This is a genomic window from Klebsiella sp. BDA134-6 (assembly GCF_015601345.1).
In the GTDB taxonomy this organism is placed as follows: Bacteria; Pseudomonadota; Gammaproteobacteria; order Enterobacterales; family Enterobacteriaceae; genus Klebsiella; species Klebsiella grimontii.
On the sequence record NZ_CP064784.1, the window covers coordinates 1,321,175 to 1,378,845 of the forward strand.

52 protein-coding genes (2 of these 52 running past the window's edge) are annotated in these 57,671 nt (G+C 51.2%); 31 read left to right on the forward strand and 21 right to left on the reverse strand.

Features of this window, described 5'->3' with window-relative positions:
• The 15 genes from acpS to IYV58_RS06140 form a co-directional block, all read left to right on the forward strand.
• A protein-coding gene (gene acpS / locus IYV58_RS06070; protein ID WP_075208570.1) for a holo-ACP synthase crosses the window boundary here: on the forward strand, window positions 1-335 show its 3' portion. 34 nt of this gene lie to the left of the window's left edge; only the last 335 of its 369 coding nucleotides appear in the window; its start codon lies beyond the left edge, outside the window; its stop codon occupies window positions 333-335.
• An 18-nt stretch (window positions 336-353) separates the two neighbouring features.
• Window positions 354-1,109 carry a 3-oxoacyl-ACP reductase family protein gene (locus tag IYV58_RS06075; protein WP_004129725.1) on the forward strand — a complete coding sequence of 252 codons (756 nt, stop codon included), beginning with the start codon at window positions 354-356 and terminating at the stop codon, window positions 1,107-1,109.
• Between the two features lie 3 nt (window positions 1,110-1,112).
• Window positions 1,113-1,661, forward strand: coding sequence for a hotdog family protein (locus IYV58_RS06080; protein WP_032742060.1), 549 nt, complete (start codon window positions 1,113-1,115; stop codon window positions 1,659-1,661).
• 19 nt (window positions 1,662-1,680) lie between these two features.
• The gene (locus tag IYV58_RS06085; protein ID WP_004129731.1) at window positions 1,681-1,962 is read left to right on the forward strand and encodes an acyl carrier protein; all 282 of its coding nucleotides are present in this window, start codon (window positions 1,681-1,683) and stop codon (window positions 1,960-1,962) included.
• A 31-nt stretch (window positions 1,963-1,993) separates the two neighbouring features.
• Complete coding sequence (locus IYV58_RS06090; protein WP_087828321.1) at window positions 1,994-3,154, forward strand: glycine cleavage T C-terminal barrel domain-containing protein; 1,161 nt, start codon at window positions 1,994-1,996, stop codon at window positions 3,152-3,154.
• A gap of 82 nt (window positions 3,155-3,236) precedes the next feature.
• Window positions 3,237-5,798 carry a beta-ketoacyl-[acyl-carrier-protein] synthase family protein gene (locus IYV58_RS06095; protein WP_112165836.1) on the forward strand — a complete coding sequence of 854 codons (2,562 nt, stop codon included), beginning with the start codon at window positions 3,237-3,239 and terminating at the stop codon, window positions 5,796-5,798.
• 4 nt (window positions 5,799-5,802) lie between these two features.
• Window positions 5,803-7,023 carry a beta-ketoacyl synthase N-terminal-like domain-containing protein gene (locus IYV58_RS06100; protein ID WP_049114697.1) on the forward strand — a complete coding sequence of 407 codons (1,221 nt, stop codon included), beginning with the start codon at window positions 5,803-5,805 and terminating at the stop codon, window positions 7,021-7,023.
• The gene (locus tag IYV58_RS06105) at window positions 7,024-7,986 is read left to right on the forward strand and encodes an ATP-binding protein (protein WP_142481225.1); all 963 of its coding nucleotides are present in this window, start codon (window positions 7,024-7,026) and stop codon (window positions 7,984-7,986) included.
• Window positions 7,987-7,999: 13 nt separating this feature from the next.
• Window positions 8,000-8,707: an ABC transporter ATP-binding protein gene (locus IYV58_RS06110; protein ID WP_004129744.1), complete on the forward strand. Its 708-nt coding sequence runs from the start codon at window positions 8,000-8,002 to the stop codon at window positions 8,705-8,707.
• Window positions 8,708-8,738: 31 nt separating this feature from the next.
• A complete protein-coding gene (locus IYV58_RS06115; protein ID WP_227676901.1) occupies window positions 8,739-9,335 on the forward strand; it encodes a hypothetical protein in 597 nt (198 codons plus the stop codon).
• Entirely contained in the window at window positions 9,335-10,645 is a 1,311-nt protein-coding gene (locus tag IYV58_RS06120; RefSeq protein ID WP_049114699.1) for an ABC transporter permease, read from the forward strand. Before IYV58_RS06115 ends, IYV58_RS06120 begins: the two co-directional genes overlap by 1 nt.
• A gap of 9 nt (window positions 10,646-10,654) precedes the next feature.
• Complete coding sequence (locus tag IYV58_RS06125; RefSeq protein WP_195729484.1) at window positions 10,655-11,443, forward strand: outer membrane lipoprotein-sorting protein; 789 nt, start codon at window positions 10,655-10,657, stop codon at window positions 11,441-11,443.
• The gene (locus tag IYV58_RS06130) at window positions 11,440-12,828 is read left to right on the forward strand and encodes a hypothetical protein (protein ID WP_195729485.1); all 1,389 of its coding nucleotides are present in this window, start codon (window positions 11,440-11,442) and stop codon (window positions 12,826-12,828) included. The genes IYV58_RS06125 and IYV58_RS06130 overlap by 4 nt, the downstream gene beginning before the upstream one ends.
• A 9-nt stretch (window positions 12,829-12,837) precedes the next feature.
• The gene (locus IYV58_RS06135; protein ID WP_004129753.1) at window positions 12,838-13,770 is read left to right on the forward strand and encodes an ACP S-malonyltransferase; all 933 of its coding nucleotides are present in this window, start codon (window positions 12,838-12,840) and stop codon (window positions 13,768-13,770) included.
• A gap of 10 nt (window positions 13,771-13,780) precedes the next feature.
• On the forward strand, window positions 13,781-14,767 hold the full coding sequence (locus tag IYV58_RS06140) for a hypothetical protein (protein WP_195729486.1): 987 nt from the start codon (window positions 13,781-13,783) through the stop codon (window positions 14,765-14,767).
• A gap of 161 nt (window positions 14,768-14,928) precedes the next feature.
• On the opposite strand, the gene IYV58_RS06145 is transcribed toward IYV58_RS06140, so the two are convergent.
• From IYV58_RS06145 to IYV58_RS06190, 10 genes are all read right to left on the reverse strand, one after another.
• The gene (locus IYV58_RS06145; protein ID WP_004129757.1) at window positions 14,929-15,255 is read right to left on the reverse strand and encodes a hypothetical protein; all 327 of its coding nucleotides are present in this window, start codon (window positions 15,253-15,255) and stop codon (window positions 14,929-14,931) included.
• A gap of 787 nt (window positions 15,256-16,042) precedes the next feature.
• Window positions 16,043-17,428 (reverse strand): MFS transporter, encoded by a 1,386-nt coding sequence (locus IYV58_RS06150; RefSeq protein ID WP_087828764.1) that lies wholly within the window; start codon window positions 17,426-17,428, stop codon window positions 16,043-16,045.
• Between the two features lie 156 nt (window positions 17,429-17,584).
• Window positions 17,585-18,763, reverse strand: coding sequence for a Gfo/Idh/MocA family protein (locus IYV58_RS06155; protein ID WP_004129761.1), 1,179 nt, complete (start codon window positions 18,761-18,763; stop codon window positions 17,585-17,587).
• A 92-nt stretch (window positions 18,764-18,855) separates the two neighbouring features.
• Window positions 18,856-20,256, reverse strand: a complete 1,401-nt coding sequence (locus tag IYV58_RS06160) for an MFS transporter (protein ID WP_004129763.1) — start codon at window positions 20,254-20,256, stop codon at window positions 18,856-18,858.
• A 406-nt stretch (window positions 20,257-20,662) separates the two neighbouring features.
• Complete coding sequence (locus IYV58_RS06165; protein ID WP_049114703.1) at window positions 20,663-22,027, reverse strand: MFS transporter; 1,365 nt, start codon at window positions 22,025-22,027, stop codon at window positions 20,663-20,665.
• Window positions 22,028-22,037: 10 nt separating this feature from the next.
• Window positions 22,038-22,856: a sugar phosphate isomerase/epimerase family protein gene (locus IYV58_RS06170; RefSeq protein WP_049114704.1), complete on the reverse strand. Its 819-nt coding sequence runs from the start codon at window positions 22,854-22,856 to the stop codon at window positions 22,038-22,040.
• A 62-nt stretch (window positions 22,857-22,918) separates the two neighbouring features.
• Window positions 22,919-24,622, reverse strand: a complete 1,704-nt coding sequence (locus IYV58_RS06175; RefSeq protein WP_112165820.1) for an FAD-dependent oxidoreductase — start codon at window positions 24,620-24,622, stop codon at window positions 22,919-22,921.
• Window positions 24,623-24,632: 10 nt separating this feature from the next.
• Window positions 24,633-24,953, reverse strand: a complete 321-nt coding sequence (locus IYV58_RS06180; protein ID WP_004099512.1) for an NIPSNAP family protein — start codon at window positions 24,951-24,953, stop codon at window positions 24,633-24,635.
• A 13-nt stretch (window positions 24,954-24,966) separates the two neighbouring features.
• Window positions 24,967-26,643 carry an FAD-dependent oxidoreductase gene (locus IYV58_RS06185; protein ID WP_142444840.1) on the reverse strand — a complete coding sequence of 559 codons (1,677 nt, stop codon included), beginning with the start codon at window positions 26,641-26,643 and terminating at the stop codon, window positions 24,967-24,969.
• Complete coding sequence (locus IYV58_RS06190; protein WP_195729487.1) at window positions 26,640-27,461, reverse strand: shikimate dehydrogenase family protein; 822 nt, start codon at window positions 27,459-27,461, stop codon at window positions 26,640-26,642. Before IYV58_RS06190 ends, IYV58_RS06185 begins: the two co-directional genes overlap by 4 nt.
• Before the next feature lie 153 nt (window positions 27,462-27,614).
• On the opposite strand from IYV58_RS06190, the gene IYV58_RS06195 reads away from it, so the two are divergent.
• A complete protein-coding gene (locus tag IYV58_RS06195; protein WP_004129774.1) occupies window positions 27,615-28,373 on the forward strand; it encodes an IclR family transcriptional regulator domain-containing protein in 759 nt (252 codons plus the stop codon).
• Between the two features lie 35 nt (window positions 28,374-28,408).
• On the opposite strand, the gene IYV58_RS06200 is transcribed toward IYV58_RS06195, so the two are convergent.
• The 8 genes from IYV58_RS06200 to IYV58_RS06235 all read right to left on the reverse strand — a co-directional run bounded on the left by IYV58_RS06200 (window position 28,409) and on the right by IYV58_RS06235 (window position 36,386).
• The gene (locus IYV58_RS06200; protein WP_004129776.1) at window positions 28,409-28,741 is read right to left on the reverse strand and encodes a hypothetical protein; all 333 of its coding nucleotides are present in this window, start codon (window positions 28,739-28,741) and stop codon (window positions 28,409-28,411) included.
• 278 nt (window positions 28,742-29,019) lie between these two features.
• Window positions 29,020-29,907: a heme o synthase gene (gene cyoE / locus IYV58_RS06205; RefSeq protein WP_004129778.1), complete on the reverse strand. Its 888-nt coding sequence runs from the start codon at window positions 29,905-29,907 to the stop codon at window positions 29,020-29,022.
• Window positions 29,908-29,918: 11 nt separating this feature from the next.
• Window positions 29,919-30,248 carry a cytochrome o ubiquinol oxidase subunit IV gene (locus tag IYV58_RS06210; protein ID WP_004099523.1) on the reverse strand — a complete coding sequence of 110 codons (330 nt, stop codon included), beginning with the start codon at window positions 30,246-30,248 and terminating at the stop codon, window positions 29,919-29,921.
• Window positions 30,248-30,859, reverse strand: a complete 612-nt coding sequence (locus tag IYV58_RS06215; protein WP_004129790.1) for a cytochrome o ubiquinol oxidase subunit III — start codon at window positions 30,857-30,859, stop codon at window positions 30,248-30,250. Before IYV58_RS06215 ends, IYV58_RS06210 begins: the two co-directional genes overlap by 1 nt.
• Complete coding sequence (gene cyoB / locus IYV58_RS06220) at window positions 30,849-32,840, reverse strand: cytochrome o ubiquinol oxidase subunit I (RefSeq protein WP_004129794.1); 1,992 nt, start codon at window positions 32,838-32,840, stop codon at window positions 30,849-30,851. The genes IYV58_RS06215 and cyoB overlap by 11 nt, the downstream gene beginning before the upstream one ends.
• Before the next feature lie 19 nt (window positions 32,841-32,859).
• A complete protein-coding gene (gene cyoA, locus IYV58_RS06225; RefSeq protein WP_004129799.1) occupies window positions 32,860-33,807 on the reverse strand; it encodes a cytochrome o ubiquinol oxidase subunit II in 948 nt (315 codons plus the stop codon).
• Between the two features lie 479 nt (window positions 33,808-34,286).
• On the reverse strand, window positions 34,287-35,762 hold the full coding sequence (gene ampG / locus IYV58_RS06230) for a muropeptide MFS transporter AmpG (RefSeq protein ID WP_049114023.1): 1,476 nt from the start codon (window positions 35,760-35,762) through the stop codon (window positions 34,287-34,289).
• A 45-nt stretch (window positions 35,763-35,807) separates the two neighbouring features.
• Complete coding sequence (locus IYV58_RS06235) at window positions 35,808-36,386, reverse strand: lipoprotein (RefSeq protein ID WP_004129805.1); 579 nt, start codon at window positions 36,384-36,386, stop codon at window positions 35,808-35,810.
• A 303-nt stretch (window positions 36,387-36,689) separates the two neighbouring features.
• Here IYV58_RS06235 and bolA point away from each other — a divergent pair, with 303 nt between their 5' ends.
• From bolA to IYV58_RS06280, 9 genes are all read left to right on the forward strand, one after another.
• A complete protein-coding gene (gene bolA / locus IYV58_RS06240) occupies window positions 36,690-37,007 on the forward strand; it encodes a transcriptional regulator BolA (RefSeq protein WP_004133447.1) in 318 nt (105 codons plus the stop codon).
• A gap of 347 nt (window positions 37,008-37,354) precedes the next feature.
• A complete protein-coding gene (tig, locus tag IYV58_RS06245) occupies window positions 37,355-38,653 on the forward strand; it encodes a trigger factor (RefSeq protein ID WP_004129807.1) in 1,299 nt (432 codons plus the stop codon).
• Window positions 38,654-38,968: 315 nt separating this feature from the next.
• Window positions 38,969-39,592 (forward strand): ATP-dependent Clp endopeptidase proteolytic subunit ClpP, encoded by a 624-nt coding sequence (gene clpP, locus IYV58_RS06250; RefSeq protein WP_003021624.1) that lies wholly within the window; start codon window positions 38,969-38,971, stop codon window positions 39,590-39,592.
• Between the two features lie 132 nt (window positions 39,593-39,724).
• Window positions 39,725-40,999 (forward strand): ATP-dependent protease ATP-binding subunit ClpX, encoded by a 1,275-nt coding sequence (gene clpX, locus IYV58_RS06255; protein WP_004099538.1) that lies wholly within the window; start codon window positions 39,725-39,727, stop codon window positions 40,997-40,999.
• A gap of 183 nt (window positions 41,000-41,182) precedes the next feature.
• On the forward strand, window positions 41,183-43,537 hold the full coding sequence (lon, locus tag IYV58_RS06260) for an endopeptidase La (protein ID WP_004099539.1): 2,355 nt from the start codon (window positions 41,183-41,185) through the stop codon (window positions 43,535-43,537).
• Window positions 43,538-43,745: 208 nt separating this feature from the next.
• Window positions 43,746-44,018, forward strand: a complete 273-nt coding sequence (gene hupB / locus IYV58_RS06265; RefSeq protein WP_002444653.1) for a nucleoid-associated protein HU-beta — start codon at window positions 43,746-43,748, stop codon at window positions 44,016-44,018.
• A 213-nt stretch (window positions 44,019-44,231) separates the two neighbouring features.
• Window positions 44,232-46,106 (forward strand): peptidylprolyl isomerase, encoded by a 1,875-nt coding sequence (gene ppiD, locus IYV58_RS06270; protein WP_004129812.1) that lies wholly within the window; start codon window positions 44,232-44,234, stop codon window positions 46,104-46,106.
• Window positions 46,107-46,254: 148 nt separating this feature from the next.
• Window positions 46,255-46,623 carry a helix-hairpin-helix domain-containing protein gene (locus tag IYV58_RS06275; protein WP_004129816.1) on the forward strand — a complete coding sequence of 123 codons (369 nt, stop codon included), beginning with the start codon at window positions 46,255-46,257 and terminating at the stop codon, window positions 46,621-46,623.
• A 110-nt stretch (window positions 46,624-46,733) separates the two neighbouring features.
• Window positions 46,734-47,135 carry a YbgC/FadM family acyl-CoA thioesterase gene (locus IYV58_RS06280; RefSeq protein WP_004129818.1) on the forward strand — a complete coding sequence of 134 codons (402 nt, stop codon included), beginning with the start codon at window positions 46,734-46,736 and terminating at the stop codon, window positions 47,133-47,135.
• A gap of 225 nt (window positions 47,136-47,360) precedes the next feature.
• On the opposite strand, the gene queC is transcribed toward IYV58_RS06280, so the two are convergent.
• Window positions 47,361-48,056, reverse strand: a complete 696-nt coding sequence (gene queC / locus IYV58_RS06285) for a 7-cyano-7-deazaguanine synthase QueC (protein WP_004129820.1) — start codon at window positions 48,054-48,056, stop codon at window positions 47,361-47,363.
• Window positions 48,057-48,122: 66 nt separating this feature from the next.
• Window positions 48,123-49,823: an SgrR family transcriptional regulator gene (locus IYV58_RS06290; RefSeq protein ID WP_004129822.1), complete on the reverse strand. Its 1,701-nt coding sequence runs from the start codon at window positions 49,821-49,823 to the stop codon at window positions 48,123-48,125.
• Between the two features lie 126 nt (window positions 49,824-49,949).
• On the opposite strand from IYV58_RS06290, the gene cof reads away from it, so the two are divergent.
• Window positions 49,950-50,768 (forward strand): HMP-PP phosphatase, encoded by an 819-nt coding sequence (gene cof / locus IYV58_RS06295; RefSeq protein ID WP_195729488.1) that lies wholly within the window; start codon window positions 49,950-49,952, stop codon window positions 50,766-50,768.
• A 46-nt stretch (window positions 50,769-50,814) separates the two neighbouring features.
• Here the strand turns inward: cof and IYV58_RS06300 are convergent, their stop codons facing one another.
• The gene (locus IYV58_RS06300) at window positions 50,815-51,867 is read right to left on the reverse strand and encodes a PLP-dependent cysteine synthase family protein (protein WP_004129828.1); all 1,053 of its coding nucleotides are present in this window, start codon (window positions 51,865-51,867) and stop codon (window positions 50,815-50,817) included.
• A 115-nt stretch (window positions 51,868-51,982) separates the two neighbouring features.
• Between IYV58_RS06300 and IYV58_RS06305 the strand changes: the two genes are divergently transcribed.
• The 5 genes from IYV58_RS06305 to amtB all read left to right on the forward strand — a co-directional run.
• The gene (locus IYV58_RS06305; RefSeq protein ID WP_004129831.1) at window positions 51,983-52,441 is read left to right on the forward strand and encodes an Lrp/AsnC family transcriptional regulator; all 459 of its coding nucleotides are present in this window, start codon (window positions 51,983-51,985) and stop codon (window positions 52,439-52,441) included.
• A 42-nt stretch (window positions 52,442-52,483) separates the two neighbouring features.
• Window positions 52,484-54,256: a SmdA family multidrug ABC transporter permease/ATP-binding protein gene (locus tag IYV58_RS06310; RefSeq protein ID WP_049123374.1), complete on the forward strand. Its 1,773-nt coding sequence runs from the start codon at window positions 52,484-52,486 to the stop codon at window positions 54,254-54,256.
• Entirely contained in the window at window positions 54,249-56,027 is a 1,779-nt protein-coding gene (locus tag IYV58_RS06315; RefSeq protein ID WP_049113915.1) for a SmdB family multidrug efflux ABC transporter permease/ATP-binding protein, read from the forward strand. The genes IYV58_RS06310 and IYV58_RS06315 overlap by 8 nt, the downstream gene beginning before the upstream one ends.
• A gap of 243 nt (window positions 56,028-56,270) precedes the next feature.
• Window positions 56,271-56,609: a P-II family nitrogen regulator gene (gene glnK, locus IYV58_RS06320; RefSeq protein ID WP_004099573.1), complete on the forward strand. Its 339-nt coding sequence runs from the start codon at window positions 56,271-56,273 to the stop codon at window positions 56,607-56,609.
• Window positions 56,610-56,642: 33 nt separating this feature from the next.
• Window positions 56,643-57,671: the 5' portion of an ammonium transporter AmtB gene (amtB, locus tag IYV58_RS06325; protein WP_004129846.1), read on the forward strand. It continues 258 nt past the right edge of the window; 1,029 of the gene's 1,287 nt are visible here — the first part of the coding sequence; its start codon is at window positions 56,643-56,645; its stop codon lies beyond the right edge, outside the window.

Below are 57,671 nucleotides of genomic sequence, written 5' to 3' on the forward strand. Positions count from 1 at the left end.
GAATTACTAAAGCCTTAATGAATAGCAATTCATGCTTTTTACAGCGAGTGTTTACTCATGCTGAGATTAATAAAATTAATCCGCACAACCCCGATTATGAGCGTGCTTCGGGATTCTGGGCGGCAAAAGAATCAATTGTCAAAGCAGTGGGTTATGGGTTTAGCAATAAAATCCGCTTTCATGATATTGAGGTCACGCATGATGAATATGGAAAGCCTGAATTTTTGATATCCGGTAGACTTAAGGAAATCCTCAATGAACAAGGAGTTCTTAATATCTCTTTAAGTATTTCTCATTGCCGTACTCATGCAATCGCGGTGACCATTCTTTGTTAATTAAGGTAATCAATATAAATGTATAATTATAATGATCTCGTTGATAAAACCGTATTAGTCACTGGAGCCAGCGGTGATATCGGTCACGCCATTTGCGGCAAGTTTCTTGAGCAAGGATGCGTCGTTTATGCTCTTTACTGTACAAATAAGGCACAGCTAATTGAGCTTCAAAAACATCATCCTGCAGGAACAAAACTGCATCTTCTGCAGGGAGATCTATCAAATCAGGAGGATGTATCGGCCATATGTGCACAATTATCCAGAGATAAGGGGAAACTGGATGTCTTAGTGAACAATGCAGGAATAGTGAAAGATAGCCTCTTTGCTGCTATGAGTTTTGATGATTTTAGCTCTGTTATTAATATGAATCTTCTGGGGCTCTTTCGCTTGACTAAAGAGGTCTTGCTTTTGTTACGTTCGGCCAATAATCCTACGATTATTAACGTTGCATCTATTGCTGCTCTTGTTCCGAGTATTGGTCAGGTTAATTATAGCGCCTCCAAAGGTGCCATTTTAAGTTTCACACGGACGCTGGCTGCTGAGCTTGCGCCGCGGGGGGTACGAGTAAATGCCGTTGCGCCGGGAATGATTGAATCAAAAATGGTTAAAAAAGTGTCTCGTACGGTAGTGCGTGAAGTCACTAATTCAATTCCGCTTAAGCGCCTTGGTAAATGTGAAGAAGTTGCAAATACTATCGTTTATTTGAGCTCTTCTGCTTCCAGTTATATTGTCGGACAAACCATCGTCATCGATGGTGGCATGGTTATGCGGTGATATATGTCCAAATTTAAGATCCCGACGAAAGTCTTTCTGGCTATGGGTGGGTGGCGCCAGCCATTGCTAATGGTGGATAGAATAGATGATTTTAAGTATGGCGAGAATGGATATGTTAAAGTGACAAAGCATGTCACCTATAATGAACCGTATCTTCTTGGCCATTTTCCTGAAGATCCTATCATGCCCGGTGCTATTATTTCAGAGATATTTGGACAGGCTAGTGAATATTTATCTTTTTTATGTGATATTTGCGATATTTATCAGCTACGCACTGGGAGAGAATTCCGAACTCTGCGTGATATCCATACATGGATAGATCAACCTGATCTACTTGAAGTTATACATATGCGTCGGGCGCAGGTACGTGGAGTACTGGCTGCGCAAAATTTGAAGTTTAAAGCCTCAGCTTATCCTGGGGATACTATTGAAGTAGTAAGTAAACTCGCGTTTTCTGATAATAATGGCTTTAAGCATTATTCGGTAATTGCCAATGTAGGAAAGAAAATTATTAGCCAGGGCACCATTATCAATTTTCGGGAAGTGTTATAATTTATCGTAAGGGAATATTATGACTGACATTAATGAGAAGATCGACCAAAGAAAATCAATACTTGTGACTATAAAAGCGGAGCTTATTCATCGGCTTAATATTCAACGTGAGGAGCATCAAATTGATGACGATACTCCACTATTTGGCAATGGATTGAAGCTTGACTCTGTAGATGCGACGGAGGTTATCGTCATGCTTGATAAAGCTTTTAACATTCAAGTACAGGAGGGCGATGATCCTTCATATATGAGAAGTATTAATAGCCTTGCGTCATTTATTATTCAGAAAAAACATTCCTGATATCAATAATGTTAATTTATAAAGGTGTTTTATGAGCTCGCTTTTCGATTTACATTTAAAAAGTAATGCTGTGATGGGAAATTATAACAACCGGAGCATACCTTCTTCCTATCATGATATTTTAGATGAATATAAAGCGGTGAGAGAAAATGCTTTGCTGGTTGACTATTCTCATATGGCAATTGTTAGCGTAACAGGCGATGATGCATGGATCCTGGTAAATCATATTGCCTCTGCTGACATTTCAATTGTAAGAGATGAACAAGGCATTTATTCACTCGTCTTGAATGACGACGGGACTATTCTTGGTGATATGTATGTGCTATGTACAATGGATGGTTATTATATCCTGTCTGAAGATATTTCTGTTGCCAGGATTATAGAAGTCCTTAATATAGCAGCGGCAAAATATGATGATTTAGGTATTCAGGAGATCCCGGAAATAAAATCCATGGAAGAAGATGACTGGGGTGCTATCATGCTTGAAGGCCCATATTCCTGGGAGTTGATGTCCGAGATCTATGGATATGATATCATCGGTCTTCCTTATTGCGAATATATGAATACTGACGATGGCTTAATTGTCTTTCGCTGCGGTAAGCATGGGGAGTTTGCCTATCAGGTGATTGGCCCTCAAATTTTGCTTGTGGAGCTATGGGTTAAATTACAAAAACTTGGAACTAAGTACTTACTTAAAACTGGCGGCTTAGATTACCAGCGTATAGTTCGTGTAGAAAACCCTGGTTGGGATAAAAGCATTTATGCCGAATATTCAACAAACCCTGTCGAATTACAATTGCAGTGGGCTATCCAGTATGACAAGGAAGATTTCAATGGTAAAGCTGCTGCAGAGCTGATGTCTGCCCAGACTACTGCTCGTAAAGTCGTTGGTATTGTTCCGTGCGTTAATTGCGCGTCGCTTAGCAAGGGTGATAAAATCCTGGTTAATGGACAGACTGTTGGGCTTGTGATTAATGCCGTATATTCTCCTGCTGCGCAAAGTTGGATAGCGTTGGCGTTTATTAATAATCCTTATGCACTATCAGATATAGACGGTTATACAATAAAAACTGCTTATGGTGATATTGCGGCAAAAACCAAAACCTTACCTTTTATATATAACTTTAGTTTGCTGGTTAACCCAACAACGCATAGTTATATTGACCTATCAAAGGCAAAAAGTGTTTTATAAAGCTTAGATAGTATTAAGGTTAACTAGCTAACCAGCGGTCGTTATTTTTTTTGTTGTTTAAATCAAGGGTTTTCCGGATATTATGAAAACAAACAGGAAAAGAGTAGTTATCACCGGGATGGGCATTCTGTCATCTCTTGCGGATAACATTGAAGATTTCAGGCTAGCGCTGTTACAGAAGGAAAATGGTATTACAGATAGCGTGCGTTTTTCGGAATGGTTTAAAAACGCACGGGCGGCCGAAGTACTACATGATATCGACTGTTCTGAATTATCTGAGGAGATTATCGCTTCGCTCGATAATGCTGCGCTGTGGGCATATAAGGTTGGTAGGGACGCCTTGATACAGGCCGGCCTGGTAAACAGCCATCGTTGCCTTGATGAGATGGGCTTAATTGTTGGTGTTTCCTCTGCAGGTACTGAAGCCTTCCTGCCATTTTTTGAGCAGCGAATTCAAGATTTTTCCTTACGTAAGGCGTTGTACTCCGGTGGCTTCTCTTCCTGTTGCTCCAGCGTTTCGACATTGTTAGGACTGAAAGGTGGGGTCGAATTGGTTGCAACGGCCTGTACCGCGAGCCCTAATGCTGTAGGTATGGCATTCGATTTTATTCAGAATGGTAAGAGTAGAGCGATGCTGGCAGTTGGGACGGAACCGATCTATTTACCGACCTTTGCTGGATTTTATGCACTCAATGTCATGCATCCCGTATCCTGTTCACCTTTCTCCGGCCAATCCGGTATGTCAATTGGCGAGGGTGCGGGGGCTATTGTACTAGAAGAGTATGAACACGCCATTGCACGCGGCGCTACCATCTATGGCGAGATTCTTTCTTATGCCACATCCTGCGACGCTTACCACGAAACAGGGCCCGATCCGCGAGCCAGCGGCGCAGTACAGGTTATGCTAAAGGCCATGGCTAATGCGGGGATTACACCTGATCAGGTTGATTATATAAATGCGCACGGCACCGGTACTGAAGCTAACGATCAAATCGAAACGTTGGCGATGAAGAAAGTATTTCGCGACATTAAAAATATTCCGATCAGCTCTACTAAATCCTACTTTGGCCATAATATTGGCGCTGCCGGAATCGTTGAACTTATAGCTTGCCTGGTAACTTTGCCTGACCAACAGGTTCTACCCACCCTTAATTTCACTGAGGCACGGCCTAACTGTGATCTGGATTATGTCCCGAATGAGTTCCTGAAAAAAGATATTAATATCTTTATGAAGAATAACTACGCATTCGGTGGTAACAACTGCTGCATGATCGTTAGCACCAGGCCAGGGTCGGTTCCGGTTACTTCATATGAGGCCAAAAGGGTAGCGATAACTGGCATAGGGGCTGTATCCGCTATTGGGCATCGTATCAATGAAATACTTACGAATATTAATGAAATTGAAAGCAGTGCCGTCGAGCTTGAGAAAATTATTTTCCCTCAAGATGTATTAAATGAAGCTGAAGATTTGTTGGATGTTTTAATAAAGAGCAGACAGTTTGAGGAGCTTTTTGGGGAAAATTATGGCATCGCCCGCCATGAAGTTTCGCATGAACCAACCACCTTTAAAACTTTCCAGGTCAAAGGGCTTGAACCGCGTAAACACCTGCGCCGTTTCGATTCGCGTAAGGCTACTCGCGGCGGCACCTTTGCCCTAATTGCGCTTACGGAAGCACTAAATATGGCTAAGCGACGTATTAAGCGTGATGGAGAAGAACTCGGTCTGATTATGGGCATGGCACGTGGTCCACAAGAGACGACTTATAAATATTTGCAGAGCCTTAAGCCAGACCCTGGAAAGGTACGCACGTCGGAGTTTCCTGGCTCATTGATGAATGCGATTGCAACTTTTTGCGGTATTTCTGAAGGGGTAAAAGGTTACACCACTACTCTTGCAACCGGTGAAAATGCGGCTCTTGGTGCATTAACATATGGTTATGAAATCATTCGCCAGCAGCTTCAGCCGCAAGTTATTGTCGGGGGCGCTGATGAGTATTTCCCTTCAATGTCTCTATATATGGATGCTGTGACGCAGAAGATCCTCGAGGCTTCTGAAGTCAGTGACTATCAGGTCTATGCTAAAGAAGTGAAGGGTTACGTACCTGGTGAAGGTGCGTGTATGTTAATGCTCGAAGATCCGTTGGATGCGGTTGCACGTGGTGCAGAAGTTTTAGCGGAAGTTGTCGGGTATGGTAAATCATGCAATAACAGTTATTTTGATGTTACTCAAATTGATGAAAAATCCAGCGCAATGGCGTTAGCCATCGAACGCGCGCTTAATGATGCAGGAATCAATGCCAGAGATATCGATTTGGTATGTGGTACTAGCAATGGAAGCATCGAGAATTCAACAATCGAGTTGAATGCTATACATGAATCATTTCGTCAGGTTAATCCAGCAGTCCCGGTAGTTAACTACAACGCCTTTTTTGGCTTCGTGGCTTCGTGCTCAGGCTTGTTGAACCTGGTCATACTTCTTGATTGCATTAAAAAGCAGGCAGTTCCGGCTATACCTTATACCAGCGAGTTTAATGATCAACGTATAAATTTTGTGCATCAGCCTTTGAGTATCAAAATTAAATACATATTGCTAGTAGGGGCTACGGAAGGCGGAAACTACTACGCAATTATTATCAAAGGATAATACGATGGACAGGAAGTCTATTATATCAGGCTATAGCGTTCATTTACCATTTGCCGATGATAGTTCACAGCTCATTGCAAATCTGAAACAGGGAAAGAGTGTGAAAACTTCACCTTGGTTCAAGTCGAATGATGAAGCTATTAAGTGTGGGCTTCGTAATAATGTCAATGTTGCAAAGATGGAATATAGCAATGATAGTATTCCTGAATTACTCTATCGCCTTATTGATGAGGCCTTGAAGCAGTCAATGCTGGATGTGAGTTGTCTTCGAGAAGATAATATCAGAGTCTATACTACTGGTATAGGGCCTCGAGTTGATGTTATCGATTATCATTCTTTCACTACTTATAATGACATTGAAGATCTCGCGCTGACTCCTTCAATAACAAATTTATGCGTCAAAAATATGTCTCAGGACATAATCGCAGCGCTTTTGGCTAAAAAATATTGTTTGAGGCATCTACCACCTAATATTAATTGCACCAGTAACTCCGGGCTTACAGCCGTGCATTTGGCAAGTCAGGCAATTGAACGCGGTGGTATAGAGCTTGCGCTCATTATTAATATATCTCAGATAAAATCCCAAGATATTTGGTTTCTCTCAACTCAATCAATGTTGGATACAGATATCGTTCAACCGTTTGGTGTAAATAGTAAAGGGGTGATCTTTGCTGAAGGTTATAGCGTTATGCTACTTGAAAGTGACCTCCATCGCCAGGCCAGACAACTTGTTGGTGGAGTGAGTATCAAGACTACTTATAAACAGATTAATGCCAGTAGAAGTAACGATGTTTACTGGCAGAGTACTTGTATATTAAAACTAGTCAATAAACTATTGAATGATACGAAAGTTAAAATTGAGGATGTGTGCGCGTTTATCCCTCATGGTAATGGTACAGCGTTCAGTGACAGCATTGAAGCAAAAGCTATTGCTATTCTGGCAGGGGGGGATACGCTACCAGTCCTCGCTTACAAAGGGCAAATAGGTTATACCGCCACTGGTTCTGGATTGGTAGATTTAATAATTGGTCATTATACAATTAGTTGTCATGAGCTAATAAAACCGGTAATTAATGAACCTATTATTAATGATATAGCACGCCACTTTCTTACCGGGCCGGGGGTAATAAAACATAACAAAAACTATTTACTTAAAACCGGCTTAGGGGTAGATGGATCGATTATCACAGCATTGCTGTCCAATACCGGCAGGGAAGCTAGCTAAATGGATGATGTTATGCATTTATTATCATGGTCTCTTATTGAGCCAGAGGCACCTTTATTTTTATACAGTCCCAGTTGGCTTAATGTTTGGGAAGCACATTCCTATAATATGGCCTTGAAAAATACTGATGCAAATAGCTGGGCTTTTAAGCGATTTGGTACTCGCACAGATGCCTATGTTAAAGAAGTAGTGAACAGAACTAATTACATGGCGTATATCTCGGCGTTAGAAAAAGTATGCGATGCCGCAATGCAGACGTTATCCCAGAAGGAACGTATGCTATTGATGAAATCACGAACCGCCTTCATCTATGTTGACTCATGGGGAGAAGCGGCTAGCTTTGAATATGATATTAGTACGCTGCATTTATCTACTATTGATACGCTACCTAAAAACTTAGTAAAAAAATTTTCTGTAGATAATGTGACTTGTAAAATCCGCGGGGAAAAAAATGCGCTGATTCAGGCAATGCGTCTGGCACAGGACTATTTAAACTGGGATGTCTTTGATTTTGTCATTATTTGTGGTGGTTATCGTTCCATACCATTGTTAGCTTTTACCGCAGCAAATATCACCCCCCGGCGTAAAACGAAAAAATCGCGAAACATCCCTGGTATGAATTTATCCATTGAACGCGTAGGATGTTTTATTTTTAGCCAGACTACCGGTGACCTAAAAATAAACTGTGGACCCTATTTGAGTACAGACTTTTCTCGGTATGATAAATATCATGAATCAGATATTGATTTGATCGCATTTTCTGGTGAAGACTGTTCAATAACGCCGTTTTTTAACAATTCTGTAAAATTACTTGATCTTGAGAAGAAATATGGTTTCAGTGGCTGTATAACACCAGCTTTAAGCTGGTGTTATATTTTTCAGCACGCATTTAATGGCGGTCGCATGAGAACAATCTTACCTGACTGTAATAACGGCGTTAGTTATTTTGATACCTGGTATTAACCGTGAGGCAACAATGAGAACTAATATTAAAGAATTGCCAGATATTTCATTGTGTGGTGTTTATAAAAATTACGGAATGGATGAGAATGAGGTTGTCGCGCTTAAAAATATTAACATTGATATAGCTGCTGGAGAATTTATGGCTTTATGTGGGCCTTCTGGAAGCGGCAAAAGTACATTGCTAAATATATTGTCCGGAATTGATAACCCCTCAGCGGGGCATGTTATTTTTCTCAATAAAAATATGAATGCGTTGTCAGAGAGAAATCTGGCAGCAATTCGTAGTAAACATCTGGGATTTATTTTCCAGTTCTTTAATTTAATTCCAGTACTTAATGTATTTGATAATGTTTTTTATCCATTGATACTAAATGGCCATTTTGATGCCAGAACGGCAAAGGAGCGAACCCTCCATTTTCTGAATAGCGTGGGATTATCCGATCTGAGACATCGGAAACCGGGGCAGCTATCTGGCGGACAACAACAGCGTGTCGCCATAGCAAGAGCACTTGCACATGAACCTCAGATTGTCGTTGCAGATGAACCTACGGGAAATCTTGACCAGGCGACGGGAGACGCAATTCTGGATCTTCTACTAAATATCAATCATCAAACAGGCACCACTTTTATCATCTCGACCCATTCTACTCAGCTAACTGAGCGCGCGCGACGAGTGGTGGAAATCCGTGATGGAGAATTAGCTTATGATTCATATAAATAATTTATTCAGGTTACTATGCTTGAGCCTGTCTATGATTGTAGTATCCGCCACTGCTGCCGCCTCTTATGCGCCTGTAGTAGAAAGCATACTCCATAATGGGTTTCCAACTCAGCCTGAGGTGTTAGCAAAAACAACCCAATCTTTATCCGATGAGTTCAAAGAGACAGGGAACATTGCTTCGCTGGTTTTTTACGCCTACGGGATGTTGAGACAAGCAAATTATTTTGTGGGTACTAATGATATTATTAAGGCTTCTGAGTACGCAAAAACAGGTTTCTTTTATCTCGATGAAGCTGTGGATTTAAATCAAAACCAACCACTTATCAGATATCTGCGTGCTAAGGTCGATGCGTACCTACCTGCAGATTTGGGACGTTGCGTCATTACTCTCGAGGACAGCGACATACTATTAAAACAAAAATTAAGTAGTAGAATTCGAGATAACGTCAATGATATGCGTTACAGAGCACTTTATAACTGTAAACTATATCAACAGGCAAGCCAATTATTATCAATGTTACAGGCGCATAACCCAAATAAAAAAATTGATATGTATTATAACGGTTCATCTAGTTGGGATCTTGACGAAGTTACGCAAATTATTAATCCCTTAGCGAGGGTCAAATAATGTCAATGGATATGGTTTTCGTAAATGGTTTTGTGATTATAATTTTTTTATTTCTCATCTATTGTGTCATTTTCCGCTTTCGTGATGCCAGGTTTTCTTTTTTGAATTTATTAAGGCATCGCAGAAGATCTTTGTCGACGACGTGTGCGATAATTCTTGGCGGTGTGGCCATTTTTTTATATGGCGGTTTCATTAGTTATTCTTTCTGGATTCTCCAGCAGCAAATAATCCGAACAAATATTGGTCATGTACAAGTGTATAATAAGGGGTATTTTGATACTGCAAATAAGAGTAAATACCTTATCAATAATTATGCTGATCTAAAGCATGATATGATGAATAACTCTTCGCTTGCTGGTGATATATCGACTCTTTCGGGGCAGCTTGAGTTTACAGGAATTATTTCTCAATATGAAAATGAAACCTCAAGCTATTTTTCTGCTCAGGGGGTTGAGCCTTTACCTGCCCTGAAATTAGGCGCCTTTGATAAAATAATATTGGGTAGTGATTTATCTCGCGTAAAACGTAATGAAACAACAATAGGTAGTGGGCTGGCAAAAACGCTTGCCGCTGGTTATGGTGACTGGCTTGATGTTATGGTGGTTAACACGTCAGGTGGCCAGGGAGCTTTATCGTTAAAATTGCGTGGGATATTTGAATCCGGTATTAAAGATTATGATGATGTAGCATTGAAAGTTCCGCTAGATACAGCACAAAGGATTATGGGCACAGATGGTGTGAGTAAAGTGCTTATATTACTGAATAATAATAACGTTGATGCATTTATGGTCAAACTAAAAAAATATATTACTGACAATAATTTGCCGCTGGTTGCAAAGGACTGGAAAGAAACATCTATTTTTTATCAACAGGTTGAGGGAATGCTCTCAGGTATATATTTTTTTATCAAACTTATTGTGGCGCTGATTGTCGTATTTATGATTGGTAATTCAATAACGATGAATATCGCTGAGAGAACGCGTGAAATAGCCACCCTGAGAGCTATTGGTCTGGAGGCCTCCCATGTGACATTATTATTTTGGCTGGAAGGCATTTTTATCGGCGTGTTTGGTGCCATAGGGAGTCTTGTGGTGGGATATTGTTTGGCTGCGATGATCAATGTTTATGGGATTGCTATGTCGCCATCCCCCGGCCAATCGGTAGGTTATACCGCATTTATTAAGATCGATAATGTCGAGCTTTTCTGGACTACGCTGGTTTTACCGATTTTAACATCAGCTCTTGCGTCTATTCTTCCTTCGTATCGTGCATCACGGCTCAATATTTCTGCTGCGTTTAAATATTCCTGAGGGATGAATATGAAACACCTGAAATGGCGCTTGTTTATTTTTATTGCTTTTTTCTCTTCGTCCTATTCAATAGCCGAGACTCTGGCGCTACAGGCCACGGATATTATACGTTTGGCCGATGATATTCGTTCGCCTAATGTACCTTTCCGCTATATGGTAACGGTTCTTGAATATAAAGAGGGTGGCGAACAACCGGAGAGTAAACAAATTCTCGATGTGTCAATGCGTTTTATGAAACCTGAAAATGGCTCGCGGGCAGATGCACGTTCTTTAGTTCGATTTGTTTATCCTCCACGGGATAAAGGGAAGATTATGCTCTCTGATTGGTACGAACTCTGGTTTTATACACCTGATCTGCGAAAACCTATACCTATTTCACCGGCACAAAGACTGAGTGGCCAAATTTCAAATGCAGACGTTATCGTAACTAATTTTGAGTACGCCTACGATTCTATAATCGAAGGCACTGAATCTTGCGGACAGAAAGTCTGTTACAGACTATCACTGAAGCGTAAATCGGATAAGGTAACTTATCCAAAGGTGATATATCTGGTCGAAAAAGGAGAGGATTTCAGGCCCTATCAAGCATCTTATTACTCCCTTGACAACCAATTGCTCAAAAAAGTCTTATATAGGAATTATCAGCAGATTTTAGGGAAATATCGACCATCTGAAATTGTTGTACAGAGTACTAGATATGCTAAAGGCTATTCAGTGATGAAATATAGTAACGTCAGACTTGAAACATTACCTGAGTATTTCTTCACGAAAGAGGCGATGTTAAGGGGGGGGCAATGAAAATATCTCTCCCGGTCCTTATTCCTTTTTTTACTTTTGTTTCTACCTGGGTTCATGGACATTGCCTGTCCGGGAGTGAGTTGAAAGATAATATGGATATTACTTTGACAGAGCAGATTTCATATGTAAATAAAGAGCCGTCAATTTGGAAAATTGATGGTCGCAATCCGTACACAACCAACAACGTTTATAATGATGTTGCGTTAGGTATAAAAGGCCAGTGCGAACTAATAGATAATAACCTCAATATGGATTTTTCATTTTCTTCCTTAGGTTATTATGCGATTCGCAGCCCAGGAGCTTTTGAAAAAGATAAAAATCATGCAAGAATATTGATAGATCAACTGCGTTTTACCTATGCTTTATCTGATACAACACGACTTGAAGGTGGGAAGCTGCGACCTTCGAAGGGGGCGTTTTTCTTAAAATCCCCTGCTACACTGCTGACAAATTATTATTCCGGCTTTAAAGCCACTCGGATTTATGGGCCAGCAATGGAATCAGCTTATAGCGAATCTTTTTGGGGTGCCACATTATCCAAAGAGTACCAGGAGTATAATTTTTTACTTACAGTAGCTCCCCGATTCAGCAGTATCGATAAGTACTATGAATCATCAGGTAATTGGTCTGCAGCACAGCGCTCAAATAGCGAAGAGCGCTACCTATTAAGCTATAATGATTACCGCCTGGCTAACCATCGGCTGTCCGCTAATCTATTATTAGGTGATAATTCGGCATTTTCATTATCAGAAATATATAATTATACATCACAGTTTTTAATTAATGCAGAGTTTTCCTGGCATAAAGGCCAGCAGTGGCGCCACTTCTCAACCGATAAAAAAGAGGCTGTACTGGCTGGTGTTTTTCCATCCTCACTCTATTCTGCGGAGGATAAACAAGGCGTTGAGTTTGCGCTTGGTGGGCAGTATACGACAAATAGCTTTAGCGTATTCGGTTTAGAGTACTATTTTCAGAGTGAGGGATATTCGAAAAAGGCCTGGCAGGATCAAATTGATTTCATTCGCTTGATGGGGTACAGGACTGGCTACGATTTTTTAGATCGGGCGTTTGATAATTATAAGTATCTTATGGCCTCAGAAATTAGTAATACTTCAAATAGAGGCATGCTGTTATCCAAACATTATTTTAATACCTATTTTAGTCTGCATAATAATGACCAGTCTACTTTGCAACCCTATACAATGATAAATATAACGGATGGAAGTGTATTGTTTGGCGCCCATTTTATTAAACCCTTGCAAGGTAAGTGGGCGCCGCTTGAGTTATATTCCGGTGCATACAGCTCATTGGGAAGTTCTGAATCAGAGTTTGCTCTTTTTGGTGAAACCTTAAGCATTTATGTCGGTTTTAAATACTACCTATAAGGATATTTTATGGTATCACAGCTATCAACACGTCCTGTCGCTCTTATCTTTGCAGGCCAAGGTAATCCTGTTATTGGAATGGGGGCTGATTTATGGGATCTGAATGCAGTGACAAAGAATATTTGGGATTGCGCTAGCGACATTACCCAAATGGATATTCGTCGTCTATGTGAGCGCGGGCCGATGAATCGCCTGGTCCAGACAACAGCTCAGCAAGTTGCCGTTACGGCTATTAACGTGACGCTCCATTGTCTCTGTCTTGAAAAAATGACCAATTTGTCAATCGTGGGTTCTTGTGGGCATAGCGTTGGCGAATACAGTGCGCTTTTCGCTGCGGGTGCATTTAGCCTGGAGGCACTTTTTAAGATGATACAAACCCGTTCAAACATTATGAATGATTTAAGTAAAATTCATAAAGGAACTATGCTAGCGGTTAAGGGGGCGGATTTTAAAACCTTAACTAATATGATTTCTGCATCTGGGATACCTGTGGAAGTGAGTTGCGATAATAGCTGTCGTCAGCAGGTTATCGGCGGCGCAACCGCTGACCTGGGGCGCATATCACATATTCTGAACGGTGCCGGTTTGGAGGTGGTTAAGTTGGGGGTTAGCGGAGCATGGCATACATGTTTAATGACCGATGGTGTGCAGTTGATGCGAGATTTTTTGCAAAAAATCGATATTCGTTCACCTAAGCACAGCGTGCTGATGAATGTTACCGGACAAGCAGAATTTCTTCCCGAACAGATCAAAGAAAATCTGGCTTTACATCTGACTCATACAGTGCAATGGACAAATTCTATTACGGCTCAATTAAATAATTCTCAGCCGGTAACCTTTCTGGAGTTCAGCAATAAAGCCTATTTAGGACAACTACTTTATGACTTCCGGCGTTTAACGCCAGACAATATCGTGCATTGTAGAAAACTGATTGGCTTGTAATGGAGATGCTATGATCCCGGACTATTCAAAATTTACTCGTTATCAGGATAAGCGAGTGATTATTTATCTTTACCTTTTAACTGTTTTTTTACTTTTTCTTTTCTGGAAGAACAATGGTTATATCTTACTGCTGAGTAATATATTGAGCCTGAGCATCATCCTGGCATTAATTGTATTTTCTTTTATTTACGAGCTGAAAAATTACTGGGGATATAAATGTGTCATGCAACATATTGATTTTTCTTGCTTCCAGGGAAAAACCATATCATCGCATGAGGCCTTTTTGTGGCATCCGGCGGTCGTCACCTTCGCATGCTTTGTGATGTTTTATCTTCTCATTACGGGCTGTCTGTCGTTTATGTCATCTGTTCATGCACTACTTTGTATTGCATTTATTACCCCATTTACTATTTACCTGGCATTTAATTTTGCACGTTATAGCTATGTGAAGCGAATGAAGGAGTTAACTGTTCAAAAGGTAGTCTGGAGGAATCTTCATCATTACGTCTGTTTCAATCTTTTTATCACCTTTTTAATGAATAGCTTGATAGTAAGCCCTTTGGCAAATCAGGATGATTTTTCTTTGGCCGATGGTTTTTTTTCAGCTAGACTAATAATAGCGATGTTTATTCTTTGTGTTATTGTTTTATTCTTAGACATGATCTTCATACGCCCGTCGAAACGCTACATTTTTCTCGGAAGATTGTTCCTGCGGGAATTTGATTTCCATCTATCAAAGTCAATACCCTGGCCATGGCTCTATAATAAAGCAATATGGCTTAGATTATTCTTGGTTTTAATCATTCAATTTTTTTGGATAATTTCGCTCAATGTGATTTTGGCATTTTCTGGTTTTAAGATTTGTTTTGTAATTTATTTTTTATCCAGCTCTCTGCCTTCGTTTTTTTATTTCTACTTTCATGCTTACTGGCATTGGCATAATGATTATATCATCGCATGTGATATGTATTTTCGTTGTGATCGAATTCAACGTTAAAATGTAACCAGAGTTACTGAGGAGATATGCACGATAGCACTGCACATTACAGTCTTGAATGAGAGGGCTCGGATTATATGGAACTACATATTTGAGTATTAATCGGAACAGACGTGTTGTTGAATGGATAAAGCCAGTCAGTTTCCTGACTGGCTTGTTTTTTATTTCTGTAAAGAATAGACCACGTCGCCCCAGCCCGTCGCTGCATCATAGGCGAAGTTTGACCAGATACCTGATTTTTCATACATCATTGAATTGAAGTGATCTCCCAGAATGCTCCCAATACTGGATGGGGAGCCGCTTAGTAAGTTGCTGAATATATCCAGAGAGGTTTCCACCGCCGTTTTGGCAACGGTCAGGGAGCCATCAATACCGACTTTAATCAGACCAAATGCTGATTGAATAGTGAAATCAACTAGTGCACAAGGCAGGTCAAAGAGGCCAGCACCCGAGATATTTTCCATTTCATATTGTGTTAATTCTTTCATTTTTTATTCCTGTGATATGACTATTTACAATTACTTAGTTGCGGGCATGCAGAGTAAACCCTCGTAAATATTAACCAGAGACCTGTTGCGATAATAGTGAATATTCAAATGAATCGGTAATTCATTATGAATCGTTAGCGTGATGATAAATTTGCGCTTCCAATCAAAATACTAAATAATTGAGTTTTTATAATTGATTAGCTTTATGTTTTATGGCTATTAATTCACTATCAATCTTTTATCACTTTTACTGAAAGTGGTGACTATGTCCCTTTTTTTATTGTGAATATTAAAATTTATTTTGCGGAAGTTGTGAATTCACAAAGTGATGCTATGTTGTCGTTTGTGAATGGCTGTATTCTGCTATCCATTAGAATAAGCTATCTATAGTTGAACATAGTTTTCTTCGTTCTAACATAGATACTCCCGCAGTCAGCACATGCTTATCATTTCCAATGCTAATAAAACTACTTTTGAAGGTTATCTCCTGGCCAGGGCAACTTAATGGTTATAATTCCAGGGGACTTTGCGGAGCTGGTATCCTCCCGGTGCGTTTATTACGATGCTTCTCATGCCGCTTTCTGCTTGTTTGTCGAGGATTCATAGTGGGTTGAAGTGATAATTTGAAGCGTAGCGCTAGCTTTAAGGCGATGAGAAGGATAACTCATAACCAACGCTTAAAGCAGCGAAGATAATTGGGAGGGGAGACCGTAACGCAAGCTTTTGCCAGTACGCAACAGGGACAATCACATAAGTGACGTATCATGTCCCTGACTGCTTAACCACCTTATATGGGAGCGGTCTGAACTGCTCCTTGTTTAATCACCTGCTCAATCTCAAAGCGGTTAGTAATCTTACTGTCGATTTTGATATACACCGAACGTTCGTTGCTAACTACAAGTACCTCTTTAACTCCTGCTTGAGCCTGTAGACGTTGCTGTAGCATTTCATCCGCCATCACATCGGCAGGGATCTCGACACGCAGACTGCTAACGTACGGCGGCTCGCTCATGGTGCTGGCCACCAGCAGCCACAGCATCGCCAGCAGGGCGCCGAGCAGGAAGACGGTTTGCGAATCAAAAAAGCCATCCACCCAGCCGCCGAGCGCTCCGCCGATGGCCACGCCGAGGAACTGACTGGTAGAATAAATTCCCATCGCAGTGCCTTTATAGCCGGCCGGTGATTCTTTGCTGATTAACGACGGCAGCAGCGCTTCCAGCAGGTTAAACGCGAGAAAAAATAGCTGAACGCCGGCAACCAGTTCCCAGAAATAGCCTCCGGCGCCCCAAAGTACGATTTCAGCAATCAGCAGGATGGCGACGCACAACAGGAAGACGCGTTTCATTTTGCGCTTCACTTCGGCGTAGATAATAAATGGTACCACCGCCACAAATGAGACCAACATGGTGACCAGATAGATTTTCCAGTGCTCGGCGGCGGGGAAACCGGCGGCTTCCAGTTGTCCCGGCAGGGCGACAAAAGTCGACATCAGCATGATATGCAGGCACATAATACCGAAATTGAGCTTCAGTAGTTTTGGCTCAGCAAGGACTTTGCTGAAGCAGCCCTTCACCATGCCAGACTCGCGGTTCAGCACGTGATTCTGGCTGTTTGGCACTACCCACAGCGTTAGCAGGATCCCGAGCGTCGCCAGGAAGGCGATCATCCAGAACAGGGCGTGCAGGCCCAACTGGTGGGTAACAATAGGCCCGAGAACCATTGCAATAGCAAAGGTGATGCCAAAGCTGACGCCGATAAACGCCATGGCTTTAGTGCGGTTCTGCTCGCGGGTTAAATCGGAAAGCAGCGCCATGACCGCGGCGGCAATCGCCCCGGAACCCTGCAGAGCGCGGCCAAGAATAATGCCCCAGATAGAGTCGGAAAGCGCCGCGATAACGCTGCCGATGACGAAGATTAACAGGCCGCCGACGATCAGCGGTTTACGCCCAATGCGGTCGGAAAGCAGTCCGAAAGGAATCTGGAATATCGCCTGGGCCAGCCCGTAAATGCCGATTGCCAGGCCGATAAGGGCCTCACTTGCGCCCTGTAACGCCATGCCGTAAGTGGTCAGAACCGGCAGAACCATAAACATGCCGAGCATGCGCAAAGAGAATACGGTCCCCAAACCCCAGGTCGCGCGCAGTTCGCCTGGCGTCATTTTATTATCGTTCATTACCACCTCAATATAAAAACTGCGCCTAGTGTAGTGGGGGGAAACAGAAGCGTAAATAAATGTTTGTTTAACAGATATTACGACTGTGTTGCATGATGAGGTGAGTACGGTAGGCAGAAAAAAACCAGTGGAGGAGCCTCCACTGGTGTGCAGAGATTAATGGCAGTTAAAGTCAACCCACTGGCCGCCCGCGTCGGCGGATTTGACACACTGCTCAACCCAGTAAACGCCGTGCAGGCCGGCTTCGACGTCCGGATACCAGAAGGTCTCGAGGAACGCCCGGTCCCCGCGATCCATGGCGTCGATGGCGATGGCGTAGCGGCGATAGAGGTTGGCCCACGCCTCGAACAGCCCTTCAGGGTGACCGCCGCCAATGCGGTCGTCCGCCAGCGCCTGCTGGCTGAGATAGGGCATCCCACGCTCGAGGACGCGGGCCGGTTCGCCCTGTACCTCATAGCTGAGCTGATTTGGACGCTCATCCCACCATTCGATGCTGGCTTTTTCGCCAATGACGCGGACTTTTTGCGAGTGCATTGCGCCGCTGTTGACCGCGCTGGTCCACAGTGAACCAACGGCGCCGTTGTTATATTCCATCAGCACAAAGGCGTTATCTTCCAGCGGCGCGCGGGATTTGACGAAGCTTTGACGCGCACACATCAGGCGGGTGATGCTCAGATTCGGCACCATCGTCTCGGCAATAAATAGCGGGTGGGTCGCCAGATCCCCCAGCACATAGCTAGGGCCGGCATATTTTGGCGTGACCCGCCAGCGGGTGGATTCAGCCTGCAGCTCAACGGCTTCATTATGAAAACCGTGGGCGAACTGCATATTAATAATGCGGATCTCGCCGAGCATCCCTTCCGCTATCATCTGTCGCGCCTGCTGAATCATCTGGTGCCCGGCATAACCGTATGTGACGCCGATAATTTTATTCTGCTTTTTGCTCAGCGCCAGCAGCTCGCGCGCTTCATCGGCGGTGAAGCACAGCGGTTTTTCGCAAATAACGTGCAGTCCGGCTTCAAGCGCCGCTTTAGTGATAGCGAAGTGAGTATTGTTCGGCGTAGTCACCGATACGGCTTCAATGCCGTCAGGGCGTTTGGCCTCCTCCGCGAACAGCGTTTGATAATTGGCATAGCAGCGTTCAGGAGCGATGCCGAGCTGCTCGCCGAATTGACGGCCGCGCTCGGCATCGATATCAAGCGCGCCAGCGAGCAGAGTAAAGACGTTGTCGCGAAGCGCCGCACAGCGGTGGCTGTAGCCAATCTGGCTGGTTCCGCCGCCGCCGACCATGCCCCAGCGCAGGGAGCGGGATAAGGGTTTCATGCCGTTTAACATGATGGTGCACTCCTCAATGATAGAGATACTACGGATTTCAGATGTTCTTCTGTATTCCCGCGCTCGCCGAGCGCGGGCCTGGTTCTAAGGTTTTACATCTCGCCACGCGCTTCGCGTTCTTTCAGGTCATGCATGATCTGCGGGTATTGCTTATCCAGGCGGTAAAACAGCAGGGTGATAATGACGACTATCCACAGGAAGAAAGAACCGTAGAGATAGACGTGGTTAATCATGTCGATAGCGCTTTGCGGCTGAACGCCGGATCCGCTGCTGGAGCTGACGTAACCCGCCATGCTCAGCAGGCCGGAGATAACCGCGGCGGCAATACCTGCACCGAGTTTCGTCCCTACGGAACCGGCGGAGAAGATCATCCCTTCCTGTCTGACGCGCGTTTTCCACTGGCCGAATTCGACGGCATCGCCGCAGAAGCCGAACAGCACGGCATTCAGCGGGGCGAAGCCAATACCGCGAATAATCGCGTTTGCCAGCGCCCAGTGGTAATCATCAGAGTTAAACATAAACAGCACCTGGCCGATGGTCGCCAGCACAATGCCGCAGAGGGCAACGTTGCGTTTACCGTATTTACGGATAGGCACTGAGCTCAGGAAGGTGAAAATAATAATGCACGCGGTTTCGGCAACGAAAATGGAGCTATAGAAGGTATCATCGCCGAGCACGTAGCGGCAGTAGTAAGGCAGGGCGATCCCTACCACGGTGTAGTACACGCTTTGTGCGGTCCACAGGATTGCGCTGGCCCAGAAGTACTGGTTACGAAAAAGCGCGGAAAGCTGGGTTTTTACCGGTACGTTTCCCTGTTTCTCTCGCGCTTTGATGACGACCTTCTCTTCGCATTTATAAAAGCAAAACAGCAGCAACAGCAGCGCCAGAAAAGCCCAAATAGACATGGTTTTGATCCACGCCGCCTGATCGTCGCCAAAGTACTTCACCAGCGGCAATGTGCAGGCAACGGCGAGAATACGACCAAAAGGCGACATCGACATTCGGGTGATGCTGAGCATATCCCTTTCCCAGGAGGCGCGGGTCATCATCGCGGAGAGGCTGCCATAGGGGAGGTTGATGGCGGTATAGCACACGGTGGTGCAGAAGTTATAGGCGACCAGCAGATAGAGAAACTGCAGTGTGCCAGTGGTCTGCGGGACGGTGAACAGTAAAATTGCCGATACGGCGTAGGGCACGCTCATCCACAGCAGCCAGGGGCGTGATTTACCCCAGCGAGAGTTCGTGCGTTCCACCATCAGGCCCATGATGACATCGGAAACGCCATCAAACAGACGTGAGATCAGCATCACCAGGCCAACGGTGGCGATGCTGATGCCGACATAGTCGGTATAAAAGAGGGTTAAAACTGTGCCGATCATGCCGAAAACGACGTTACAGGCGGTATCACCGCCGCCGTAAGCGATTCGGGTAGCCCAGCTTAGCTTATCGCCGCGTGCTGCCGCGGGAGAGAGAAGAATCTGCTGTTCACTCATGGTCAATTCCTTTGTCTGGAAGGACAAGTCAGGACCTCTGCGCCAGTTCCACCGGCACGACCTTATCCTGAATATCAGCCAGAACATAAGGAAATATTTATTTCATTTCAATGTTTGTTTGGAATTTAATTTCTGTATATGCGAGGCGGATCGAAAAACCGTAAAAATTGAGCCGTAAATTTTTTGGCTACAGCTATCAAGTCATTCTGATTGATAAGGTTATTAAGTGTTTTTCTGAACGATATTTGATTTGTTTATTGTATGGGTTTAATGATTTTGCGCTGTGGTTTTGTGAAGTGAATCGATACTGCACGGTATTTTCATTTTTCATTATTCATTTAAATGAAATTAATTTTTCTTTTTTGGCAGGCGTGTTTTTGAAACACGCCTGCCTTAGCATCACCGTTTAAAATGTACTTCTGACGGGCGTGGTTGAAGCGGTGGCTTTTGCCGTCGGACCAGCCGCGAAAATACCTTTGGCCGCCAGCCCGACGACGGTAATCGCGGCGGGAATGCCAAGGATCAGGAAAACGCTTTCGAAGCTGATATTCAGCGCCAGCATTTCCGCTCCGGCAAAGGCGCTCAGGATCGCGCCCATGCGGCCAACACCGTGCATCCAGCTGGAGCCGGTAGCCCGCGCTTCGGTAGGATAGTAGCGGGCGGAGAGCGCGTTCATGCCGGTATTGGCGCCGTTTAAGCAGGCTCCGCTGATAAATGCCAGCAGGCAGATGAGCGCAAAGCTTGCCGCGGCATAGCCCATTGCCATCGTAAACAGGCCGCCAACCGCGTAAATCAGTCCGAGAGCCCGATGGGGGTTGATCCGGTCCATCAGCCAGCCTGCAAACAGCGAGCCGATGGTTCCGCCCGCCTGGTACATTGCGGTCATCACCGCCGCCTGGCCGACCGTTAAGCCGACTTCTTTTACCAGCGTCGGTAGCCAGCTACCGAGGAGATAGACCAAAAAAAGCCCCATAAAGTAAACCAGCCAGAGCATCATCGAACCGAAGCGATACTGGTGGGAGAGAACGATGCGCATGGCATTTGCCTGGACGGGCTGGGCCGGTAAGCTGAACTCTGCCTCATCGGGAATTTGTCCCGGATAGAGGCGCTGCATAATCCGCCGAATACGTTCAGCAGGCGCGCGCTTAACCACCAAAAAACGCACCGATTCCGGTAACAGCCAGATCAGGACCGGAGCGAACAGCAGCGGGAGGATCCCGCCAAGCAGCATCAGCGAGTGCCAGCCAAACTGCGGGATCAGCCAGGATGCAGAGAAACCGCCCGCTGCCGCGCCAAAGGTGAAGCCGCAAAAAATAATCGTAATCAGGAACGAGCGTTGACGCTCCGGCGCATACTCTGACACCAGGGTGCCGATATTCGGCATGGCGGCGCCTAACCCCAGCCCGGTCAGAAAACGAAAGACCATCATCTGCTCAATATTTTGTGAAAGGGCGGTGGCGATGGTCCAAAAGCCGAAGAAGAAGACGCTATTGATGATAATTTTCTTCCGTCCCAGCCAGTCGGCGAGGGGGCCGGAGAAAATAGCGCCCAGCGCCAGGCCTATCAGCGCGGCGCTGATGACAAAACCGAGCTCGTGGTTGCTTACTCCCCATTCCTGCTTCAGCGTTGGGGCGATAAATCCCATGATGGCGATATCAAAGCCGTCCAGCGCGATAACGCAGAAGCCTAAGAACACCACCAGCTTCTGAAAGCGGCTGAGCGGATTGGCGTTGATTAACTCCCTGACGTCCAGGCGTTGAGTCTGTGTCATGGGACTCTCCTTATGCGCAAGGGCGCAGGTAGGACTGCGCGGCGTTAAACAGCAGCTGAGCGCGAGCGAGCGCCGGCAGCGCCCCCCGAGCGCCGCTTAGCGGAACCTCGATGGATACCGGTAGCGTGGCCGGAAGCGCTGCCATCAGACCGTGCAGGTCGAGTCCGCCTTCACCGGGCACCTGGCGCGCGGCGCGCGCCTGGTAAATCAACTCTTGCTCGTTAGCGGGGGATTGCGCTAAGGCATCGCAAAGCTGCATATAGTTGAGGCAATTTTGCGGGAGCGTGGCGAGGGTCGAAAGGGATTCGCCTGCCCGCCAGAAGTGAATGGCATCAATTAAAATACCGATATCGCTGCGGCCACTGACGGCGATCAGCGCCTGGACTTCGGCGATGGTGCGCAGGTGGGTCCATGGCATAGGCTCCAGGTTCATGGTTAAACCATACTCCTGGCCGGCTTCGGCCAGTTGGGCGAGATTTTCCGCACTGCGGGCCCGGTTATCATCGTTGCCGGCGACTAAAACCTGCTTCGCGCCAAGGCGCGCGGCGGTATCAAGGAACAGCCTCAATCGGGTATTCAGGGCAAAATCCGGCGTCAGGCGGACAATCTCAACGTCGGAAACGCGAACGCCGGTTGCCATCAGCGCCGCCAGGGTATCGCGAACGGCGGGGGTATCGCCGAGCATGGCGTAATCCGGATCCGACGGGGTTGCGGGAAGCAGGCGCAGGCCAACGTGAGTGAAGCCGGCCTGGGCCGCAATGCGCACCTGTTCCGGTGGTGGGACATCAAGTAGGGTAAGCGCGGCGAGTGACAGGGTTCGCATGTTCATGAAGGACTCCAGTACAGTTGCAGGTTGTTGTTATGCGTATTGCCGTCCCTGGTGGAATGCTTTTACTGAGTTGTTTTATTTATATTTTCTGCCAGGTTTTTTCCGACCAAATAACCAAAGGTCATCGCCGGACCCAGCGTGATACCGCCGCTGGGATAGAATCCCCGCATCACGCTCGACATGTCGTTGCCGACGGCGAAAAGCCCCTGAATCGGCTGCTGCTGCGCGTTGAGAACCCGCGCATTTTCATCGGTGATTAATCCGCTGAAGGAGCCCAGCGAGCCGGGCAAAATGCGTACCGCATAAAAAGGCGCATGGCTGAGCTTCCCAAGCGTTGGGTGCGAAGAGCGACTGGCATCGCCCTGCGTGCGGTTGTATGCCGATGCGCCGCGCTGAAAATCCTTATCCTCGCCCTGGTCTACAAAGTCGTTAAACCGGGCGATCGTTTCCGTTAGCTGTTGCGGATTCATGGCACAGGCTTTTGCCAGCGCTTCCGGCGTTTCGCCCGTCTGCAGATATCCGGTCCTGCACCAGGCCTCTGGGGTAAACGGGAAGGGGCGAGCATGGCCCAATCCGTAGCGCCGCAGCGCCCGGCTGTCGGCAATCAACCACGCCTGCGGCGTGTCGCCCGGCGGCGTCGCCTCCAGCAGCGCGGCAATAAAATCATGATAAGAGTCGGCCTCATTGGTGAAGCGTTTGCCGTTGGGCAACACGGCAATAAAGCCGGGTTTCGCGCGCTCAATCAGATGCGGAAAGGGGAGCTGCACTCCGCTGGCGAGGGTAACACGCGACACTGGCGCCCAGGCCATGGCGTGCCTGAGCGAATGATCAAACTGGCCGCCGACCGTTTCGCCGAGCCGAATGCCATCCCCCTGATTCCCCGGAGGCGCGGCGGAAAAGTGGCCGTAGCCGCTGGCGGCGTGCGGCACCTGTTCGGCCAGACGCTGCCTGTCGTGGGGAAAGCCTCCGCAGGCGAGGATCACCGCACCGGCGCGAACCTCCAGCGCGCCGCTGTCGCTACGTACTATCGCGCCCGTAACGCCATTGTTGTCGGTGAGCAGACGTTCTACCGGCGCGTTAAGCTGAAAATTCACACCCGCATCCAGCGCCGAACGCAGGAGGCGGGCGACCAGCGCGTTGCCGTTAACCAGATGCTGTCCGCGGCCGGCGCGCAGCCGCTGCCAGCCGTGACGCAGCAGGCGGCGGGTGGCGTACAGCGCCGAGCGCGCTGAGCGGGTGGCGTTAAAAAAGTGCGCCATATCCGTACCGCCGGCAATGCCCATCCCCGCGAGGCTGATGGTCTCCAGCGGAGGCCGCAGGCGATGTAGCCAGTCGCCCAGCAACCGCCCGTCAAAAGGCTGTGCCGTGACTGAGCGGCCGCCCAGCGCAGCGCCTGGCGAAGCGTGAAAATCAGGCATTTTGCTGCCGGAGAGAAACTGCACGGCGGTGCGGCGGCGGAAAAAGTCGATCATCTCCGGTCCGTACTGTAAGTAAGCGAGCAGACGCGCATCGGCAGGCTCACCGTCCATTTCATGGCGTAAATAAGCGAGCGGCGCGTCGGGTTCTTCTTCAATACCCTCCTCACGCGCCAGCGGATTACGCGGGATCCACAGCCAGCCGCCGGACCAGGCGCTGGTGCCGCCAATGACCGACTCTTTCTCTGCAACAAGCACGCTGGCGCCGCCGAGCGCGGCGGTGACGGCGGCAGAGAGCCCCGCAGCGCCGGAGCCGACGACCAGAACATCCACGTTCATCTGCCCGCTCATAACTCTCTCCTTATTGCAGTGGTGAAAAATCAGTGGGGCGCAGAAGCACCGACTCCAGGCGCTCGACGGCGGCCAGCTCGCGGTTTTTGCGCGAGAACGTCAGCCAGCGTTCGTCCTGCGCCATACGCGCCCGACGCACCAGGCGATCGTCGAGGCTCTCGTAGGCCCAGATATGTACCACCTGATTGACCACGCCAATTTCGGTAAAGAAGAAACCGATGAGCTTACCGAGATGCTCGGTTTGCACGGCGTAAGCATCGCTTTTGTACAGCGCCAGCCAGTCGGCCATTTTCAACGGATTGATGGTGTAGGTGCGTTTTTCATAGATCATGATCTTCTCCTGTTTACAGTGCGTGTTGTTGCGCCATATGGCTGGCTGAGAGATAGCCGAAGGTGAGCGCCGGGCCGAGCGTAATGCCGGGGCCGGGATAGGTTCCGGCCATCATCGAATCCATATCATTACCCACGGCGTAGAGGCCTTTAATCGGTTCATCCTGCTGGTTAATCACCTGAGCATCGGCGGTAGTGACCAGGCCGCGTGAGGTACCGAGATCGCCGGTATAGAGGGTGACGGCATAAAACGGCGCGCGGGTCAGCGGAGCGTTACAGGCGTTTGGCCGGTGGCCAGGGTCGCCCATCGCTCGGTTATAGCTGTTGCCGCCTTTGGTGAACGCCGGGTCGAGGCCCTGAGCGGCATCGCGGTTATAGCGAGCCACCGTTTCAGCGAGCGTATGCGGATCCAGCCCGAGCCGCTGCGCCAGTTCAGGCAGCGTATCGGCCTTATGCAGATAGCCCGCTTTCACCAGCGCGTCATTATTGACCGGGGCAGGGCGCGCCAGGCCGAGGCCGTAGCGCTTCATGGCCAGGGCATCGCAAATCAGAAAGCAGGGGGCATTTTCTGCCCGGCTTTGCATGGCGCTGGCGAAGTGGTGATAAGAGTTAGACTCGTTCACGAAGCGCACCGCGCGCTGGTTGACGGCAATCACGCCGGGTTTGGCGCGATCGGTGACCAGATGAGGGAAGCGCTCTTGCGTGCCGTCGGGATGCTGTAAAACCGAGACCGGCGCCCAGAAAAAGTTAGACGGCAAGTCAGCCCCTTCCCGTGCATTGACCGCGGCGGCAAGGCGCAGCGCGGCGCCGTCGTTGGCGGCGGGGGACATGGTGTAGTGCTCGCGGGTCTGGGGGCGATAGCGTTCAGCCAGCTTGCCTGCGGCAAAACCTCCTGCTGCCAGCACCACGCCGCAGCGGGCTTCAAGAGCCTGCTTTTGACCCTCGTGCTCAATTTCTACGCCGGTCACCTCGCCATTGTGTTCGCTCAGCGAAAGCACGTTGACGTTGAGCCTGAGCTGCATGCCTTTGCGAAAGGCGAGCGTCGCCATGCGGGCGATCAGCGCGTTGCCCATCGCCAGGCGGGTACCGCGATGGTACCTCAGGCGATCGCGACCGTAGCGCAGCAGCAGTCTGCCGCAGTGCGCGAACGCGCTAAGGGAGCGGCGCATATCGAGAAAGTGCTGGATATCAACCCGGTTAACCATCATCCCGCCAAACAATAGCATTCCCGGTGGGGGAGAGCGGAGGTCGCGAAAATGCTCACCCAGCTCCCGCCCGTCAAACTCCACCACCTCCAGCGCCCGTCCGACATCAACGGCGCCGGGCTCATCCGGGTAATAATCTGGAGAGAGCGGGCGCAGGTTATATTTCACTGCCCCCTCTTTTTCCAGAAACGCCAGCGCCTCGCGTCCCGAAGCGATAAAGGCATCTACCAGATCCTGACGATAATAAGGCTCACCGATAATCGTCCGCAGATAGGTTTCGATTTCCTGCGGGCTGCCGCCTGCTGCCTTTTTCCGCGCCTGATCGCTGTCGTGGATCCACACCGCGCCCCCGGAAATGGCGGAGGTGCCGCCAAACTGCGGAGCTTTTTCCAGCATCAGCACCGACAGTCCTTTACAGCAGGCGGTCACTGCCGCGGCAAAGCCTGCGGCGCCGCTGCCAATAACGATGACGTCCCAGCTTTTCATGCCGCCGCTCCCTGTTCCTGCGCAATGGCGCCGATGAACTGCCCCATCAGTTTCATCTGCGCCAGCGCCATCTCCGGCCCGGTCTGGATCGTGCAGCCGCGATCCCGGGCGAAGTCGAGGAGCGGGGTGATAACCGGGGCGGTAACCACGTCCGCGACATGCGCTGATACCGGGAGTGTTTCCAGCAGCGTTTGCGGCAGCGGTAACGGATCGAAACCGGCCATTCCCGCCGGGGAACCGTTCACCAGCAAATCCAGGCCGTTGAGCCTAGCGGGCAGATCGGTAAGGTGAACGTGCGGAAAATGCGTCGCCAGTCGGTTATGAAGCAGCTGGAGCGTGGCGGGATTCTGATCATAAAGCGCCAGTTGATGGATGCCTGCTTCGCAAAGCCCCCACGCGATAGCGCTGCCGACGCCGCCGCAGCCGGAGAGCAGCCCCTTTTTACCGGCGGCGCTAAAGCCGTGCGCCTCTGCGGCAAGCTGAAAACCGACGCCATCGAGCATATCGCCCTGTAAACGGCCATCGGCCAGCTTACGGATGACGTTAATGGCATTGAGGTGCTGAGCTCGCGGTGTTAACTCGTCGACCAGGGCGGCGGCCCGCTGTTTGTGTGGAACGGTGACCAGCACGCCGCTCATGTTGTGCCAGCCGCGCAGCGTCTTCAGATAGTCAGCAACGGCTTCCGGTGCGATATCCACCGGGATCATGACGCTGTCCATCTGCTGGTCTGCAAAGTAGCGGTTGAAATTCTCCGGCGATTTAACCTGGGTAATCGGGTGACCGATGACGGCGACGACCTGAGTGAATCCACTGACCATTTCAAACCTCATTTTGTTAAATGAATGTTGTGAAAGTATTTCAGCGGAAGCTGAGAGCGACAACGCAGAATTCGACCATACTGGTTGTTAATCGCACCACCACTGCGATAATCGCACTAAACCGATCTAATTGTTGCGAAAGTGTGAACAAGTATGCAAAACCAGATTCATCCCCGCGATCTGATCGTCGGCCTGCAAAAGGGGCTGGCGCTGATCCAGCTATTTTCAAAAGAGCATCCGCGGCTCACCGTGCCGCAGGCGGCGAAAATGAGCGGCCTGACGCAAAGCGCCGCGCGGCGGTTTTTCCTTACCCTGCTGCACGAGCGCTACCTGCAAACCGACGGACGTTACTACTGGCTGACGCCCAAAGCGTTGAGGCTGGGGCAGGCGTATGTTGATTCAGCGCAGTTCCCGCGCATGGTACGGCCGATCGTTGAGTACATCGCCAGCCGGACGGAAGAGCACGCTTCGGTGGGGGTGATAGATGATGATGAGCTGGTGTATATCGCCCGCAGTAAGCATACGCCGTTTAACTCGACTTCAGTACGCCTGGGGGAGAGGGTGCCGATTTACTGTACCGCTGGTGGTCGGCTATGGCTGGCGTCGTTAGCGGAAGCCGAGTGTGAGAATGTATTGCAACGGATCAAACGCGAACAGCGCACGCCCTATACGGTAACCGACGTTACGACCCTGCTGGAGAAGATCGCCCAGGTGCGCCGCCAGGGATATGCCGCGATTGAGCAGGAGTTTGAAATTGGCATGCTAGTGCTGGCCGTACCGCTGTCAGACCGGGAAGGGATCTACTGGGGAGCGCTGAGCTTAACCAGCCATCAGTCCAGAACCTCGATTGAGGCCCTGTGCCGCGATCATCTGGATTTGCTTTATAGCGCTCAGGCAATGCTGGTGGGGTAGTCAGAGAGAGGGCAGGTGGGTACCTGCCCGATGTATTATGCTTTAGCGGTGTCGATAAAGCCGTTCCAGTCTGCACCAGCGTTGTTCACGAATGTTGACCAGCTGTTTGCCGCGGTGTTGACAAAGCCATTCCAGTTATTGGCGCCGTTAGTAACAAAGGTATTCCAGTTGGTTTGACCAGCAACAAACTTGCCAATTTCAACGGTGCTGTCGATCACGAAGCTTGCGAATGCAGCTCCTGAGGTAGCGACAAAAGAGCTGAATCCCAGCCCGGAATTGACCACAAAATCGGTAAAGCCGGTTGCGGCGCCAACTAAATTAAAACCACCAGAAACGTACTCCATTTCGTTAAATGTTAATTCTTTCATTTTTATTTCCTTATTAAACGGGATAAGTGAGCACAAGCTCACCGCGAAAGACTAACACCGCTAAATAGAGATAAACCAGATGGTGTTCCGGCCAGGGCTATGATTTTTATATGATTTTTCTATGAACCTAATGAGTTGAGAAGGAAGGTAACTTCGATAGATATGAACGAATGGAGGGAGTTGATTTGCATAATATGAATCAGAAGAGTGAAGGGGGGATAAAGAAACGGCTCCCGGTCTTGCAAGCGGGAGCCGTTCGGCAGGTGCTGATTAGGGTTTTATCTAACCATAGTCAGTAAATTATGTGAATCCGGGACCATAAAGTCGACGGACATCATCACCGACAGTGCGGTAATGGCCACGATGGAAAAGACGAACAGCTTACGCGCCCAGACTTTATCATCCGCCACTTTGTAACCGCGCAGCGCCATTCCGAGCCACCAGACGCTCACTGCCGCAGCGACAACCAGATATTTGTATCCGGCGTAGCCGCCCAGAGAGAGCATCAGGGTCGCAACGGCGAAAGCGATGATGTAAACGGTGATATGGTTTTTCGCCACAGAAATGCCTTTCACTACCGGCAGAACAGGAATATTCGCCGCCTGATAATCCTTGAAGCGGAAAATCGCGATAGCGTAAGAGTGAGGCATCTGCCACAGGCTAAAAATAGCCAGCAGAATAGCGGCGCCGCTGTCAAAATCACCGGTCACCGCACAGTAGCCAATCACCGGCGGCGCAGCGCCGGAGAGAGAACCAATCAGTGTGCCGTAGACGGAGTGGCGCTTCATATACAGGCTGTAAACGCCGACATAAACCACAAACCCCATCACCCCCAGCCAGCAGGCGAGGGGGTTGGCGCCAAACCACAGCAGCATGAAGCCAGCAATACCCAGCAGGGTGGCGTATACCAGCGAAGCTTCTGGCGAGATCAGCCCTTTGACCAGCACCCGGTTTTTCGTCCGTTCCATCTTACGATCGATATCACGGTCGATATAGTTGTTGAAAACACAACCCGAGGCGACCACCAGGGATACTCCGAGGAGCGTCCAGATGAAAAGCGGATAGTCTATGTGGCCCTTTGAGGCCAGCAGGAAACCGCCAATCACGGAGATCAGGTTGCCAAAAATAATGCCTGGTTTCGTTACTTGCAGGTATTGCTTAAACATACTCGCCGCTCTTAGTGCATCATCATGTTGTAGTTCAGGTTCCACATAATCCAGATGGAACCGACGACTACGATAGCAATGATGATTACGGTGAAGATAAATGCGGTCAGGTTCCAACCTTCGTCCGATTTACTGTTCATGTGCAGGAAGTACACGAGGTGTACCACAATCTGCACAACTGCAGTGACCAGGATGGTTCCCAGAATAGCCGCATGCGATGCGGAGCCACTCATCACCATTGCAAACGGGATAACCGTCAGAATGATCGACAGGATGAACCCCGTCATGTAGCTCTTCACGCTGCCGTGAGAAGCGCCGCTATGATCGGTAGAATGACTCATTACATCGCCCCCATCAGATAAACAACAGAGAACACGCAGATCCACACGACGTCCAGGAAGTGCCAGAACAGACTCAGGCACATGATACGGGTACGGTTAGTGTTGGTCAGGCCACGACGAGAAACCTGTACCATCAGCACCGCCATCCAGATCAGACCAGAGGTTACGTGCAGACCGTGGGTACCGACCAGCGCGAAGAACGCTGACAGGAAGCCGCTGCGATCCGGACCCATACCTTCAACAATCAGGTGATGGAATTCATAGAGTTCCATTGCGATGAACCCTGCCCCGAAGAGGAAGGTCAGCGCCAGCCAGGAAACCACCTGGCTCTTGTTGTTTTTGTACATGGCGATAGCCGCCATGCCGTAGGTGATGGAGCTGAACAGCAGCAGCGCGGTTTCAACCAGAACGAACGGCAGTTCGAAAATATCTTTACCGGTCGGCCCGCCTGCCGTGCCGTTCACCAGAACGGCATAGGTCGCGAACAGAGTGGCGAAGATAATGCAGTCGCTCATCAGGTAGATCCAGAAACCGAATACCTTCATCGGTCCTGTATCATGGTGCCCGTGTTCGTGCGCGTGGGCGTTATGCGCAAGAGTATCAGTTGCCATTTTTCAGCCCTGCTTTGTTAATCTCATCGAAATGCTGATTTTCCAGTTTTTCGACTACTGCAACCGGCACGTAGTAATCCACGTCCTCGTCAAAGCTCTTAATAATCCAGGTCGCCAGAATGCCGACGAAGCTTGCAATCGCCATCCACCAGATGTGCCAGATCATTGCGAAACCAAACACCGTTGCGAAAGCAGCAATAACGATGCCCGCGCCGCTGTTTTTCGGCATATGAATCTCTTCATAGCCAGCCGGTTTCTTGTACGCGTCGCCTTTCTCTTTCATTTCCCAGAACGCGTCACGCTCGTGAACCACAGGAACGATAGCGAAGTTGTAGAACGGCGGAGGAGAAGAGGTTGCCCACTCCAGCGTACGGCCGCCCCACGGGTCGCCGGTCAGGTCACGGTTCTGCTCGCGATCGCGGATAGACACGTAGAACTGAATCAGCTGGCAGAGGATACCGCAGGCGATCAGCGCCGCACCGCAGGCTGCAACAACCAGCATCGGGTGGAACTGCGGGTCAATCTGCTGGCTCAGGCGACGGGTCATACCCATAAAGCCGAGCACGTACAGCGGCATAAATGCGACGAAGAAGCCGATGATCCAGAACCAGAAAGCGCGTTTGCCCCAGGTTTCGTTCAGGGTGAAGCCAAAGGCTTTCGGCCACCAGTAGGTCAGACCTGCGAAGCAACCGAACACTACGCCGCCGATGATGACGTTATGGAAGTGCGCGATCAGGAACAGGCTGTTGTGCAGCACGAAGTCTGCGCCCGGTACCGCCAGCAGAACGCCGGTCATACCACCTACGGAGAAGGTCACGATAAAGCCAATCGTCCACAGCATTGCTGAGTTGAAGACGATGCGGCCCTGGTACATGGTAAACAGCCAGTTGAAGATCTTAACCCCGGTTGGGATAGCGATGATCATGGTCGTAATACCGAAGAAGGCGTTTACGTTCGCGCCCGCACCCATAGTAAAGAAGTGGTGCAGCCAAACGATGAACGACAGAACGGTAATACACACTGTTGCCCATACCAGCGAGGTGTAGCCAAACAGACGCTTACGCGAGAAGGTCGCTGCGATTTCGGAGAAGACACCGAATACCGGCAGAACCAGAATGTACACTTCCGGATGACCCCAGGCCCAAATCAGGTTGATGTACATCATCATGTTGCCACCCATATCGTTGGTAAAGAAATGGGTGCCCAGGTAGCGGTCCAGGGTCAGCAGCGCGACGGTGACGGTCAGAATTGGAAAGGAGGCGATAATCAGGATGTTGGCGCACAGAGATGCCCAGCTAAACACCGGCATCTTGAACATGGTCATGCCAGGGGCACGCATCTTGATAATCGTTACGAAGAAGTTAATACCGGTAAGCGTTGTACCAATACCGGATAGCTGGAGAGCCCAGATCCAGTAATCGACCCCGACTCCCGGACTGTACTCAATTCCCGACAGCGGCGGATAGGCCAGCCAACCGGTCTGCGCGAATTCACCGACGCCCAGAGAGAGGTTAACCAGAATCACACCCACAACGGTGAACCAGAAGCTCAGGTTGTTAAGGAAGGGGAAAGCAACGTCGCGTGCGCCGATCTGCAGCGGAACCACCAGGTTCATCAGACCGATAACAAACGGCATCGCTACGAAGAAGATCATGATAACGCCGTGGGCGGTAAAGATCTGATCGTAGTGGTGAGGCGGCAGGAAACCTGCTTCCCCGGCCGAGGCCAGCACCTGCTGGCTACGCATCATAACGGCGTCAGCAAAGCCACGCAGCAACATAACGATTGCTACGATAACGTACATGATACCGAGACGTTTGTGGTCAACCGAAGTCAGCCACTCGTTCCAAAGGTAGGACCACTTACCGAAGTAAGTGATGGCTGCCAGAAGCGCCAGTCCCCCAATGATAATTGCAGCCACCGTAACCACAATAATGGGTTCATGGTAGGGCACTGCATCCAGTGTAAGTTTTCCGAACATCGTTTTCTTCCTCGGCCCCTTAGTGAGCGGTTTCCGCGTGGCTCATGTCCATGCCTTCCATTCCTTCGTGCGCTGCGTGCTCGCCCTCCGGTTGGGTCATATCCATGCTCTTACCGTGAGACATAAATTTGTTAACAACATCTTTAAACAAATCCGGTTTCACGTTAGAGAAGTATTCCACTTTGTTGTATTCGCTAGGCGCAGCCAGTTTGTCGAATGTTTCCATGGAGTCCATGGTATTCGCAGACTGTTTGGCTTTCGCTACCCACTGATCGAAGGTTGCACGATCCGGCGTGGCGATAGCTTTGAACTTCATTCCAGAGAAGCCCGGGCCGCTATAGCTGGCGGAGATACCGTCGTAAGTACCAGCTTCGTTCGCGATGAGGTGCAGCTGAGTCTGCATCCCGGCCATTGCGTAAATCTGGCTACCTAAACGTGGGATAAAGAACGAGTTCATCACGGAATTGGAGGTCACTTTGAAGTGTACCGGTACGTTCGCCGGGAAGGCGATTTCGTTGACGGTAGCAATACCTTGTTCCGGATAGATGAAGAACCATTTCCAGTCCATCGAAACGACTTCGATAGTGATGGGTTTTTCATCGTGAGCAAGCGGTTTGCTCGGCTCTAATGCGTGAGTTGTTTTCCAGGTCAGAACGGCCAGGAACAGGATGATCAGGATAGGAACCGTCCAGACCACGGCTTCAACTTTGTTGGAGTGTGACCAGTTCGGGCTATACTTCGCATCTTTATTGCTCGCACGATACTTCCAGGCAAATCCTACTGCCATCAAGACGGCTGGAATAACGACGATCATCATCAGGCCGAAAGCCGTCAGAATCAGAGAGCGTTGCTCCAGTCCAATCTGTCCTTTTGGGTCGAGGAGTGCAGAATCACAACCACTGAGTAATACAGTGCCTGCGATTAATGACATCCATCCCAAACTTTTATTGTATTTCCTAAGTCTCATTGAACGACCTCAATTCCACGGAATCTGGTGGCGCTTAAAGTGTACGGGCATTTTACGGGAAGGTTGCATTACTGTAAACATAGTTGGAGCTGTGTCTGTTCTATGTTAGCGGCTTCTGCTTGCCTTGTCACATATGTTACGGAGTGTGACATTATCGCTTGCAAAGCTTGATTTACGCGGGATTGATAACGAAAGGGATAAGAACCAGGGGGTTTATAAGAGAATGAGCATAACCATCTGCAAAACAACACAAATAATTAACAATTAATTATCAAATAAAAGACATCATAAAAGCGGAAAATAAAACCAGTAAAGCTGAATCGTTTAAATTATTTAAAGATTCGCATAAAAATTGTCAATAATTTCCAGAAATCTAAAACGCACAAAACAACAAACTCAGTAGTCTAAATATAAAATCGTTAATAAGACGTTATAATTACCCATGGTAATTACAACGTCCAATAACGTTTCTGTAACGATTAAATCAGCTCGGTTTTGCGTAATGCCAGGTAGTCAAGGAAAGCGCCGAGTAAAATACCCGCAACGGCGGTGAGTACGGCGATCTCCAGCAGGCCCGCGAGGAAGGAGAAATTGGTGTAATCCAGCGCGTTCAGCACCAGCAGCAGTAGCCATATCGCCAGCATCAGGCAGCCAACCGCCAGAATAATTAAGGCCAGCGCGTAGATCTGAGGAAAGAGCGTGCGCGGCATAAAACTCTCTGACCGCTGGGTGTGTTCCAGGGTACGCCTGCAAATTAACAGCAGCAAAATACCCGGCACAGCGGCAACGACGGAAAAGAGATAGAAGGCCGGCCAGCCGTGAGCCTCGACGAACCAGCCGGCGATGGGGCCGACGTAAACGCGCCCGACGGCGGAAAGCGCCGAGAGCAGGGCAAACTGGGTGGCTGAAAAGGATTTGTTGCACAGCGTCATCAGCAGCGCGACGAACGCCGCGGTGCCCATTCCGCCGCACAGGTTTTCGAAAAATACCGCCGTCGCCATGGAGAAAAGGTGCTTATCGGTAATGGATAGCAGCCAATATCCGGCGTTTGATATCCCCTGCAGCACGCCAAAAATCAACAGTGCGCGGAATAAGGTCAGGCGCTGCATGAGCACGCCGCCGTACAGGGCGCCGACAATCGTGGCGAACAGGCCGAGCGTTTTATTGACCATGCCCACTTCGCCGGCGTCGAAACCGACGCCGCGAATCAGAAAGGTGGTGGTCAGGCTCATGGCAAAAGCATCGCCAAGCTTATAAAGGACGATAAGCAGCAGGATAAGCCAGGCGTTATTGCGACCGAAGAAGTCTCGAAGCGGCGCGGCAACCGCCTGTTCCAGCGTTTTCGGCACCGGAATGACATCGCTGGGGTCCGGGGCCAGCAGCGTGGCGATAATGCAGGGGATCAGCAACGCGGCCATCAGCCAGTACATTCCCTGCCATCCTAGCCAGCGGTCGGCCAGCCATAGCGCCAGCCCGCCGGAAACCAGCATCCCCAGACGATAGCCCAGCACGCTGATTGCCGCGCCGGTGCCTCGCTCTTCCGCGGCCAGCACGTCAGTTTTCCACGCGTCAAACACAATATCCTGAGACGCGGAACAAAAGGCGATGACGACCGCCAGCGCCGCCATCCAGCGCAACTGCGTGGAGGGTTCAAGGAATCCCATCGCCGCAATAGCAATCAGTAACAGAAACTGGGTTGCCAGCAGCCAGCCGCGACGACGGCCGAGAAACGGCGGCGTGTAGCGGTCCATCAGCGGCGACCAGAGGAACTTAAAGACGTAGGCCTGGCCGACGAGAGAGAAAAAACCGATGGTTTTCAGATCGATATTTTCAACGGTCATCCACGCCTGCAGCGTGCCTGAGGTCAGGGCGAGCGGTAATCCAGACGCAAAACCAAGGATCAGCAGGATCGCTGATTTTGGCTGCGTAAAAATGCGTAAGTAATGATTGGACATGTCTTGTCGTGCAGACCCGACGCGGGGCCGGGTCTGCAACTTAAATTAACGAGCGTTTTGCTTGATAAAATCGTGAATGCTGGTGTCCTGCGCCATATCGCTAATGGTATCGGTCATAACGCTATTAACCGCATCGGCGATATTCTTGTTCGAGGCCTGAAATGCGCCTTCAACAGAGTAGCTGGCACGATAGTTTTTGGTCATCTTGTTGCCGTTGGCGGCGGTGGCGATGATGGCGATATCGGCTTTGGTGGCGATGTTGTAACGCACGTTGCCCTGTGACACGTCGGCGTACAGTTTATTGACGATAATTTGCAGGTCAACGGCGCCGTTCGGACCAATCATATAGCCGCGGGAGGTCATCTGTTTCTCGAGGACTTCCTGCAATAAGAAACGCAGGTCGCGGGAGGCGGTCAGCGTAACCTGTTGGTTATCGCGAGTGACTTTCGCCAGCGCCTGATCCGGACGCTGATCGGCGCCGTTAATGCTGACGGTCACGCCCATCAGACTGGGATCCTGCTGCGGCAGGGTAATTTTCGGTGATACATCAATAGTGGTCGGCGGAGTGGCGCATCCGGCCAGCATAAACAGCGCGACCAAAGGCAAAAGAATTTTCTTAAACATGTTCAGGGTCTCAACGCATGGGAGTAGTAATGAGGACAATTCCCGCCATCATAACATCGCCAACGGCAAGGGGAAGTGGCAACGCATGTAAATTCATCGTCTTGTGCGTTTTCTGTCCTTGCAGCATCGCATATCGCAATTCAGATGGGGCTTTCAGGATACCAGACCAGTAAAGCCGATACTTTTGCATGAAAATATCAGAGGAATGCCAATTTTTTGTTGTTTTCGCCCAATGGAAGCGGTAAAAGCGGCTAACATTTAAAGGGAATGGCGGCAATACAGCGTTGTCGGAGGAGAAAATTCATGATGATACGTGAACAGATCGAAGCAAAACTTAGGGCAGCGTTCGACCCGGTGTATCTTGAAGTCGTGGATGAAAGTTATCGCCACAACGTTCCTGCGGGCTCTGAAAGTCATTTTAAAGTGGTGTTGGTGAGCGATCGCTTCCTTGGCGAGCGTTTTCTTAATCGTCACCGTATGATTTACGGAACGTTGACTGAGGAACTATCAAGCACCGTGCACGCTCTGGCGTTGCATACCTACACAATCAAAGAGTGGGAAGGGCTACAGGATACCGTCTTTGCTTCTCCTCCTTGTCGCGGGGCTGGGAGTATCGCGTAGAAATCGCATTTGCAACCGCTGGAGCTTTTCCAGTATGTTGCGTGAAGATTTATGAGAAAACGGCCTGCGGGCCGTTTTGTTTTGCCTGGAAAATGTGCAGCTTGCGCTTTTTTACAGGCAAATTTGCTCGGGAAATGTGAAAAAAGCCGCAGCAGTGGGCGACAACCGTTCTCGACTCACAAAAGTGATGCCGCTATAATGTCGCGTCTTTTATTATGAATGTCTTCGGGATGATTCTGACGACAGGGAATGTGTTTCTGATTTGAAGAGGGCATCCCGGTTCTGCGAAGCAACCTGTTCGCGCTTCCAGAGTTGACCGAGCACTGTGATTTTTTTGAGGTAACAAGATGCAAGTTTCAGTTGAAACCACTCAGGGCCTTGGGCGCCGTGTAACGATTACTATCGCCGCTGACAGCATCGAGAATGCTGTCAAAAGCGAGCTGGTCAACGTAGCGAAAAAAGTTCGCATTGACGGCTTCCGTAAAGGCAAAGTGCCGATGAATGTTGTTGCTCAGCGTTATGGCGCATCTGTTCGCCAGGACGTGCTGGGTGACCTGATGAGCCGTAACTTCGTTGACGCGATCATCAAAGAAAAAATTAATCCGGCCGGCGCGCCGAACTATGTTCCGGGCGAATACAAGCTGGGTGAAGATTTCACCTACGCGGTCGAGTTCGAAGTTTATCCGGAAGTTGAACTGCAGGGTCTGGAAGCGATCGAAGTTGAAAAACCGGTTGTTGAAGTGACCGACGCTGACGTTGACACCATGCTGGATACTCTGCGTAAGCAGCAGGCTAACTGGAAAGACAAAGACGGCGCTGTTGATGCCGAAGATCGCGTTACCGTTGATTTCACCGGTTCCGTTGACGGCGAAGAGTTCGAAGGCGGCAAAGCTTCTGACTTCGTACTGGCGATGGGCCAGGGTCGTATGATCCCGGGCTTTGAAGATGGTATCAAAGGCCACAAAGCTGGCGAAGAGTTCACCATCGACGTGACCTTCCCGGAAGAATACCACGCTGAAAACCTGAAAGGTAAAGCGGCTAAGTTCGTTATCAACCTGAAGAAAGTTGAAGAACGTGAACTGCCAGAGCTGACTGAAGAGTTCATCAAGCGTTTCGGCGTTGAAGATGGTTCCGTAGCCGGCCTGCGCGCTGAAGTGCGTAAAAACATGGAGCGCGAGCTGAAAGGCGCTGTGCGTAACCGCGTTAAATCTCAGGCTATCGAAGGTCTGGTTAAAGCTAACGATATCGATGTTCCAGCTGCGCTGATTGACAGCGAAATCGACGTTCTGCGCCGCCAGGCTGCTCAGCGTTTCGGCGGTAACGAGCAACAGGCTCTGGAACTGCCGCGTGAGCTGTTCGAAGAGCAGGCTAAACGCCGCGTTGTTGTTGGCTTGCTGCTGGGCGAAGTGATTCGTACCAACGAGCTGAAAGCTGACGAAGATCGCGTGAAAGGCCTGATCGAAGAGATGGCTTCCGCTTACGAAGATCCGAAAGAAGTCGTTGAGTTCTACAGCAAAAACAAAGAGCTGATGGACAACATGCGCAACGTCGCTCTGGAAGAGCAGGCTGTTGAAGCCGTGCTGGCGAAAGCTAAAGTGTCTGAAAAAGCCACTTCCTTCAGCGAACTGATGAACCAGCAAGCGTAATTTCGCCGCAAGGTTTAAGGTTTGAGTAAAAACCCGTTGCCGAAAGGCCGCGGGTTTTTTTATTGCAATGATAGCCTTAGGATACGTGCGAAAAGGCGATTTCAGTGATAGCGTTACGACAAAAGATTGTTATGCTTGAATTAAGGCAACGTCATCCCCATAACCGGGAGACGTAACCGCAGCGGTATAACCATGCGCCGTAATGAAGCGTGCATCAATGCACTTCTGCCCGATGGCAGAAATTCTGGCTGATAATCCGTCCGTAAGGTTACAATCAGTGCAGCGGTTTTTTTCAAATTAATCCAGGAGACGGAAATGTCATACAGTGGCGAACGAGACAACTTTGCACCCCATATGGCCCTGGTGCCGATGGTCATTGAACAGACCTCACGCGGCGAACGTTCATTTGATATTTACTCCCGTCTGCTCAAGGAGCGCGTCATTTTTCTGACTGGCCAGGTAGAAGATCACATGGCTAACCTGATCGTGGCGCAGATGCTGTTTCTGGAAGCGGAAAACCCGGAAAAAGATATCTATCTGTACATTAACTCTCCGGGCGGCGTGATTACCGCCGGGATGTCGATTTACGACACTATGCAGTTCATCAAACCGGACGTCAGCACTATTTGTATGGGGCAGGCGGCTTCGATGGGCGCCTTCCTGCTGACCGCTGGGGCTAAAGGTAAGCGTTTCTGTCTGCCGAACTCCCGCGTGATGATTCACCAGCCGCTGGGCGGCTATCAGGGCCAGGCGACGGATATCGAAATCCACGCCCGCGAAATCCTGAAAGTGAAAGGCCGCATGAATGAACTAATGGCACATCATACTGGTCAATCCCTTGAGCAGATTGAGCGTGATACCGAGCGCGATCGTTTCCTGTCTGCCTCAGAAGCAGTGGAATACGGCCTCGTCGACTCCATTTTGACTCATCGTAATTGATGCCCCGGGCGCAAGGGGGCCGCTATACTTGTTTGTAAGAGGGCGGCACAACGCTTTCCAGCGGTTTGCGCCTGAGAATGGCATTTGCGTCGTCGTGTGCGGCACAAAGAACTTAATAAGAGGTTTGGACTCATGACAGATAAACGCAAAGATGGTTCGGGCAAACTGTTGTACTGCTCTTTTTGCGGCAAAAGCCAGCATGAAGTGCGTAAGCTAATCGCCGGGCCATCCGTGTATATCTGCGACGAATGCGTTGATTTATGTAACGACATCATTCGCGAAGAAATTAAAGAAGTCGCGCCGCATCGCGAGCGCAGTGCATTGCCGACTCCCCACGAGATTCGCCACCATCTGGACGATTACGTTATCGGCCAGGAGCCGGCGAAAAAAGTGCTGGCAGTGGCGGTATACAATCACTACAAACGTCTGCGCAATGGCGACACCAGCAACGGCGTTGAACTGGGTAAAAGCAACATTCTGCTGATCGGGCCAACCGGCTCCGGTAAAACGCTGCTGGCGGAAACGCTGGCGCGCCTGCTGGATGTGCCTTTCACCATGGCTGATGCCACCACCCTGACCGAAGCGGGTTACGTGGGTGAGGATGTGGAGAACATCATCCAGAAATTGTTGCAGAAGTGCGACTACGACGTGCAGAAAGCCCAGCGCGGTATCGTCTACATTGATGAGATTGACAAAATTTCCCGTAAATCGGATAACCCGTCGATCACCCGCGATGTTTCCGGCGAAGGCGTGCAGCAGGCGCTGCTGAAGCTTATTGAAGGTACCGTGGCCGCGGTTCCGCCGCAGGGCGGGCGTAAGCATCCGCAGCAGGAGTTCCTGCAGGTTGATACCTCTAAAATCCTGTTTATCTGCGGCGGCGCGTTTGCCGGTCTGGATAAGGTCATTTCCCACCGTGTCGAAACCGGCTCCGGCATTGGTTTCGGCGCGACGGTTAAGGCGAAGTCCGATAAAGCCAGCGAAGGTGAACTGCTGTCCCAGGTTGAGCCGGAAGATCTGATCAAGTTTGGTCTGATTCCTGAGTTCATTGGCCGTCTGCCTGTGGTGGCGACCCTGAGCGAGCTGAGCGAAGAAGCGCTGATTCAGATCCTCAAAGAGCCGAAAAACGCCCTGACTAAGCAGTATCAGGCGTTGTTCAGCCTTGAAGGCGCCGAGCTGGAGTTCCGCGACGAAGCGCTGGACGCTATCGCTAAGAAAGCGATGGCGCGTAAAACCGGTGCTCGCGGCCTGCGTTCTATCGTTGAAGCCGCGCTGCTCGATACCATGTACGATCTTCCGTCAATGGAAGACGTGGAAAAAGTGGTCATCGACGCTTCGGTTATCGATGGTCAGAGCAAGCCGCTGCTGATTTACGGCAAACCGGAAGCGCAGCAGGCGTCTGGTGAATAATTAACCAGTTTGCTCAAGCAGTTAACAAAAAGGGGGGATTTTATCTCCCCTTTTATTTTTCCTGCATTCCCGCCGTTGAATGTATGGAATACATCCCCATATACTGGTTTACATATTAACGGCGACGCGTCGTTGAATTGCGTCGTCGGCTACCTGGCGGACTTTAAACTAAGAGAGAGCTCTATGAATCCTGAGCGTTCTGAACGCATTGAAATCCCCGTATTGCCGTTGCGCGATGTGGTGGTTTATCCGCACATGGTCATACCCCTGTTTGTAGGGCGGGAAAAATCTATCCGTTGTCTCGAAGCAGCCATGGACCATGACAAAAAAATCATGCTGGTTGCGCAGAAAGAAGCCTCGACGGATGAGCCGGGTGTAAACGATCTTTTCACCGTCGGGACCGTGGCGTCTATTTTGCAAATGCTGAAGCTACCGGACGGGACTGTGAAAGTGCTGGTCGAAGGTTTACAGCGTGCGCGCATCTCTGCGCTGTCTGATAACGGCGAGCATTTTTCGGCGAAAGCGGAATATCTTGAATCGCCGGCGATTGACGAACGCGAGCAGGAAGTGCTGGTTCGTACCGCCATCAGCCAGTTTGAAGGCTACATCAAGCTGAACAAGAAAATCCCACCGGAAGTGCTGACGTCGCTCAATAGCATCGACGATCCGGCGCGTCTGGCGGATACCATCGCTGCGCATATGCCGCTGAAGCTGGCGGACAAACAGTCCGTGCTGGAGATGTCCGACGTGAACGAACGTCTGGAATATCTGATGGCGATGATGGAGTCGGAAATCGATCTGCTGCAGGTTGAAAAGCGTATTCGTAACCGCGTGAAAAAGCAGATGGAGAAATCTCAGCGCGAGTACTATCTGAATGAGCAAATGAAAGCCATTCAAAAAGAGCTCGGCGAGATGGATGACGCTCCGGACGAGAACGAAGCGCTGAAGCGTAAGATCGACGCGGCGAAAATGCCGAAAGAGGCAAAAGAGAAAACCGAAGCGGAACTGCAAAAACTGAAAATGATGTCCCCGATGTCGGCGGAAGCCACCGTCGTTCGCGGCTACATTGACTGGATGGTGCAGGTACCGTGGAACGCCCGCAGCAAGGTTAAAAAAGACCTGCGTCAGGCTCAGGAGATCCTCGATACCGATCACTACGGCCTTGAGCGCGTGAAGGATCGTATTCTTGAGTACCTCGCGGTGCAGAGCCGTGTTAACAAGCTCAAAGGGCCGATCCTGTGCCTGGTTGGGCCTCCGGGGGTAGGTAAAACCTCTCTCGGCCAATCTATCGCCAAAGCAACCGGACGCAAATATGTGCGTATGGCGCTGGGCGGCGTGCGTGATGAAGCGGAAATCCGCGGTCACCGCCGTACCTATATTGGCTCAATGCCGGGCAAACTGATCCAGAAAATGGCTAAAGTGGGCGTTAAAAACCCGCTGTTCTTGCTGGATGAGATCGACAAGATGTCTTCTGACATGCGCGGCGATCCGGCATCGGCGCTGCTCGAGGTGTTGGATCCGGAACAAAACGTGGCCTTTAACGACCACTATCTGGAAGTGGATTACGATCTCAGCGACGTGATGTTCGTTGCGACCTCTAACTCCATGAATATTCCGGCGCCGCTGCTGGATCGTATGGAAGTGATCCGCCTCTCCGGCTATACCGAAGATGAGAAGCTGAACATCGCCAAACGCCATCTGCTGTCAAAACAGATTGAGCGTAACGCGCTCAAGAAAGGCGAGCTGACGGTGGATGATAGCGCGATTATCGGCATCATTCGCTACTACACCCGTGAAGCGGGCGTGCGTGGTCTGGAGCGCGAAATCTCGAAACTGTGCCGCAAAGCAGTGAAACAGCTTCTGCTGGATAAGTCGCTGAAACACATCGAGATTAATGGCGACAACCTGCACGATTTCCTTGGCGTGCAGCGCTATGACTATGGCCGTGCGGATAGCGAAAACCGCGTAGGTCAGGTGACCGGCCTGGCGTGGACGGAAGTGGGCGGCGATCTGCTGACCATTGAAACCGCCTGCGTTCCGGGTAAAGGCAAGCTGACCTACACTGGTTCACTGGGTGAAGTCATGCAGGAATCCATCCAGGCGGCGTTGACGGTGGTTCGTTCACGTGCGGATAAGCTGGGTATTAACTCAGACTTTTACGAAAAACGTGATATTCACGTTCACGTGCCGGAAGGCGCTACGCCGAAGGATGGTCCAAGCGCCGGTATCGCGATGTGCACCGCGCTGGTTTCCTGCCTGACGGGTAATCCGGTACGCGCTGACGTGGCGATGACCGGTGAGATTACCCTCCGTGGCCAGGTATTGCCGATTGGTGGTCTGAAGGAAAAACTGTTGGCCGCGCATCGTGGCGGCATTAAGACTGTTCTGATTCCTGATGAAAATAAACGCGACCTTGAAGAAATTCCGGATAACGTTATCGCTGATTTAGATATCCATCCGGTAAAACGAATCGAGGAAGTTCTGGCACTTGCGCTGCAGAACGAACCGTTTGGAATGGAAGTCGTCACGGCAAAATAGTGATTTCGCGCAAATAGCGCTAAGAAAAATAGGGCTGGTAAGTAAATTCGTACTTGCCAGCCTTTTTTTGTGTAGCTAACTTAGATCGCTGGCAGGGGGGTCAATTACAACTCTGTTGTAAGGGCATGACAGTCCTGATATAACTGCTGCGCGGTCGCGCCACGAAGGATTCTGGTGCGATATAAATTATAAAGAGAGGAAGAGAACAGTGAATAAATCTCAACTGATTGACAAAATTGCTGCCGGTGCGGACATTTCTAAAGCCGCAGCTGGACGTGCGTTAGATGCTTTAATCGCTTCTGTTACTGAATCTCTGCAGGCTGGAGATGACGTTGCGCTGGTAGGGTTTGGTACTTTTGCTGTTAAAGAGCGCGCTGCCCGTACTGGTCGCAATCCGCAAACAGGCAAAGAAATCACCATTGCTGCTGCTAAAGTACCGGGTTTCCGCGCAGGTAAAGCGCTGAAAGACGCGGTAAACTGATCGACTTCCCCACTGGGGTCTGTGACGAAGTACAAGGGCGCATCGCAAGATGTGCCTTTTTTATTTGCCAGAATGCGACTTAATGTGAGTTTATACGCACTTGTGGGCTGACAATCACCCCGTTTTCTTGTCAAAATACGTCCTCACGCGCGGCGGCCATCACATGCTATGCTGCGCGAGCTAAAGTCATCTACAGCGGAGCGTTGTTACACCATGATGGACAACCTACGCACGGCCGCCAACAGCGTCGTGCTCAAGATTATTTTCGGTATCATTATCGTCTCGTTCATTTTGACCGGGGTGAGTGGTTACCTGATTGGCGGTGGCAACAACTATGCCGCAAAAGTTAATGACCAGGAGATTGGTCGCACACAGTTTGAGAATGCCGTTGCCAGCGAGCGTAATCGCATGCAGCAGCAGCTTGGCGACCAGTTCTCAGAGCTGGCGGCTAATGAAAATTACATGAAGACCATGCGTCAGCAGGTGCTGAACCGTCTGATTGACGAGGCGCTGCTCGATCAGTATGCCCGTGAGCTTGGTCTCAGCATCAGCGATGACCAGGTTAAGCAGGCGATCTTCCAGACCCAGGCTTTCCAGGCGGATGGCAAATTTGATAACGAGCGCTTCAGTCGTATCGTTAATCAGATGGGGATGACGACGGATCAGTACGCGCAGGCGCTTCGTAATCAGCTGACGACTCAGCAATTGATCAACGCCGTAGCCGGTACCGACTTTATGCTGCAGGGCGAATCCGACCAGCTGGCGGCGCTGGTTTCTCAACAGCGCGTCGTCCGTGAAGCAACTATCGACGTGAACGCGCTGGCGGCGAAGCAAACCGCTACCGACGATGAAATCAACGCCTTCTACCAGCAGAACCAGGCGCGTTTTATGGCCCCGGAGCAGTTCCGCGTAAGTTATATCAAGATGGACGCTGCGAGCATGCAGGAAAACGCCTCTGACGAAGAAATTCAGTCATGGTACGACCAGCATCAGGATCAGTTCACTCAGCCGCAGCGTAACCGCTACAGCATCATTCAGACCAAAACCGAAGCGGATGCCCAGGCTGTGCTCGATGAGCTGAAGAAAGGCGCAGACTTCGCCGCTCTGGCAAAAGAGAAATCAACCGACATCATCTCTGCCCGCAACGGCGGCGACATGGGATGGATGGACGATGCCGCAACCGTGCCGGAGCTGAAAGAAGCCGGTCTGAAAGAAAAAGGCCAGCTTTCTGGCGTGATTAAATCCTCCGTGGGTTTCCTCGTTGCCCGTCTGGACGACGTTCAGGCTGCGCAGGTTAAACCGCTGGCTGAGGTTCGCGATGATATCGCGGCGAAAGTGAAGCAGGAAAAAGCGCTGGATGCGTACTACGCGCTGCAGCAGAAAGTGAGCGACGCGGCGAGCAACGATAATGAGTCGCTGGCGGGCGCCGCCCAGGTTGCCGGTCTGAAAGTGGTTGAAACAGGTTGGTTTGGCCGTGACAGCCTGCCGCAAGAGCTGAACTTCAAGCCGGTCTCTGAAGCTATCTTCAACGGCGGCCTGGTTGGCGACAACGGCACGCCGGGCAGCAACTCCGATATCATCACCGTTGACGGCGATCGCGCGTTTGTTCTGCGCATCAGCGAGCACAAAGCGGAGGCGGTTAAGCCGCTGGCGGATGTGAAAGCGCAGGTAAGCGATATTGTTAAGCGCAACAAAGCGGAACAGCAGGCAAAGCTGGATGCTGATAAGCTGCTGACGGCCCTGAAAGAGGGTAAAGGCGATGAAGCGATGAAAGCCGCAGGCCTGAGCTTTGGCGCGCCGCAGACGCTGTCACGCACCGGTCAGGAAGCGCTGAGCCAGTCAGTCTTTGCGTTACCGTTGCCGCAGTCGGGTAAGCCAAGCTACGGCGTGGGCTCCGATCTGCAGGGCAACGTAGTGCTGCTGGCGCTGGAGGAAGTGAAAGCGGGTACGATGCCGGAAGAGCAGAAAAAAGCGATGATTCAGGGGATCACCCAGAATAACGCCCAGATCGCCTTCGAAGCGCTGATGAGCAACCTGCGTAAAGCGGCTAAAATTAAGGTCGGCGACATCATCGACCAGCAACAATAATTTCGCGCTGCTTCGCAAAAGCAAGTAACGTGATGTAATCCTCAAAGGCCGCTTTCGCGGCCTTTTCCATTTCTGCATTTTGCCTTTTGTACTCTTTTTCCCTCATCGCTATCGTGCTCTTGCTGTCAACAAACAAGGAGATAACAGCATGAAACGAGGAATGAAAACGCTTATTGCCGCAGTACTGGTTTGTGCGGCGGCGGGGAGTCAGATAGCGCAGGCGGCGCCCTCTGCGGGTAAAGCGTCGTCGACGGTAAAGGAGAGCGTGCAGTCGCCGCAGGCAAAAGCGCCGGATGGGTTAAACGCGGCCGACAGTGAGGGCACCAGGGTGAGTATTAATCACGCCAGTGCGGAGGAGTTGGCTAAGGCGTTGAATGGCGTCGGTCTGAAGAAAGCGCAGGCTATCGTGAGCTATCGCGAAGAGTACGGGCCGTTTAAAACCGTTGACGACCTTAAGCAGGTCCCCGGTATGGGCAACTCGCTGGTAGAGAGAAATCTGTCACATCTGAAGCTGTAAATTTTCAGCGGAAGTTTGCACAGTTGTTATTATTTGCCAGAATGAAGAGGTTACACCAGTGGTGTGACCTCTGACCTCAAAACAACAATTAGAGATAAGGCATTCGCGCTATGCAGACTCAAATCAAAGTTCGCGGCTATCACTTGGATGTATATCAGCACGTCAACAATGCGCGTTATCTGGAGTTTCTCGAAGAGGCGCGTTGGGATGGTCTGGAAAGCAGCCCGGCCTTCCACTGGATGACCGAGCGCAACATCGCTTTTGTGGTGGTGAATATCAATATCAACTATCGCCGACCAGCGGTACTGGGCGATGTGTTAACCGTCACCAGCAAGCTCGAAAAGCTCAATGGAAAAAGCGGGACGTTAAGCCAGGTGGTTACCCTCAATCCTAACGGCGAAGTGGTCGCCGATGCGCTTATCACCTTTGTCTGTATCGATCTTAAAACCCAGAAAGCGCTGCCGCTGGAGGGCGAACTGCGGGAGAAGCTGGAGCAGCTTGAGCCGCGCTAACTGGCCAGCCGGAGGGAGATGTCCCGGAGGCGGTGCTGCGCACCTGCCGGGGCTACACGTCCCCCGGCAGCCTGCGCTCCGGCAGCCCGGGCAGGCGCATCGCGCCGTCCCCGGGGCGAGGGCGCAGAAAGTTGCGGAATTTCCCCGTAGGCGCTGCAGCGTATCTGACCGGGCTAATCGCCTTCGGCCGCCAGCGGGGCTATTGCGCCGCCGGGAAGTAACCGCTTACTGGAGCCCGGTTTTTTGCTTCATCACCGTCATCACGCCAACCTTATCGCCAAGATAGTGGCTCAGGCCGTTGGCGCGTAGATTACAGGCGGCGCACTGCCCGCAGCCGTCGCCTTTAATGCCGTTATAGCAGGTCAGGGTTTCATGGCGCACTAGCTCTAACTGGCCCCAGTAATCGGCTAAGGCCCAGGTCTCGGCTTTGTTAAGCCACATCAGCGGCGTCTCGAAGCGAATATCTTTCGCCATTCCGAGGCTGACGGCATGGTGCAGCGCTTTCACAAACTCGTCTCGGCAGTCCGGATAGCCCGAAAAATCGGTCTCACAAACGCCGGTGATAATAGCTTCTGCCTTAACCTGATACGCGTAAATCGCCGTCAGGGTTAAAAACAGAATGTTGCGACCGGGGACAAAAGTATTGGGGATGCCGCTGGCGTCCGGCTCGTAATCCGGAATCGGAATGCTATCGCGGGTCAGGCTGCTGACCGCCAGTTCGTTAAGCAGCGTGACATCAAGGACCTTATGGGCGACGGCCCCCAGTTTTAGCGCCAGTTCGCGAGCAACGTCAATCTCCGCGCGGTGGCGTTGGCCATAATCAAAAGTGACGCAATGCACTTCATCATACTGTTGCAGAGCCTGCACCAGGCAGGTCGTCGAATCTTGTCCTCCGCTGAAGACAACTACGGCGCGTTTCATGATAATTCCTGACAATCGAAGTGAGGCGCATATGGTAGCGCCTGATGAGCGCGACCACCAGCTCTGTCACGGCGCTGAGGCCGGTAGCCAGGCGCTGGCGAAGTCAAACCAGCCTCGCGCGTTGAGTCGTAGCCCATTAACCCCCGGCGGTGCGCTGATCCGATAATTATAATTGAACAGTGGGGTCATGATGGCATCATCCATCAATCTGTCAAAGACGTTGCGCAAAGCTTCGCTGCGGCTGCGCTCGTCCGGTAGGGCCTGAACGGCATCCAGCGTCGCCTGAAGATGTGCATATTGCGCCCCGGTCAACAAATTAGGCCACAGCGCGTCGCAGCGTAGCCACTGCTCCAGAGCATAGACCGGCGCTTCGCCGATCAGGCGGTCGCCCATCATCAGGTCTGCTTTCGCAAACTGCTCGCAGCCATCCCAGTTTTTTGCATCATGAAAAATAATCGTCAGCTCGCAGCCCAGCTCTGCCAGTCGTTGCCGAAGCTGCTCCGCCATGGCGTGTAGCTCTACGGGAAGATGATAGAGCAGGGTAAGCCGTTCAGGCAGAGGGGTATCATGATTTTCAGGCCCCTGCGGAATAGACCAGCCCGGCAATACTTCATTGCTGGGCGCGATCAGATCCTCATCCAGCGGTAGGGTTTCTAACAGAGTGGAGCGATGAATCAGCGAGACCAGCCTTTGCGCCTGCGCTTTGTTAAGACGAGGGCTTTGGCGCAGCGTTAGATAGCAAAAACCGAGGCTAATACTGTTGCTGACCTGACGTAGTCTGGTCAGCTCGTCAGGATCGCCAATGGTTATCTGTACCGGATGACGACAGCTGGTGCCCAGATCCTGCTCGAACAGCTGCGGCGTGATCCAGAATTCCACGGCCTGCAGCAGCGGGTGAGTGAGATGATAGCGCTGATGGTTTTCCAGCCGTACCAGGTCCGGAGTAAATAATTTCAGGCGAAATGGTCCGCTGCCGATCGCCGAATTGTCCGGATGCGCCAGCACGCTGCAGTAGCTGGCAAGGCGGAACGGTAGCCAGTAATCGGCGCGATGCAGGGTGATAGTCAGACACTGGGAGTGGGGGATGTTAATCTCGCTAATACTGGCGAATAGCTTACGCAGTGAGGGTAGCTGCAGTAGCATCAAAAGCCGCTGCTGTAGCTGAGAGGTTTTAATCGGATCGCCGTTATGCCAGAACAAGGTTGAACGAATATAAAAATGCCAGCGCAGACCGTCAGGCGATACTTCCCAGTGATGGGCTAAATCGCCTATTGGACAGGTACTGCGCGCATCAAATCGGGTCAGGCCGGAAAATATCTCCCCGGCCAGGTGCTGTTCCGCCCTTCCCGGCATAAAACCCGGGCGTAGCGGCTCCAGTGGGCGGTAATAAGGAATACGCAGGGTTGGCGTATCGTTCTGCCATTGGCCGCCGAGAAAGGGGGAAAGCAGCGCTTTAAGCTCCACCGGCGCAAGCTGGGCCAGCTCGAGGGCATTTTGCTGCTGCCCTTTATTCAACGCCTGTTCCATCATTTCGTTGCGCAGCGTTTCCGGCGCTTTATAAAACTGAAGCAATCCGCGCTTTCCACGACCGGAGCTGGCTTGCCAGCTTAGCCAGCCGGATTCTTGCGCCTGGCGCAGCAGGGTACGGATATGGCGTTCGCTGCAAAAGCAGCGTCCCGCCAGCTCGCCGACGGTAACCTGCTGCGGCTCGCCCGAGGAGGGTTCCCAGAGCCGCTGGTACTGATGGAGACGGTTTAATAGCCTCATATCTGTTTAATCCTGCGCTATATTCGTAAACCCGGAACAATAAAATTCATCTATTCACTATTACTTCCGTATATCTCAGGCGATACTGCAACACAAGCAAAATCCACCACCATTGGGGAGCAGGAGATGGCAAGACTGGCTGCATTTGATATGGACGGTACGCTACTGATGCCGGACCATCGTCTGGGAGAAAAAACGCTGTCGACGCTAAAACGTCTGCGCGAGCGCGATATCACCCTGACTTTCGCCACCGGCCGTCATGCCCTGGAGATGCGCCACGTTATTGGCGAGTTTTCTCTGGATGCGTTTTTAATTACCGGCAACGGGACGCGCATTCACTCTCTGGAGGGCGAAGAGCTGTATCGCCGCGATCTGGCCCCCGATGTGGCGGAAGAGGTGCTGCACAGCGCCTGGGAAACCTCGGCCAGTATGCATTTCTTCAACGACGGCGGCTGGTACACCGGGCAGGAGATTCCCGAAATTTTGAAAGCGCACGTTTTTAGCGGTTTTCGTTACCAGCTGTACGATCCAAAGCGGATGCCGGCGCATCAGGTTACGAAAATCTGCTTCTGCGGCGATCATGACGATCTGCGGCGGCTGCGGATCCAGCTGAATGAAGCGCTCGGCGGCCGGGCGGATCTCTGTTTTTCAGCGATGGATTGTCTTGAAGTTTTGCCCGGCGGCTGTAACAAAGGAGCGGCTCTGGCGGTACTAAGCCAGCATCTTGGCCTGACGTTGCAGGATTGCATGGCGTTCGGTGACGCCATGAACGATCGGGAAATGCTCGGCAGCGTTGGCCGGGGGATGATTATGGGCAATGCGATGCATCAGCTGAAAAATGAACTTCCGCATCTACCGGTTATTGGCGACTGCCGTCATCAGGCCGTTTCCCACTTTTTGACTCATTGGCTGGATAATCCTGATCTTCCTTATTCCCCCGAATAAAGAGACCCTGCCAGCAAGCCAGATATCCTGTGATATCTGGCTTTTTTTATTTTGCTCGCAGCATGTCGGCGATCTGTGCCTGCCACGGGGAAATATCGCCAATATTGGCCGTCACCCACTGCGGATTGTAGTAGCTCTCCAGATAACGTTCGCCGCTGTCGCACAGCAGCGTAACGAGGGAGCCGCTGCGCCCCTCCTGGCGCATCCGTACGGCCAGTTGCAGTACGCCCCACATATTGGTGCCGGTTGATGCGCCGACTTTACGCCCGAGCAGCGTTTCCAGCCATAGGGCAGTGGCGACGCTGGCGGCATCCGGTACCCGCAGCATCTCATCGACCACATCGGGAATAAATGAAGGTTCAACGCGCGGGCGGCCAATACCCTCAATTTTGCTACCGACCGGGCTGCGCAGGCTGGCGTCGCGGCTTTGCCAGTAGTCCAAAAACACTGAGTTTTGTGGGTCAACCACCATCAGCTGCGTATCGTAACCCTGACTACGAATGTAGCGGCCAATGGTTGCTGAGGTACCGCCGGTGCCCGCGCTCATCACGATATACGACGGCTGCGGGTGCGGCTCATGGCTCATCTGACGGAAGATACTGTCGGCGATATTATTATTTCCCCGCCAGTCGGTCGCCCGTTCGGCAAAGGTAAACTGATCCATATAATGCCCGTTCAGCTCTCGAGCCAGAGTCTCGGAGGCGGCATAGATTTCGCAGGCGCTATCGACAAAATGACAGCGGCCGCCGTAGAACTCAATTTGTTCAATTTTACGTTTTGCCGTACAGGAAGGCATCACGGCGATAAACGGCAGGCCTAACAGACGGGCGAAGTAGGCTTCGGAGACGGCGGTCGAACCCGAAGAGGATTCAATAATCGTCGTCCCTTCTTTAATCCAGCCGTTGCACAGACCATAGAGGAACAGCGAGCGGGCCAGACGATGCTTCAGGCTACCGGTTGGATGGGTGCTTTCATCTTTCAGATAGAGCTGGATCCCAGGGAACTCCGGGAGCGCCAGACGAATCAGGTGCGTATCGGCGGAACGCTGATAATCGGCATTAATTTCACTAATCGCGTGTTTTATCCAGGCGCTGTTCATCTCGGTTTCCTGTTTGTCATTTTGTGCCCAGCTTAGCGGAATTCGAAGGAAAAATTGTTGCCATTTAGCCTTTGAATTACAATTAATGGAGTAAATTTTTCTCCTGAGGTGAGTAATGTTAGATAAAATTGACCGTAAGCTGCTTTCTTTACTGCAAACCGACTGTACCCTCTCTTTGCAGGCGCTGGCTGATGCCGTTAATCTGACCACCACACCATGCTGGAAGCGCCTGAAGCGTCTGGAAGACGAAGGTATCCTGCGCGGGCGAGTCGCTCTGCTGGATGCGGAAAAGGTCGGGCTTGGGCTGACGGCGTTTGTGCTGATTAAGACTCAGCACCACAGTAGCGACTGGTATTGCCGCTTCGTCAGCGAGGTCACCCAGATGGCGGAGGTTCTCGGTTTCTGGCGTATGGCGGGGGAGTATGACTACCTGCTGCGGGTCCAGGTTGCGGATATGAAAAGCTATGATGATTTTTATAAACGCCTGGTAAACAGCGTACCGGGGCTCTCGGATGTCACTTCGAGTTTTGCCATGGAACAGATAAAATACACGACAGCCTTGCCGATTGATTAACGGCATCAGCCGCTACGAATTACACACTCAGGATTTAACTGCTTGCGATTATTTGCTCAACTTAGCTGGTATTTCCGCCGGGAGTGGCGCCGTTACCTTGGCGCTATTGCTCTGCTGATCGTGATTGCCATCCTGCAACTGGTGCCGCCAAAGGTGGTGGGCATCGTGGTTGATGGCGTCACAAAACAACATTACACCGCGGAAAAGGTGTGGATGTGGATTGGCCTGCTGGTCGTTATTGCGGTGATGGTATATCTGCTGCGCTACGTCTGGCGGGTGCTGCTTTTCGGCGCTTCTTATCAGCTGGCCGTCGAACTGCGTGAGGATTTCTATCGCCAGCTCAGCCGCCAGCATCCGGCCTTTTACCTGCGCCATCGTACCGGCGATCTGATCGCGCGGGCGACCAACGACGTGGATCGGGTGGTATTCGCCGCTGGCGAAGGAGTGTTAACGCTGGTGGACTCCCTGGTGATGGGCTGCGCGGTGCTGATCGTGATGTCGACGCAAATCAGCTGGCAGTTAACCCTGCTGGCGCTGCTGCCGATGCCGCTGATGGCGCTGGCGATCAAACGTAACGGCGATGCATTACACGAGCGTTTTCGCGTCGCTCAGGCGGCGTTCTCCAGCCTTAACGACCGCACCCAGGAGAGCCTCACCAGCATCCGCATGATCAAAGCCTTTGGTCTCGAAGATCGACAGTCGGCGCTGTTTGCCGCCGATGCCGCGGATACCGGCGCCAAAAATATGCGCGTGGCGCGCATCGACGCGCGCTTCGACCCGACGATTTATATCGCCATCGGTACTGCTAACCTGCTGGCCATCGGCGGCGGCAGTTGGATGGTGATCCAGGGCAGCCTGACCCTTGGACAGCTCACCAGCTTTGTGATGTACCTTGGCCTGATGATTTGGCCGATGCTGGCGCTGGCGTGGATGTTTAACATCGTTGAGCGCGGTAGCGCGGCCTATGCGCGCATTCGCACCATGCTGGAAGAGGCGCCGGCGGTGAACGACGGCAGCGAGCCGACGCCGGAAGGCCGCGGTACGCTCAGCGTCGCCGTGCGCGAGTTTATCTACCCACAGGCGAATAAGAGCTCGCTGGAAAAGGTCAACTTTACGCTACAGCCCGGGCAGATGCTGGGGATTTGCGGGCCGACCGGCTCCGGCAAGAGCACTATTCTGGCGCTGATTCAGCGCCACTTTGACGTGACTGAAGGCGATATCCGCTTCCACGACGTTCCCCTGACCCAGCTACAGCTCGATAGCTGGCGCGCCCGCCTGGCGGTGGTTAATCAGACACCGTTCCTGTTCTCCGATACCGTCGCCAGCAACATCGCCCTTGGTAAACCGGACGCCACGCAGGAGCAAATCGAGCACGTTGCGCGGCTTGCCAGCGTGCATGAGGATATCCTGCGCCTGCCGCAGGGATATAACACCGAAGTCGGCGAGCGTGGCGTGATGCTTTCCGGCGGGCAAAAGCAGCGAATTTCCATCGCCCGCGCGCTGCTGCTGGAGGCGGAGATTCTGATCCTTGATGATGCCCTGTCGGCGGTGGATGGTAGAACAGAGCACGAGATTTTGCATAACCTGCGGCAGTGGGGAGAAGGGCGGACGGTGATCATTAGTGCCCATCGCCTGTCGGCGTTGACCGAGGCCAGCGAAATTCTGGTAATGCAGCACGGGCATATTGCCCAGCGCGGTCGCCATGAGGCGCTGGCGGCGCAGCCGGGCTGGTATCGGGACATGTACCGTTATCAGCAGCTGGAAGCGGCGCTGGATGATGTCCCGCTGGAAGATGAGGAGATCACCGGTGCGTAGTTTCACTGAACTCTGGCCGACCTTAAAGCGCCTGCTGGCCTACGGCTCCCCGTGGCGTAAACCGTTGGTGATTGCCGTTGCCATCATGTGGGTTGCGGCGGTGGCGGAAGTCAGCGGTCCGCTGCTGATCAGCTATTTCATCGACAATATGGTGGCGAAGAACTCGCTGCCGTTGAAGCTGGTTTGTGGTCTCGCCGTAGCCTATATCGGCCTGCAACTCCTTGCCGCTGGCCTGCATTACTGCCAGGCGTTGCTGTTTAATCGTGCGGCGGTCGGCGTGGTGCAGCAGCTGCGCAGCGACGTCATGGATGCCGCGCTGCGCCAGCCGCTCAGCGAGTTTGATACGCAGCCGGTCGGGCAGCTCATCTCACGGGTGACCAACGATACCGAAGTCATTCGTGATCTGTACGTGACCGTGGTGGCCACCGTACTGCGGAGCGCCGCCTTGATTGGCGCGATGCTGGTGGCGATGTTCAGCCTTGACTGGCGGATGGCGCTGGTGGCTATCGCTATTTTCCCGGCGGTGCTGATCGTGATGATGATTTATCAGCGCTACAGCACGCCAATCGTCAGACGGGTCCGCGCCTGGCTGGCGGATATCAACGATGGTTTTAATGAAGTGATTAACGGCATGGGCGTTATCCAGCAGTTCCGCCAGCAGGCGCGTTTCGGCGAGCGGATGCGCGAGGCCAGTTATGCGCACTATCTGGCGCGTATGCAAACTCTGCGTCTTGATGGCTTCCTGCTGCGTCCGCTGCTAAGCCTGTTCTCTTCATTAATTCTCTGCGGCCTGCTGATGCTGTTTGGTTTCAGCAGTAGCGGAACGATCGAAGTCGGGGTGCTCTACGCCTTTATTAGCTATCTTGGACGACTGAACGAGCCGCTGATCGAGCTGACCACCCAGCAGTCAATGCTGCAGCAGGCGGTCGTCGCGGGCGAGCGCGTCTTCGAGCTGATGGATAAACCGCGTCAGGCGTGGGGTGAAGATAGCGAGCCGCTGCGCAGCGGAGCAATTAGCATCGATCATCTCTCTTTTGCCTACCGCGACGATAGCCTGGTGTTGCAGGATATTAATCTCGATATCCCGTCCCGCAGCTTTGTAGCGCTGGTTGGCCATACCGGGAGCGGTAAAAGCACCCTGGCCAGCCTGATGATGGGCTACTACCCGTTAACTCAGGGAGAGATTCGCATCGACGGTCGGCCGCTTTCTTCCTTGAGCCACAGCGCGCTGCGTCAGGGGATTGCGATGGTGCAGCAGGATCCGGTGGTGCTGGCTGATACCTTCTATGCCAACGTTACCCTCGGTCGCGACATTAGCGAAGAGCAGGTCTGGGAGGCGCTGGAAGCGGTCCAGCTGGCAGATCTGGCCCGTGAAATGGAAAAGGGGATTTATACGCTGCTGGGCGAGCAGGGGAATAATCTCTCCGTTGGTCAGAAACAGCTGCTGGCGCTGGCGCGGGTGCTGGTTGATACGCCGCAGGTGCTGATTCTTGATGAGGCGACGGCCAATATTGATTCCGGTACCGAGCAGGCGATTCAGCAAGCTCTGGCGCGAGTGCGTGAGCACACGACGCTGGTGGTGATTGCGCACCGCTTATCGACCATCGTCGAGGCCGATACGATCCTGGTGCTGCACCGCGGTCAGGCCGTAGAGCGCGGAAACCATCAGCAGCTGCTGGCGGCCAAAGGCCGCTATTGGCAGATGTATCAGCTGCAGCTGGTTGGCGAAGAGCTGGCGGCCAGCTCGCAGGAAGAGTCGCTGATCGCCTGATGCACCATAATCAGGCAGTCGCGATAGCGCGGCCTGAGGTGGTGCAAAAACGTCACACATTGCGCACTGAAATGGTGCAACTTTAGCCGAAAGAGCCAATTTGCCGCTTCGTTTCCAGCGAATTCTTCACCTTCTCCCTCAAAAAGGGCCGCCTGGCGGTCCTTTTTCATTTCTGGCATAGCCCTTGCTTTAGTAGATACGTGTTAGCTGCGGCCATTACCGAATTCTGACTGGAGGGGACTTATGAAGCTGGTTACGGTGGTAATCAAACCATTCAAACTGGAAGACGTGCGTGAAGCATTGTCTTCAATGGGTATTCAGGGCCTGACGGTCACTGAAGTTAAAGGGTTCGGCCGTCAGAAAGGCCACGCGGAGCTCTATCGCGGCGCCGAATACAGCGTCAATTTTCTACCGAAAGTGAAGATTGATGTCGCGATTGCCGACGATCAGTTGGACGAAGTCGTCGATGTCATCAGTAAAGCGGCGTATACCGGAAAGATTGGCGACGGCAAAATCTTTGTCGCCGAGCTGCAGCGCGTGATTCGCATCCGTACCGGCGAATCTGACGAAGCGGCACTGTAACTTTCAGACCACACAGTGATGGGGAACGAAACAATGAAGATAGCAACAATGAAAACAGGTCTGGGAGCGTTGGCTCTTCTTCCGGGGCTGGCGATGGCCGCACCGGCGGTAGCGGATAAAGCCGACAATGCTTTTATGATGATTTGCACCGCGCTGGTGCTGTTTATGTCGATTCCGGGCATCGCGCTGTTCTACGGCGGGCTGATCCGCGGTAAAAACGTTCTCTCCATGCTGACTCAGGTGATCGTGACTTTTGCGCTGGTCTGCGTGCTGTGGGTGGTTTATGGCTACACGCTGGCCTTCGGCGCTGGCGGCAGCTTCTTCGGCAACTTCGACTGGGTACTGTTGAAAAACATTGAACTGAAAGCGCTGATGGGAAGCTTCTATCAGTATATCCACGTTGCCTTCCAGGGCTCCTTCGCCTGTATTACCGTTGGTCTGATCGTCGGTGCGCTGGCGGAACGTATTCGCTTCTCGGCGGTACTGATTTTCGTCGTGGTATGGATGACGCTCTCTTATGTGCCGATTGCGCACATGGTATGGGGCGGCGGTCTGTTGGCCACGCACGGCGCGCTTGATTTCGCCGGCGGTACGGTGGTTCACATCAACGCCGCGGTAGCGGGTCTGGTGGGTGCCTATATGATGGGCAAACGCGTTGGTTTTGGTAAAGAAGCGTTCAAACCGCATAACCTGCCGATGGTATTCACCGGCACCGCGATCCTCTACGTTGGCTGGTTCGGCTTTAACGCCGGTTCTGCAAGCGCGGCGAACGAAATTGCCGGTCTGGCGTTCGTAAATACCGTGGTGGCAACGGCGGCAGCAATCCTGGCGTGGACCTTCGGCGAGTGGGCAACCCGCGGTAAACCGTCTCTGCTTGGCGCCTGTTCAGGTGCGATTGCCGGGCTGGTCGGCATCACTCCGGCGTGCGGCTACATCGGCGTCGGCGGCTCTCTGATTGTCGGTATCGCTGCGGGCCTGGCGGGTCTGTGGGGCGTCACCGTACTGAAACGCTGGCTGCGCGTTGATGACCCGTGCGATGTGTTTGGCGTACACGGCGTCTGC

Bases quoted from the DNA above. Each gene is read 5' to 3' on its own strand.
- IYV58_RS06200 (WP_004129776.1), bottom strand. From the start codon at position 28,741: ATGAAAGAATTAACATTTAACGAAATGGAGTACGTTTCTGGTGGTTTT.
- IYV58_RS06210 (WP_004099523.1), bottom strand. From the start codon at position 30,248: ATGAGTCATTCTACCGATCATAGCGGCGCTTCTCACGGCAGCGTGAAG.
- lon (WP_004099539.1), top strand. From the start codon at position 41,183: ATGAATCCTGAGCGTTCTGAACGCATTGAAATCCCCGTATTGCCGTTG.
- cyoE (WP_004129778.1), bottom strand. From the start codon at position 29,907: ATGTTTAAGCAATACCTGCAAGTAACGAAACCAGGCATTATTTTTGGC.
- IYV58_RS06115 (WP_227676901.1), top strand. From the start codon at position 8,739: ATGATTGTAGTATCCGCCACTGCTGCCGCCTCTTATGCGCCTGTAGTA.
- IYV58_RS06165 (WP_049114703.1), bottom strand. From the start codon at position 22,027: ATGACACAGACTCAACGCCTGGACGTCAGGGAGTTAATCAACGCCAAT.
- IYV58_RS06170 (WP_049114704.1), bottom strand. From the start codon at position 22,856: ATGAACATGCGAACCCTGTCACTCGCCGCGCTTACCCTACTTGATGTC.
- IYV58_RS06135 (WP_004129753.1), top strand. From the start codon at position 12,838: ATGGTATCACAGCTATCAACACGTCCTGTCGCTCTTATCTTTGCAGGC.
- clpX (WP_004099538.1), top strand. From the start codon at position 39,725: ATGACAGATAAACGCAAAGATGGTTCGGGCAAACTGTTGTACTGCTCT.
- IYV58_RS06130 (WP_195729485.1), top strand. From the start codon at position 11,440: ATGAAAATATCTCTCCCGGTCCTTATTCCTTTTTTTACTTTTGTTTCT.
- IYV58_RS06275 (WP_004129816.1), top strand. From the start codon at position 46,255: ATGAAACGAGGAATGAAAACGCTTATTGCCGCAGTACTGGTTTGTGCG.
- clpP (WP_003021624.1), top strand. From the start codon at position 38,969: ATGTCATACAGTGGCGAACGAGACAACTTTGCACCCCATATGGCCCTG.
- IYV58_RS06300 (WP_004129828.1), bottom strand. From the start codon at position 51,867: ATGAACAGCGCCTGGATAAAACACGCGATTAGTGAAATTAATGCCGAT.
- ampG (WP_049114023.1), bottom strand. From the start codon at position 35,762: ATGTCCAATCATTACTTACGCATTTTTACGCAGCCAAAATCAGCGATC.
- IYV58_RS06290 (WP_004129822.1), bottom strand. From the start codon at position 49,823: ATGAGGCTATTAAACCGTCTCCATCAGTACCAGCGGCTCTGGGAACCC.
- IYV58_RS06095 (WP_112165836.1), top strand. From the start codon at position 3,237: ATGAAAACAAACAGGAAAAGAGTAGTTATCACCGGGATGGGCATTCTG.
- bolA (WP_004133447.1), top strand. From the start codon at position 36,690: ATGATGATACGTGAACAGATCGAAGCAAAACTTAGGGCAGCGTTCGAC.
- IYV58_RS06140 (WP_195729486.1), top strand. From the start codon at position 13,781: ATGATCCCGGACTATTCAAAATTTACTCGTTATCAGGATAAGCGAGTG.
- IYV58_RS06110 (WP_004129744.1), top strand. From the start codon at position 8,000: ATGAGAACTAATATTAAAGAATTGCCAGATATTTCATTGTGTGGTGTT.
- IYV58_RS06215 (WP_004129790.1), bottom strand. From the start codon at position 30,859: ATGGCAACTGATACTCTTGCGCATAACGCCCACGCGCACGAACACGGG.
- IYV58_RS06150 (WP_087828764.1), bottom strand. From the start codon at position 17,428: ATGAACGATAATAAAATGACGCCAGGCGAACTGCGCGCGACCTGGGGT.
- glnK (WP_004099573.1), top strand. From the start codon at position 56,271: ATGAAGCTGGTTACGGTGGTAATCAAACCATTCAAACTGGAAGACGTG.
- IYV58_RS06075 (WP_004129725.1), top strand. From the start codon at position 354: ATGTATAATTATAATGATCTCGTTGATAAAACCGTATTAGTCACTGGA.
- IYV58_RS06195 (WP_004129774.1), top strand. From the start codon at position 27,615: ATGCAAAACCAGATTCATCCCCGCGATCTGATCGTCGGCCTGCAAAAG.
- IYV58_RS06100 (WP_049114697.1), top strand. From the start codon at position 5,803: ATGGACAGGAAGTCTATTATATCAGGCTATAGCGTTCATTTACCATTT.
- IYV58_RS06235 (WP_004129805.1), bottom strand. From the start codon at position 36,386: ATGTTTAAGAAAATTCTTTTGCCTTTGGTCGCGCTGTTTATGCTGGCC.
- IYV58_RS06185 (WP_142444840.1), bottom strand. From the start codon at position 26,643: ATGAAAAGCTGGGACGTCATCGTTATTGGCAGCGGCGCCGCAGGCTTT.
- cyoB (WP_004129794.1), bottom strand. From the start codon at position 32,840: ATGTTCGGAAAACTTACACTGGATGCAGTGCCCTACCATGAACCCATT.
- IYV58_RS06145 (WP_004129757.1), bottom strand. From the start codon at position 15,255: ATGAAAGAATTAACACAATATGAAATGGAAAATATCTCGGGTGCTGGC.
- IYV58_RS06305 (WP_004129831.1), top strand. From the start codon at position 51,983: ATGTTAGATAAAATTGACCGTAAGCTGCTTTCTTTACTGCAAACCGAC.
- queC (WP_004129820.1), bottom strand. From the start codon at position 48,056: ATGAAACGCGCCGTAGTTGTCTTCAGCGGAGGACAAGATTCGACGACC.
- IYV58_RS06125 (WP_195729484.1), top strand. From the start codon at position 10,655: ATGAAACACCTGAAATGGCGCTTGTTTATTTTTATTGCTTTTTTCTCT.
- IYV58_RS06190 (WP_195729487.1), bottom strand. From the start codon at position 27,461: ATGGTCAGTGGATTCACTCAGGTCGTCGCCGTCATCGGTCACCCGATT.
- IYV58_RS06155 (WP_004129761.1), bottom strand. From the start codon at position 18,763: ATGTTAAACGGCATGAAACCCTTATCCCGCTCCCTGCGCTGGGGCATG.
- IYV58_RS06280 (WP_004129818.1), top strand. From the start codon at position 46,734: ATGCAGACTCAAATCAAAGTTCGCGGCTATCACTTGGATGTATATCAG.
- IYV58_RS06090 (WP_087828321.1), top strand. From the start codon at position 1,994: ATGAGCTCGCTTTTCGATTTACATTTAAAAAGTAATGCTGTGATGGGA.
- ppiD (WP_004129812.1), top strand. From the start codon at position 44,232: ATGATGGACAACCTACGCACGGCCGCCAACAGCGTCGTGCTCAAGATT.
- IYV58_RS06120 (WP_049114699.1), top strand. From the start codon at position 9,335: ATGTCAATGGATATGGTTTTCGTAAATGGTTTTGTGATTATAATTTTT.
- IYV58_RS06160 (WP_004129763.1), bottom strand. From the start codon at position 20,256: ATGAGTGAACAGCAGATTCTTCTCTCTCCCGCGGCAGCACGCGGCGAT.
- IYV58_RS06105 (WP_142481225.1), top strand. From the start codon at position 7,024: ATGGATGATGTTATGCATTTATTATCATGGTCTCTTATTGAGCCAGAG.
- IYV58_RS06085 (WP_004129731.1), top strand. From the start codon at position 1,681: ATGACTGACATTAATGAGAAGATCGACCAAAGAAAATCAATACTTGTG.
- IYV58_RS06080 (WP_032742060.1), top strand. From the start codon at position 1,113: ATGTCCAAATTTAAGATCCCGACGAAAGTCTTTCTGGCTATGGGTGGG.
- cof (WP_195729488.1), top strand. From the start codon at position 49,950: ATGGCAAGACTGGCTGCATTTGATATGGACGGTACGCTACTGATGCCG.
- IYV58_RS06175 (WP_112165820.1), bottom strand. From the start codon at position 24,622: ATGAGCGGGCAGATGAACGTGGATGTTCTGGTCGTCGGCTCCGGCGCT.
- IYV58_RS06180 (WP_004099512.1), bottom strand. From the start codon at position 24,953: ATGATCTATGAAAAACGCACCTACACCATCAATCCGTTGAAAATGGCC.
- cyoA (WP_004129799.1), bottom strand. From the start codon at position 33,807: ATGAGACTTAGGAAATACAATAAAAGTTTGGGATGGATGTCATTAATC.
- tig (WP_004129807.1), top strand. From the start codon at position 37,355: ATGCAAGTTTCAGTTGAAACCACTCAGGGCCTTGGGCGCCGTGTAACG.